Annotated in this window: 54 protein-coding genes, 1 tRNA gene and 1 pseudogene (1 of these 56 cut by a window edge); 27 read left to right on the top strand and 29 right to left on the bottom strand. The window is 65.3% G+C overall.

What is annotated here, in order from left to right; translation table 11 throughout:
- The 5 genes from AC6LJ2_RS04960 to trmB form a co-directional block, all read right to left on the bottom strand.
- Window positions 1–2281: the start of an autotransporter domain-containing protein gene (locus AC6LJ2_RS04960; protein ID WP_498150927.1), read on the bottom strand. 3119 nt of this gene lie to the left of the window's left edge; the window shows 2281 of its 5400 coding nt (coding positions 1–2281); it begins with the start codon at window positions 2279–2281; the stop codon falls past the left edge of the window.
- A 166-nt stretch (window positions 2282–2447) separates the two neighbouring features.
- A complete protein-coding gene (locus AC6LJ2_RS04955; protein WP_498150926.1) occupies window positions 2448–3545 on the bottom strand; it encodes a helix-turn-helix domain-containing protein in 1098 nt (365 codons plus the stop codon).
- 29 nt (window positions 3546–3574) lie between these two features.
- On the bottom strand, window positions 3575–3775 hold the full coding sequence (gene thiS, locus AC6LJ2_RS04950) for a sulfur carrier protein ThiS (RefSeq protein ID WP_175191777.1): 201 nt from the start codon (window positions 3773–3775) through the stop codon (window positions 3575–3577).
- Window positions 3776–3785: 10 nt separating this feature from the next.
- Window positions 3786–4727 (bottom strand): prolyl aminopeptidase, encoded by a 942-nt coding sequence (pip, locus tag AC6LJ2_RS04945; RefSeq protein WP_498150925.1) that lies wholly within the window; start codon window positions 4725–4727, stop codon window positions 3786–3788.
- The gene (trmB, locus tag AC6LJ2_RS04940; RefSeq protein WP_498150962.1) at window positions 4727–5497 is read right to left on the bottom strand and encodes a tRNA (guanosine(46)-N7)-methyltransferase TrmB; all 771 of its coding nucleotides are present in this window, start codon (window positions 5495–5497) and stop codon (window positions 4727–4729) included. The genes pip and trmB overlap by 1 nt, the downstream gene beginning before the upstream one ends.
- Before the next feature lie 201 nt (window positions 5498–5698).
- Between trmB and AC6LJ2_RS04935 the strand changes: the two genes are divergently transcribed.
- From AC6LJ2_RS04935 to AC6LJ2_RS04915, 5 genes are all read left to right on the top strand, one after another.
- Window positions 5699–6595 (top strand): LysR family transcriptional regulator, encoded by an 897-nt coding sequence (locus tag AC6LJ2_RS04935; RefSeq protein WP_025138160.1) that lies wholly within the window; start codon window positions 5699–5701, stop codon window positions 6593–6595.
- A gap of 132 nt (window positions 6596–6727) precedes the next feature.
- Window positions 6728–7921 carry a CaiB/BaiF CoA transferase family protein gene (locus AC6LJ2_RS04930; RefSeq protein WP_498150924.1) on the top strand — a complete coding sequence of 398 codons (1194 nt, stop codon included), beginning with the start codon at window positions 6728–6730 and terminating at the stop codon, window positions 7919–7921.
- Window positions 7918–8865, top strand: coding sequence for a hydroxymethylglutaryl-CoA lyase (locus AC6LJ2_RS04925; RefSeq protein ID WP_498150923.1), 948 nt, complete (start codon window positions 7918–7920; stop codon window positions 8863–8865). The genes AC6LJ2_RS04930 and AC6LJ2_RS04925 overlap by 4 nt, the downstream gene beginning before the upstream one ends.
- 112 nt (window positions 8866–8977) lie before the next feature.
- Window positions 8978–9964, top strand: coding sequence for a Bug family tripartite tricarboxylate transporter substrate binding protein (locus AC6LJ2_RS04920; RefSeq protein WP_498150922.1), 987 nt, complete (start codon window positions 8978–8980; stop codon window positions 9962–9964).
- 125 nt (window positions 9965–10089) lie between these two features.
- A tRNA-Gly gene (locus AC6LJ2_RS04915) sits at window positions 10090–10163 on the top strand.
- Window positions 10164–10435: 272 nt separating this feature from the next.
- On the opposite strand, the gene AC6LJ2_RS04910 is transcribed toward AC6LJ2_RS04915, so the two are convergent.
- Complete coding sequence (locus tag AC6LJ2_RS04910; RefSeq protein WP_263909371.1) at window positions 10436–10903, bottom strand: hypothetical protein; 468 nt, start codon at window positions 10901–10903, stop codon at window positions 10436–10438.
- A 270-nt stretch (window positions 10904–11173) separates the two neighbouring features.
- Between AC6LJ2_RS04910 and AC6LJ2_RS04905 the strand changes: the two genes are divergently transcribed.
- From AC6LJ2_RS04905 to AC6LJ2_RS04885, 5 genes are all read left to right on the top strand, one after another.
- On the top strand, window positions 11174–11602 hold the full coding sequence (locus AC6LJ2_RS04905; RefSeq protein ID WP_498150921.1) for a hypothetical protein: 429 nt from the start codon (window positions 11174–11176) through the stop codon (window positions 11600–11602).
- A gap of 147 nt (window positions 11603–11749) precedes the next feature.
- Window positions 11750–12013 (top strand): Imm58 family immunity protein, encoded by a 264-nt coding sequence (locus AC6LJ2_RS04900; RefSeq protein ID WP_263909375.1) that lies wholly within the window; start codon window positions 11750–11752, stop codon window positions 12011–12013.
- A 700-nt stretch (window positions 12014–12713) separates the two neighbouring features.
- On the top strand, window positions 12714–12944 hold the full coding sequence (locus AC6LJ2_RS04895) for a hypothetical protein (protein ID WP_263909379.1): 231 nt from the start codon (window positions 12714–12716) through the stop codon (window positions 12942–12944).
- Window positions 12945–13090: 146 nt separating this feature from the next.
- On the top strand, window positions 13091–13537 hold the full coding sequence (locus AC6LJ2_RS04890; RefSeq protein ID WP_498150920.1) for a hypothetical protein: 447 nt from the start codon (window positions 13091–13093) through the stop codon (window positions 13535–13537).
- A 168-nt stretch (window positions 13538–13705) separates the two neighbouring features.
- Window positions 13706–14590 carry an OB-fold protein gene (locus AC6LJ2_RS04885; RefSeq protein ID WP_498150919.1) on the top strand — a complete coding sequence of 295 codons (885 nt, stop codon included), beginning with the start codon at window positions 13706–13708 and terminating at the stop codon, window positions 14588–14590.
- Window positions 14591–14898: 308 nt separating this feature from the next.
- Here the strand turns inward: AC6LJ2_RS04885 and AC6LJ2_RS04880 are convergent, their stop codons facing one another.
- Window positions 14899–16248 carry a type II toxin-antitoxin system HipA family toxin gene (locus AC6LJ2_RS04880; RefSeq protein WP_498150918.1) on the bottom strand — a complete coding sequence of 450 codons (1350 nt, stop codon included), beginning with the start codon at window positions 16246–16248 and terminating at the stop codon, window positions 14899–14901.
- A complete protein-coding gene (locus tag AC6LJ2_RS04875; RefSeq protein WP_498150917.1) occupies window positions 16245–16508 on the bottom strand; it encodes a helix-turn-helix domain-containing protein in 264 nt (87 codons plus the stop codon). The genes AC6LJ2_RS04880 and AC6LJ2_RS04875 overlap by 4 nt, the downstream gene beginning before the upstream one ends.
- Before the next feature lie 418 nt (window positions 16509–16926).
- On the opposite strand from AC6LJ2_RS04875, the gene AC6LJ2_RS04870 reads away from it, so the two are divergent.
- The 5 genes from AC6LJ2_RS04870 to AC6LJ2_RS04850 all read left to right on the top strand — a co-directional run bounded on the left by AC6LJ2_RS04870 (window position 16927) and on the right by AC6LJ2_RS04850 (window position 21205).
- On the top strand, window positions 16927–17982 hold the full coding sequence (locus AC6LJ2_RS04870) for a DUF72 domain-containing protein (protein ID WP_498150916.1): 1056 nt from the start codon (window positions 16927–16929) through the stop codon (window positions 17980–17982).
- A gap of 79 nt (window positions 17983–18061) precedes the next feature.
- Window positions 18062–19120 carry an RNA methyltransferase gene (locus AC6LJ2_RS04865; RefSeq protein ID WP_498150915.1) on the top strand — a complete coding sequence of 353 codons (1059 nt, stop codon included), beginning with the start codon at window positions 18062–18064 and terminating at the stop codon, window positions 19118–19120.
- A 369-nt stretch (window positions 19121–19489) separates the two neighbouring features.
- Window positions 19490–19888, top strand: a complete 399-nt coding sequence (locus AC6LJ2_RS04860; protein WP_498150914.1) for a hypothetical protein — start codon at window positions 19490–19492, stop codon at window positions 19886–19888.
- A gap of 290 nt (window positions 19889–20178) precedes the next feature.
- A complete protein-coding gene (locus AC6LJ2_RS04855) occupies window positions 20179–20859 on the top strand; it encodes an RraA family protein (protein ID WP_498150913.1) in 681 nt (226 codons plus the stop codon).
- Window positions 20860–20932: 73 nt separating this feature from the next.
- On the top strand, window positions 20933–21205 hold the full coding sequence (locus AC6LJ2_RS04850) for a hypothetical protein (RefSeq protein ID WP_498150964.1): 273 nt from the start codon (window positions 20933–20935) through the stop codon (window positions 21203–21205).
- A gap of 118 nt (window positions 21206–21323) precedes the next feature.
- On the opposite strand, the pseudogene AC6LJ2_RS04845 reads toward AC6LJ2_RS04850, so the two are convergent.
- The 3 genes and pseudogenes from AC6LJ2_RS04845 to AC6LJ2_RS04835 form a co-directional block, all read right to left on the bottom strand.
- Window positions 21324–21569 (bottom strand): annotated as a pseudogene (locus tag AC6LJ2_RS04845) (type II toxin-antitoxin system HipA family toxin); the annotation flags it as partial.
- Window positions 21569–21895, bottom strand: coding sequence for a helix-turn-helix transcriptional regulator (locus AC6LJ2_RS04840; RefSeq protein ID WP_263909404.1), 327 nt, complete (start codon window positions 21893–21895; stop codon window positions 21569–21571). The gene AC6LJ2_RS04840 and the pseudogene AC6LJ2_RS04845, both read right to left, overlap by 1 nt.
- A gap of 197 nt (window positions 21896–22092) precedes the next feature.
- The gene (locus AC6LJ2_RS04835) at window positions 22093–22869 is read right to left on the bottom strand and encodes a Crp/Fnr family transcriptional regulator (protein ID WP_498150912.1); all 777 of its coding nucleotides are present in this window, start codon (window positions 22867–22869) and stop codon (window positions 22093–22095) included.
- A gap of 216 nt (window positions 22870–23085) precedes the next feature.
- Here AC6LJ2_RS04835 and AC6LJ2_RS04830 point away from each other — a divergent pair, with 216 nt between their 5' ends.
- The 4 genes from AC6LJ2_RS04830 to AC6LJ2_RS04815 all read left to right on the top strand — a co-directional run bounded on the left by AC6LJ2_RS04830 (window position 23086) and on the right by AC6LJ2_RS04815 (window position 27834).
- Window positions 23086–24309 carry an ABC transporter substrate-binding protein gene (locus AC6LJ2_RS04830; protein ID WP_445657590.1) on the top strand — a complete coding sequence of 408 codons (1224 nt, stop codon included), beginning with the start codon at window positions 23086–23088 and terminating at the stop codon, window positions 24307–24309.
- 36 nt (window positions 24310–24345) lie between these two features.
- Entirely contained in the window at window positions 24346–25260 is a 915-nt protein-coding gene (locus tag AC6LJ2_RS04825) for a beta-keto acid cleavage family enzyme (RefSeq protein ID WP_498150911.1), read from the top strand.
- A 76-nt stretch (window positions 25261–25336) separates the two neighbouring features.
- Window positions 25337–26113: an SDR family oxidoreductase gene (locus AC6LJ2_RS04820; protein WP_498150910.1), complete on the top strand. Its 777-nt coding sequence runs from the start codon at window positions 25337–25339 to the stop codon at window positions 26111–26113.
- A 170-nt stretch (window positions 26114–26283) separates the two neighbouring features.
- A complete protein-coding gene (locus tag AC6LJ2_RS04815; protein WP_445657587.1) occupies window positions 26284–27834 on the top strand; it encodes a Fic family protein in 1551 nt (516 codons plus the stop codon).
- Here the strand turns inward: AC6LJ2_RS04815 and AC6LJ2_RS04810 are convergent.
- From AC6LJ2_RS04810 to AC6LJ2_RS04790, 5 genes are all read right to left on the bottom strand, one after another.
- Window positions 27801–28847: a fumarylacetoacetate hydrolase family protein gene (locus tag AC6LJ2_RS04810; RefSeq protein ID WP_498150909.1), complete on the bottom strand. Its 1047-nt coding sequence runs from the start codon at window positions 28845–28847 to the stop codon at window positions 27801–27803. The two genes, AC6LJ2_RS04815 and AC6LJ2_RS04810, sit on opposite strands and share 34 nt — an antisense overlap.
- Window positions 28844–29383 carry a VOC family protein gene (locus tag AC6LJ2_RS04805; RefSeq protein ID WP_263909416.1) on the bottom strand — a complete coding sequence of 180 codons (540 nt, stop codon included), beginning with the start codon at window positions 29381–29383 and terminating at the stop codon, window positions 28844–28846. Before AC6LJ2_RS04805 ends, AC6LJ2_RS04810 begins: the two co-directional genes overlap by 4 nt.
- Before the next feature lie 8 nt (window positions 29384–29391).
- Window positions 29392–30375 carry a Bug family tripartite tricarboxylate transporter substrate binding protein gene (locus AC6LJ2_RS04800; protein WP_498150908.1) on the bottom strand — a complete coding sequence of 328 codons (984 nt, stop codon included), beginning with the start codon at window positions 30373–30375 and terminating at the stop codon, window positions 29392–29394.
- A 100-nt stretch (window positions 30376–30475) separates the two neighbouring features.
- Entirely contained in the window at window positions 30476–30679 is a 204-nt protein-coding gene (locus tag AC6LJ2_RS04795) for a hypothetical protein (RefSeq protein ID WP_263909420.1), read from the bottom strand.
- Window positions 30676–32382: an FAD-dependent monooxygenase gene (locus AC6LJ2_RS04790; RefSeq protein WP_498150907.1), complete on the bottom strand. Its 1707-nt coding sequence runs from the start codon at window positions 32380–32382 to the stop codon at window positions 30676–30678. The genes AC6LJ2_RS04795 and AC6LJ2_RS04790 overlap by 4 nt, the downstream gene beginning before the upstream one ends.
- A gap of 95 nt (window positions 32383–32477) precedes the next feature.
- On the opposite strand from AC6LJ2_RS04790, the gene AC6LJ2_RS04785 reads away from it, so the two are divergent.
- Window positions 32478–33305: a LuxR C-terminal-related transcriptional regulator gene (locus AC6LJ2_RS04785; RefSeq protein WP_498150906.1), complete on the top strand. Its 828-nt coding sequence runs from the start codon at window positions 32478–32480 to the stop codon at window positions 33303–33305.
- 105 nt (window positions 33306–33410) lie between these two features.
- Here the strand turns inward: AC6LJ2_RS04785 and AC6LJ2_RS04780 are convergent, their stop codons facing one another.
- The 5 genes from AC6LJ2_RS04780 to AC6LJ2_RS04760 all read right to left on the bottom strand — a co-directional run bounded on the left by AC6LJ2_RS04780 (window position 33411) and on the right by AC6LJ2_RS04760 (window position 38837).
- Window positions 33411–34769: an MFS transporter gene (locus tag AC6LJ2_RS04780; protein ID WP_263909426.1), complete on the bottom strand. Its 1359-nt coding sequence runs from the start codon at window positions 34767–34769 to the stop codon at window positions 33411–33413.
- A 62-nt stretch (window positions 34770–34831) separates the two neighbouring features.
- Window positions 34832–35854 (bottom strand): fumarylacetoacetate hydrolase family protein, encoded by a 1023-nt coding sequence (locus AC6LJ2_RS04775; RefSeq protein WP_498150905.1) that lies wholly within the window; start codon window positions 35852–35854, stop codon window positions 34832–34834.
- A gap of 23 nt (window positions 35855–35877) precedes the next feature.
- Window positions 35878–36837, bottom strand: a complete 960-nt coding sequence (locus AC6LJ2_RS04770; protein ID WP_498150904.1) for an MBL fold metallo-hydrolase — start codon at window positions 36835–36837, stop codon at window positions 35878–35880.
- A 109-nt stretch (window positions 36838–36946) separates the two neighbouring features.
- Complete coding sequence (locus AC6LJ2_RS04765) at window positions 36947–37153, bottom strand: DUF2783 domain-containing protein (protein WP_263909432.1); 207 nt, start codon at window positions 37151–37153, stop codon at window positions 36947–36949.
- On the bottom strand, window positions 37128–38837 hold the full coding sequence (locus tag AC6LJ2_RS04760; protein ID WP_498150903.1) for an FAD-dependent monooxygenase: 1710 nt from the start codon (window positions 38835–38837) through the stop codon (window positions 37128–37130). The genes AC6LJ2_RS04765 and AC6LJ2_RS04760 overlap by 26 nt, the downstream gene beginning before the upstream one ends.
- 146 nt (window positions 38838–38983) lie before the next feature.
- On the opposite strand from AC6LJ2_RS04760, the gene AC6LJ2_RS04755 reads away from it, so the two are divergent.
- Window positions 38984–39778 carry a helix-turn-helix transcriptional regulator gene (locus AC6LJ2_RS04755; protein ID WP_445657580.1) on the top strand — a complete coding sequence of 265 codons (795 nt, stop codon included), beginning with the start codon at window positions 38984–38986 and terminating at the stop codon, window positions 39776–39778.
- 47 nt (window positions 39779–39825) lie between these two features.
- Here the strand turns inward: AC6LJ2_RS04755 and AC6LJ2_RS04750 are convergent, their stop codons facing one another.
- On the bottom strand, window positions 39826–40368 hold the full coding sequence (locus AC6LJ2_RS04750; protein WP_498150902.1) for an SMI1/KNR4 family protein: 543 nt from the start codon (window positions 40366–40368) through the stop codon (window positions 39826–39828).
- Between the two features lie 194 nt (window positions 40369–40562).
- Here AC6LJ2_RS04750 and AC6LJ2_RS04745 point away from each other — a divergent pair, with 194 nt between their 5' ends.
- Window positions 40563–41876: an ATP-binding protein gene (locus AC6LJ2_RS04745; protein ID WP_263909440.1), complete on the top strand. Its 1314-nt coding sequence runs from the start codon at window positions 40563–40565 to the stop codon at window positions 41874–41876.
- Window positions 41877–41960: 84 nt separating this feature from the next.
- Window positions 41961–43511 carry an argininosuccinate lyase gene (locus AC6LJ2_RS04740; RefSeq protein ID WP_498150901.1) on the top strand — a complete coding sequence of 517 codons (1551 nt, stop codon included), beginning with the start codon at window positions 41961–41963 and terminating at the stop codon, window positions 43509–43511.
- A 140-nt stretch (window positions 43512–43651) separates the two neighbouring features.
- Here AC6LJ2_RS04740 and prpF read toward each other — a convergent pair whose 3' ends face one another.
- From prpF to AC6LJ2_RS04725, 3 genes are all read right to left on the bottom strand, one after another.
- Window positions 43652–44836: a 2-methylaconitate cis-trans isomerase PrpF gene (gene prpF, locus AC6LJ2_RS04735; protein WP_498150900.1), complete on the bottom strand. Its 1185-nt coding sequence runs from the start codon at window positions 44834–44836 to the stop codon at window positions 43652–43654.
- A gap of 71 nt (window positions 44837–44907) precedes the next feature.
- Window positions 44908–47523 (bottom strand): Fe/S-dependent 2-methylisocitrate dehydratase AcnD, encoded by a 2616-nt coding sequence (gene acnD, locus AC6LJ2_RS04730; protein ID WP_445657576.1) that lies wholly within the window; start codon window positions 47521–47523, stop codon window positions 44908–44910.
- The gene (locus tag AC6LJ2_RS04725; protein WP_263909448.1) at window positions 47520–48230 is read right to left on the bottom strand and encodes a GntR family transcriptional regulator; all 711 of its coding nucleotides are present in this window, start codon (window positions 48228–48230) and stop codon (window positions 47520–47522) included. The genes acnD and AC6LJ2_RS04725 overlap by 4 nt, the downstream gene beginning before the upstream one ends.
- A 218-nt stretch (window positions 48231–48448) precedes the next feature.
- Between AC6LJ2_RS04725 and ykgO the strand changes: the two genes are divergently transcribed.
- Genes ykgO through AC6LJ2_RS04710 form a run of 3 tightly spaced genes read left to right on the top strand, consistent with a single transcriptional unit; the run spans window position 48449 to window position 51341 of the window.
- Window positions 48449–48589, top strand: a complete 141-nt coding sequence (gene ykgO / locus AC6LJ2_RS04720; protein WP_025138121.1) for a type B 50S ribosomal protein L36 — start codon at window positions 48449–48451, stop codon at window positions 48587–48589.
- Window positions 48590–48610: 21 nt separating this feature from the next.
- Window positions 48611–49720: an NAD(P)/FAD-dependent oxidoreductase gene (locus AC6LJ2_RS04715; RefSeq protein ID WP_498150899.1), complete on the top strand. Its 1110-nt coding sequence runs from the start codon at window positions 48611–48613 to the stop codon at window positions 49718–49720.
- The gene (locus tag AC6LJ2_RS04710) at window positions 49701–51341 is read left to right on the top strand and encodes a nucleoside recognition domain-containing protein (protein ID WP_498150898.1); all 1641 of its coding nucleotides are present in this window, start codon (window positions 49701–49703) and stop codon (window positions 51339–51341) included. Before AC6LJ2_RS04715 ends, AC6LJ2_RS04710 begins: the two co-directional genes overlap by 20 nt.
- A 64-nt stretch (window positions 51342–51405) precedes the next feature.
- On the opposite strand, the gene AC6LJ2_RS04705 is transcribed toward AC6LJ2_RS04710, so the two are convergent.
- The 3 genes from AC6LJ2_RS04705 to AC6LJ2_RS04695 form a co-directional block, all read right to left on the bottom strand.
- Window positions 51406–51573, bottom strand: coding sequence for a hypothetical protein (locus AC6LJ2_RS04705; RefSeq protein WP_263909454.1), 168 nt, complete (start codon window positions 51571–51573; stop codon window positions 51406–51408).
- 68 nt (window positions 51574–51641) lie between these two features.
- Complete coding sequence (locus tag AC6LJ2_RS04700) at window positions 51642–52709, bottom strand: alginate lyase family protein (RefSeq protein ID WP_498150897.1); 1068 nt, start codon at window positions 52707–52709, stop codon at window positions 51642–51644.
- 114 nt (window positions 52710–52823) lie between these two features.
- Window positions 52824–53660 (bottom strand): alpha/beta hydrolase, encoded by an 837-nt coding sequence (locus AC6LJ2_RS04695; protein ID WP_498150896.1) that lies wholly within the window; start codon window positions 53658–53660, stop codon window positions 52824–52826.
- A gap of 112 nt (window positions 53661–53772) precedes the next feature.
- Here AC6LJ2_RS04695 and AC6LJ2_RS04690 point away from each other — a divergent pair, with 112 nt between their 5' ends.
- Window positions 53773–54249: a hypothetical protein gene (locus AC6LJ2_RS04690; protein WP_498150895.1), complete on the top strand. Its 477-nt coding sequence runs from the start codon at window positions 53773–53775 to the stop codon at window positions 54247–54249.
- On the opposite strand, the gene AC6LJ2_RS04685 is transcribed toward AC6LJ2_RS04690, so the two are convergent.
- Window positions 54210–54586: M20/M25/M40 family metallo-hydrolase (locus tag AC6LJ2_RS04685; protein WP_498150894.1), on the bottom strand; the 377-nt coding region annotated here is incomplete at its 5' end. The two genes, AC6LJ2_RS04690 and AC6LJ2_RS04685, sit on opposite strands and share 40 nt — an antisense overlap.

The following is a 54586-nucleotide window of genomic DNA, read 5'->3' as shown; positions in this document are numbered from 1 at the left end:
CGCCGCTTGCCACTTTCAGTGCGCTGTGCGACCCGAACGCATCCTCGGATCCCGCGGCCAGCACACCGCTCAGGACGGTCGTCGCACCGGTATAGGTGTTCTTGCCCGCCAGCGTCAGCGTGCCGGCGCCGGTCTTGGTCAACGCCCCGCCGGTCCTGCCGCTGTCGCCTTTGTCGGCAATGATGCCCGTGACCACAGACGACGTGTCATTGCCGCCCACCGTCAGCTCGTTGCCGCCGAGGTAGAACTTCCCGTCGCCGGCGATGCTTCCGGCCGACAGCTTTCCAGTCCCGTCCGGGCCGGCGCTGTAGCCGAAGTCGACGACGCCGCTGGCGCCATTGATGAAGGCCGCGTTGCCGCCGTTGGCGTTGCCGTAGAAGACCACGCGGGAGTCGTTGTAGAGCGTGGCATTGCCGGCCGAGCTATGGGTAATGAACTGCAGATGGCCTTTGTTGTGGAGGGTTGCCTGGCCCGCCGAGCTGCTCTCATAGAAGCCCATCAGATTGCCGTTGACGATCTGCGCGTTGCCCGGGTTGGCGGTGCCATAGAAGTAGGCCGAGCCCACACCATCGGCGACGGCGATGTTGCCGAGATTGCTGCTGTCGACGTTGACGATCTCCAGTCGGGCGCGGGTATGAATCGGGCCCGCCATGGAGGCGGCCACGTCCGTTGTGCCCAGCACCAGCGTGCCGGCGGAAATCGTCGTATCACCGGTATGACCGCCGCTTCCCGTTACCGTCCAGATGCTGGTGCCCGATTTGTCGAAACGATCAAAGCCACGGTAGGCCTGGCTTGGACCCATCTGCGACAGGTCGAAGGTGCCATTGAGCGAGCCTCCCAGCGCCAACGTGTTGTTGGCGCCGCCGCTGGCCACCTGCACCCCTCCCAGCAAGGTAGACCCCTGCCACAGTTCCAGCCGGTTGTTGCTGCCGGAAAGCACGATGGCGCGGGCGCGGGTCAACCCGTCGCCCTTCAAGCCGCCCGCGATCGTGCCTGCGTTGACGATCGAGGTATTGCCGGACGCGGCGCCGTAGACTCCCACGCCGCCATCGCCATGCGTACCCTGGCCGAGAATCGGCGTGCCGCCGGCCCCCGCCTGGATCGTGCCGGCATTGAACAGGCTTGCTGGCTGGCCACTGTTGAACAGGATTCCCGCGCCGCCGGTACCCGCCACGCCGCTGGCAGGGGCGCCGTAGAGCATGCTGCCGTACCCGCCCGTAATCGTGGCGCCCGCCAGGTTCTGGATCGAGCCGCCCCAGGCTTGCACGCCCGCCCCGCCAGTCCTGCCTTGGCCGATGGTCATGCCACTCGTGCCGCCGGTGATCGTGGCGCGATTGACGATCGTTCCCTGGTTGCTGAGAACGCCCGCGCCCGCCGCACCGGCAGACGTGTACCCGCCACCGCCGTCGCCGCCGCGGATGCTGCCGTCGTCCACGAGCAGCGTGCCGCCGGCGTACAGAAACACGCCTGCACCGCCATCACCGCCGCCGCCGCTCAAGCTGGGGTTCCGGCCGCCATTGCCACCGATGACGGCACTGCCGCCATTGATCGTCACGCGGCCCCCCTGGGTCAGCACCAGTGCCGCGCCGCCGCCACCGCCGGCGCCATAGAATGTGAGGTCGCCAGGGCCGCCGTTGCCGCCGTTGCCTCCCCTGACCCGGCGGCCGAGTGTGGACAAGTCCACGTCGGCACGGGTCAGGACCAATCCGCCTCCCCCGCCGCCACCGCCCGGGGCCAGCATGGCACCACCGCCGTTGCTGCCGGGGGTTCCGATCTGGTCCACCGCCAGGCCGCCGGTGTCCATGTCGCTGACACTGCCCGTGCCGCCGCCGCCACCGATGCCGGAAGCATCTCCGGCCCCCCCGGCGGCGCCGCCTCCCCCGCCCGCCAGGCCTGCGCCGCCGAGGCCTCCCGTCACACCCGCGCCATTGCCCGCGTTGAGCGCGGCGTCGGGGGTTTGCGCCGCATCGCCGCCTTTCCCGGCGAATCCGCCTCCTCCACCGCCACCGGCAATGCCGCCCAGGCCGCTGATGCTGCCGCCGGCACCGGCGCCATGGCCGCCGCCATGGGTGATCTGCTGTGCTTGCGCGCCTGGCAGTCCCCCCCAGCAGACGGCGGCCATGAGGGCCAACAGAGACAGCGGTCGCGGGCCGCCCGCGCGCACGCCGGGGTGGGGGGCGGCTGCAGGGCGGGTGGAGGGGGCGCCGGGCGGGTCGGTTGCCAAGGCTGTCGTCCAGGCGGACGCAGCGTCTTTCCAGGAGGCGCGATAGGGCAGGGGCATTCGGATGTCCGCAAACTGAAAACGGACAATGTTCCGAGATTCGTCTTGCTTTTACTGCACGCACCGTCCCCGAAAACCATACCTTGCGTCCCAAGCGGCAGGCCAGATGTCCCATGGGGCGGCCGCGGGCCCGATGGGGCTGGCAGTCCGATGAGCTTGGGGGCGGCTAGCGTGAGGCGACAGTGGGCGCGCGCTGGATGCCCGCCAGCCAGCTCTGGATCAGCGCGGCATCGGTGGGCGGCGGGTGGGTGGCGGATGCGTCGTGCCTGGCTTGACGGGCGTTGGCGCGAACTTCGCGGGGGCTCGCCCCGAATCGAAGCCGGAAGGCGCGGCTGAATGCGCTTTCGCTGGAGAATCCATAGCGGTAGGCGAGTTCGGCGATGCCGATGCGCTGCCCTGTCGCCAGCAGCAATTCGTCAAAGCACTTGTCCAGCCGGCGTCCCTGGACGTAGGCGGAGACACCGCCGTCTTCCAGGAACAGGCGGTACAGGCCCGATCGCGAGATGCCCATTTCTGCCGCGATTCGCTCCGGCGACAGTTGATCCGAATCGAGGTGGCGTTCAATGTGGCGGCGGATCAATCGATGCATGCCGTCGCGTACCGCCTGGCGCGCTTCGCCATGGTCGTCGCGCAGCTTCGACAGGCTGCCGCCCAACAGGACCAACGCGGCATTGACGGACGCCGCCATTTCTGCGCGAGTCAGCAGCGGCGCGCTTTGCATCAGCTGCGACAGGTGCGACGCCAACAAATGCGTCGCGCCCTGGCTGCGGTCCAGCGTCGCGCCGTGCAGGCCATGGCTACGCAGCGCAGTCGGCAGGCGGTCGCGCGGGATAGTCAGGGTGATGGTGGAAAACGTCGTGGTGCGGCTGTCCATCGTCTGCCCCAGGTCAAGCAGGCCGATCGAGCCCGTCTCTGCATGGACCTGCCGTTTTCCGTAATCGCCCCGGGTTCCCCCCGCCACGAACAGCTGGACCAGCAAGTGATCGACGTGGCTGCGCCGAACATCCAGCGGGGTGCGCCGATGGCGCATGGTGGCCGAGCAGGTGCTGTGGCTGATCAGGCTGTCGCCCAGGTGCGTGCCGCTCATCTCGCCGCGGAAGTCCCGTGGATCGGATTCGATCTGCAGGTCGACGTAGGGGCGCACCAGCGTGCGCCAGATATCCGCCGCATCCGGCATGAGGCGGCTGTCGAATTGCGCGCGGAACTGTGGGGGCGCGTCGGCCTGGCCCTGGGAGGGCTGGCGGGACGAAGGGCTGCGGCTCACGATGCGGGAGGACGCGGGGCGCGGCGCGTTCAGCCCCCGCCCACCGCCACCACGATCTCGATCTGGTCGCCGTCGGCCAGCGCGGTCTGGCCGTGCTGGCTCTTGGGGACGATCTCGCCGTTGCGTTCCACCGCCACGCGCTTGCCGGCGTAGCCCAGGGTTTCGAGCAGTTCGTTCACCGTGGTGTCCAGCGGGAACTCGCGGGCGTCGCCGTTCAGGGTGATGTGCATGCGGGTCTCCTTAGCGTTTTGCGTAGGCGTCGGTGGTCGCGATCAAGCGCGCCAGCGTGCCGGGTTCGTCAAAGGCATGGCCCGCGTCGGGCACGATGTGGAAGTCGGCTTGCGGCCACGCGCGGTGCAGGTCCCAGGCGGTGCGCATGGGCGTGCAGGTGTCGTAGCGGCCCTGCACGATGGTGCCGGGAATGCCGTGCAGCTTGTGCGCATCGCGGATCAGCTGGCCTTCTTCCATGAAGCCGGCGTTGACGAAATAGTGGTTCTCGATGCGGGCGAAGGCCAGGGCGGCGCGGTCGGCGGCGTGGCTTTGCTGGTGCCGCGGGCTGGGCAGCAGCGTGATGGTGCTGTCTTCCCACTTGCTCCAGGCCTTGGCCGCGCGCAACTGCTCGGCGGAGTCCGAACCCGTCAGGCGCTTGTGATACGCCGCGACCAGGTCGCCGCGCTCGGCTTCGGGGATGGGCGCCAGGTACTCTTCCCAGCGGTCGGGAAACAGCCACGACGCGCCTTCCTGGTAGAACCAGTCGATCTCGGCGCGGCGCAACGCGAAAATGCCGCGCAGCACCAGTTCACTGACATGGTCCGGATGCGTCTCGGCATACGCCAGCGACAGGGTCGAGCCCCACGATCCGCCGAACACCAGCCACTTGTCGGCGCCCATCACTTCGGCGCGCAGGCGTTCGATATCGGCGACCAGGTGCCAGGTGGTGTTGTTGTCCAGGCTGGCGTGCGGGGTCGACCGGCCGCAACCGCGCTGATCGAACAGCAGCACGTTGTAGCGCTGCGGGTCGAACAGCTGGCGATGCACCGGCGAGCAGCCGCTGCCCGGGCCGCCATGCAGGAACACCGCCGGCTTGCCCTGCGGATTGCCGCAGAGTTCCCAATAGACCTGGTGGCCGTCGCCGGTATCCAGGAAGCCGTGGCGGTAGGGTTCAATCGACGGATAGAGCATCAGGCGACTCGCTTGAAGATCAGGTCCCAGACGCCGTGGCCCAGGCGCAGGCCGCGTGTCTCGAATTTGGTCAGGGGGCGGTAGTCCGGGCGCGGCGCGTAGCCGTCCGCGGTGTTTTGCAGCAGGGGCTCGTTGCCCAGCACGTCCAGCATCTGCACCGCGTATTCTTCCCAGTCGGTGGCGCAATGGATGTAGCCGCCGGGGGCGATGCGGCTGGCCAGCAGCGCGATGAACGGCGGCTGCACCAGGCGGCGCTTGTGGTGGCGCTTCTTGGGCCAGGGGTCGGGGAAATAGATGTGCACGCCGGCCAGGGAATCGGGCGCAATCATGTCGCGCACGACCTCGACGGCATCGTGCTGGATGATGCGCAGGTTCGGGATGCTGGAGTCTTCGATGCGGCGCAGCAGCGAGCCCACACCGGCATTGAACACTTCCACGCCCAGGAAATTGTCGCCAGGGCGGGCCAGCGCGATCTTCTCGGTGGTCTCGCCCATGCCAAAGCCGATTTCCAGCACCGTCGGCGCCGCGCGGCCAAAGGCGGCGGCGGGGTCCAGGCGGCGCGGCGCGTACGGAATGGACCATTGGCCCATCAAGCGCTCCAGCGCGGCCAGCTGGCCCTGGGTGATGTGGCCGCGGCGGTGCACGAAGCTGCGGATGTGGGTGGCGCCGGGGCTGTTCGGCGCGTGCGGCGTGCTGGCCAGCGCGGCCTGCGTTTCCGGGGAAATGGGCGCGGCGGCGGCGTCGCCGGCGGGTGTTGCGGGGGTGTTCACAGGCGTGGTCGCGGAGTTGTTCGCGGGGGTGTCCGCGGGCTTGTTCGTAGTCATGGGGCGAATTGTAGTGGCAGCCCAGGCCGGCCGTCCCTGCCAGGGGGGATTAAAATAGGGACATATTTGTCGCGGATCGCCCCGGCGATGAGGCTATAGTTCCCTGCCTGGCTTTCTACAGGGCGGATGCCGCCCCGCTTGCTTCCCATGAATGTTGCCCGCTTCGACCTCGTCACGCTTTCCTTGTTTGTGTCCGTGGCACGCCAGGGCAGCATTTCGGCCGGGGCGCGCCAATCGCATCTTGCCGTGGGCGCGGCCAGCAAGCGGATTTCCGACCTGGAGGCCGCGCTGGGCACCGCGCTGCTGTACCGCAACGCCGCCGGGGTGGAACTGACCGACGCCGGCCAGGCCTGCCTGGTCCATGCGCTGCGCGTGCTGCAGGAAGTGGAACAGATGGCCGGCGCGCTGTCCGACTTTGCCCAGGGCGTGCGCGGCCAGGTGCGCATCGCCGCCAATACCTCGTCACTGACGCAATTCCTGCCCGAAGACCTTGCCGCCTTCATGGACGGCCATCCGGCCGTGCGCATCGACCTGGAAGAGCAGAACAGCAGCGACATCGTTACTGCCGTGCTGGAAAACCGCGCCGATATCGGCGTGTTCGCCGATCGCACTCCGGCCGACGGCCTGGCCACCTTTCCCTATCGCCTGGATGAACTGGTGCTGATCGTGCCGCAGCGTCACCCGCTGGCCGGTGAACCCCAGGTAGCCTTTGCCGACACGCTGGCCTACGACTATGTCGGCCTGCCGCCCGCCACGTCCCTGGCCACGCGCCTGGCCGACGAAAGCGGGCGCCTGGGCCGGGCGATCCGCCTGCGCATCCAGGTGCGCAGCTTCGATGCCATCTGCCGCATGGTGTCGGCCACCCGCGGCGTGGGCATCCTGCCGCGCATCGCCGCCGAGCCGCATGCGCGCTCGATGCCGATCAAGCTGATTCCCCTGACCGACGAGTGGGCGCGCCGCTGGCTGCTGCTGGGCGTGCGCGATGCCGACACGCTGACCGTGGCGGCCCGCCTGCTGCTGGCGCATCTGCGCAGCGACAGCTGATTCCTGCGGTTGCGGGTTTGCCCGGGGTTTCTCGTTCCGGGAATGCCCCTTTCCCCGATTGTCCATTCCGCCCGGCGCCGCTTTGCGCGCACACTGCCGTCCATTGATATCGAGTGTCGCCAGGGAGGCGAAATGGCAGGGCAGATTCTTGCCGGCATCCGCGTGCTGGAGCTGGGCCAACTGATAGCAGGGCCGTTCGCCGCCAAGACGCTGGCGGACTTTGGCGCGCAGGTCATCAAGATCGAGCCGCCGGGGCAGGGCGACCCGCTGCGCAAATGGCGTTTGCTGCATGAAGGCACGTCCGTATGGTGGGAAGCGCAGTCTCGCAACAAGCAGTCGGTCTGCGTGGACCTGCGCCAGCAAGAAGGCCAGGACATCGTGCGCTTGCTGGCCCGGCAGGCCGACGTGCTGATCGAGAACTTCCGCCCCGGCACCCTGGAAAAATGGGGCTTGTCGTGGGAAGCCCTGCATGAATTGAACCCCCGCCTGATCATGCTGCGCATCTCGGGCTACGGCCAGACCGGCCCCAAGGCGCGCGAACCCGGCTTTGCCGCCATCGGCGAAGCCATGGCCGGCCTGCGCTACCTGAACGGCGAACCCGGCCGCGCCCCGGTGCGCGCCGGCCTGTCGCTGGGCGACACCATCGCCGGCCTGCACGGCGCGTTGGGCGTGATGCTGGCGCTGTACCAGCGCGATGCGCGCGGCGGCGTGGGGCAGGTGATCGACGCCGCCCTGTACGAAAGCCTGTTCAACCTCAGCGAAAGCCTGTTGCCGGAATACTCCGTGTTCGGCGCCGTGCGCGAACCTGCCGGGGCCGCGCTGCCCGGCATCGCGCCGTCCAACGCCTATCCCTGCTCAGATGGCTATGTGCTCATCGCCGGCAATGGCGACGCCATCTACACCCGCCTGATGGCCCGCATCGGCCGCAACGACCTGGGCCAGGACCCGGACCTGGCGCACAACGACGGCCGCGCCCGGCGCGTCGCCGAGATCGACGCGGCCATCGGTGCCTGGACGCACACCCGCCACATCGACGACGTGCTGGCAGCCATGCGCGAAGCCGACGTGCCTGCCGGCCGCATCTATTCCGTGGCCGACATCGCTGCCGATCCACACTACCGTGCCCGCAACGCCATCACCACCGTCGAATCCGCGGCCGGCGTCGCCGTGGAAATGCCGGCCGTCTTTCCCTGCCTGTCGTCCCATCCCGGCGCGGTGCGCGAGCGCGCGCCCACCCTGGGCGAACACACCGACACCGTGCTGGCGCAGGCGGGCCTGACGGATGCACAACGCGCCGCGCTGCGCGCCAAGGGAGTCATCGCATGAACGCCGGCCCCGCCAAGATAGCAATCAACGAAGTCGGCCCCCGCGACGGCCTGCAGATCGAAAAAGCCCTGGTCGCCACCGACGACAAGGTCGCCCTGGTCGACGCCCTGTCCGACTGTGGTTTCGCACGCATCGAAGTCACCAGCTTCACCTCGCCCAAGGCCATTCCCGCCCTGGCCGACGCCGCCGACGTCATGCGCCGCATCCGCCGCCAGCCCGGCGTGATCTACACCGCGCTGGTGCCCAACATCCGCGGGCTGGAACGCGCGCTGGAAGCCGGCACTGACGAGATGAACCTCGTCATGTCGTGCAGCGAAACCCACAACCGCGCCAACCTGCGCATGACGCGCGACCAGTCCTATGCCGAACTGTCACAGGTGCTGGTCGCGGCGGCGCAGACCGGCACACCGTGCAACGTATCCTTGTCCACCGCCTTCGGCTGTCCGTTCGACGGCGACGTTGCGGCCGATCAGGTGCTGGACCTGGCCGCGCGCCTGGTGGATGCGGGCGCCGCCGGCATCACGCTGTGCGACACCACCGGCATGGCCTTTCCGACGCAAGTGGCCGCGCTGTGCGAACAGGCATCCGCGCGCCTGCCCGGCGTAGCGCTGACCGTGCACCTGCACAACACGCGCGGCATGGCCTTGGCCAACGCCATGGCCGCCTGGCAAACCGGCATCACCCGTTTCGATGCGGCGGCCGGCGGCCTGGGCGGATGCCCCTACGCGCCGGGCGCCAGCGGCAACGTCAACACCGAAGAACTGGTGCACATGTTCGCCTGCATGGGCGTGGACACCGGCGTATCGCTGGAACCCCTGATGGCCATCGTGCGCGGCTTGCCTGCCCTGGTGCAGCGGGACCTGTCCAACGCCTTGCTGCAAGCCGGGCCGCGCCTGGCGACGCATGCGGCGCCCGCGTGGCTGGCTGAACGATTTCCCCAGTAATGCGGCAGCAGTCCCGCGGCCGCGCCATAGCGGGCCGCGCTTGTCGCAGCTCAGTACCGCAGTCAGATCCATCCGTTTTGACCACACTATAAAAACCCAAGGAGACACACCCATGGCATTGCCCAGCCTGCCCCCCATCCTGCGCGTCGGCGTCGCCGCCGCCCTGACATTCGCCGCCGGCGCCGCCAGCGCGCAAGCTGACTTTCCCAACCGCCCCGTCACGCTGATCGTGTCCGCCGCGCCCGGCGGCACCACCGACATCGCCGCCCGCCTGATCGCCCAGCCCCTGGGCGTGGCACTGGGCCAGAGCGTCGTCGTCGAGAACAAGCCCGGCGCCTCGGGCGGCATCGCCGCGCAGGCCGTGGCCCGCGCCAAGGCCGACGGCTACACGCTGCTGCTGCAATATTCGGGCTTCCAGGTCATCACGCCCCACGTCACGCCCGCCTCGGGCTGGGACCCCATCAAGGACTTCGCGCCCGTCGCCAACGTGCTGTCGGCGCCGCAAGTCGTGGTGGTCCGCCCGGACCTGCCGATCAAATCGCTCAAGGACCTGGTGGCCTACGCCAAGGCCAACCCGGGCAAGCTCAACTACGCCTCGTCCGGCAATGGCTCGCTGCAACAGGTGGCCACCGAACTGCTGAACCAGATGGCCGGCACCCAGATCACCCACATTCCCTACAAGGGCACCGGCCCCGCGCTCAACGACCTCCTGGGCGGCGCTGTCGACATGACCATCACCACGCCGCCGCCGCTGCTGGGCCAGATCGCCGCCGGCAAGCTGCGCGCACTGGCCGTCACCGGCAACACCCGCCTGCCGTCCCTGCCCGACGTCCCCACCGCCGCCGAAGCCGGCTTTCCCGACCTGATCGTGTCGTCGTGGTTCGCCATGTACGCGCCCAAGGACACGCCCGCGCCCGTCGTCGACAAGATCGCCGGTGAAATCCAGAAGATCATGAAGACCGACGCCTTCCGCCAGAAAGCCGCCGAGCAGGGCGCCGAGGCCATCTTCATGGGGCCGAAAGAACTGGGCGCCTATACGCAGTCGGAACTGGACCGCTGGGGCAAGGTCGTCAAGGCGGCCAACATCACGGCCAACTAGGATCACGGCCAGCTAAGCCCCGATCGCTGAGAAACCGGGGGGCGGCAAGCCGCCTCCCGGCGCAGAAAAACCCGCGCTATAATTCGCGCCTCTGTCCGGGTTTGAGTCCCGGGCACGACACCCGAGCGGGTGTAGTTCAATGGTAGAACGGCAGCTTCCCAAGCTTCATACGAGGGTTCGATTCCCTTCACCCGCTCCAACTTTCCCTTCATTGCTCAAGCAGCAGTTCGTGCGCTGAGCGATGCATTCGCCAGATTTTCCTGGCAAATCCCCTGAAGACTTTTGCCGATCGGCGTGCTGCTGCGCGTTGGGTTCTGTGCTGCGTGCTCGTTTTCAGAATCTTCCAATTCCTGCTTGGTGGGGCGGCTTCTAGCATGGCGGGTTGAGCGTTGAACGACAGCTACTGAAAACGCAATTTGGTTCGTTGTTACGCCCTCTGACTCAACAGATAGAGCCTGATGACTGAGTAAGTCAGGATTTGAATTTATTCTTCACGCAAAACGTCGAAAAATTCTCCGCGTAAATCCAATCGACATCATGCAAAACGGAAACCGATATTTCCAACATATCTGCCGCCAGATACTCGGGGTAATTGCTGTATTCCAACATGCCTTTTTCGGTGGTCAATCCGGTTGTTAGTAATTTAATGACTTTCCGAAAGGTGGCTGAGGCATCGTCACTCAATTTCAAAAGAGCGACTTTTTCTTTAACCAGGTCTGATGTAGGCAAAACTCCCTTGGCGTTAAGCTTCAATATGTTGAGCTTTTCTTCAAAAAACGCGCAGTCATTCTTACCAGCATACATTCTGAAGCCATCCATCGACGGCAAGGTCTCAAGATATTCGACGTACATCATCAATGCGTCTCGAAATTCAATTGCTTCGAGATCTATAAGGATGCCGATTTTTTCAATTATCTGTTTGATGGTCGGTTGGATCATTTAATTGGCTCCTTGTGCTGTTTTGAAAACGTAGTCTGGTTCGCTATTTTTTTCAATGGTAGAACGGCAGCTTCCCAAGCTTCATACGAGGGTTCGATTCCCTTCACCCGCTCCAACTTTCCCTTCATTGCCCAGGCAGCAGTTCTTGCGCTGAGCTATGGGTTCGCCAGTTTTCCTGGCAAATCCCCCTGAAGACTTTTGCCGATCGGCGTGCTGCTGCGCGTTGGGTTCTGTGCTGTGTGCTCGTTTTCAGAATCTTCCAATTCCTGCTTGGCTGAACGCCTCCTAGCATGGCGGGTTGACTTTAGAAAACGTCAGCTGAATCGCGAAAACGTAGTCTGGTTCGTTATTAGTCGTTATTACTTCATTGCAGAGGGAGATGTTGTGAGAGGAGAGAATAAAAAAATTATGCTCTCTGGGGAGGAAGCGATATTTATTCTCTGCGAGCTTGAATACGTCTTAATTTCCCTGAGAAATATCGGTAGGAGTTATCATCAAGGCTCCAGTGGGGGCGGTACTGATGCTGACTATTGCAAGGAAACGACTAGATTCATTGATGAAAAAAAGGTTGTGCATAGATTGGGAAAAATAAGAAAGGTCCTCTCTGGAAAGTTTGATAATTCCCTCGGTGACGACGATATGGATGATCTTGAAAGAGCGATAGAAAATATAGCGGTTTGGGAAAAACCGGGGGACTAGGGAAAATATAAAAATGTTGAGATCGTTTGCAAAAAAAAGCGAGTCAGGCTATGTGTTTCAATCCAAAATCAGCCAGGCTAATTTGGCCTATACACGTATCGGTCGATACAAGTAAATTCGTATGGGTATGGAAGGAATGAGGGTTTTTTGACTTCCATTGTTTTGATTTTTGCTTTTGCGTCCTTGCTATTTTCATATCTATGGATTGATAGGTCGCTAAGTCTGGGATGTGCGAAGCAAAGCATATCTCCGTGCAATGCCGCCTTGCAAAGCTTGGAACGTCTTCTGAGTGCATCTTGGCGCGGCATGCCTAAGCAAAGTCTGCTTGAAATGCTTCACGAACAAGTGGTGGCTGCCCCCGATGCTTTGAATTACGTGAAGGATGATGGTGACGTGATTTCATTGAAATAACGAACCGAAATAACGAACCAGACTACGTTTTCGAAAATTAATCTCTTGCGGGGATCAATCATTCCTCCATCAATACCAATAATACAGGAGGATGCAAGTTCTCTTTCATCGGTTTTTACAAAGACAGCGAATATATATGGAAATAGACATGAAACGGATCGAGATTGATTGTAATTTCAACTACTTGGGGCCGGGATATCCGGCTCTAAGTGAGAGAGAGGTTGAATCTCTTAATTTGCACGAAAATGACAGCGTTACTGTTTATCAGGATGGGGGCGAGTGGAGCGGGATTTTGTGCTTTGATGATAGTCTCCCCTTCCAGTATCAGTGGTATGTGAAAATATAAGCGAATGGAAATAACGAGTCAGACTCTGAGGTTTCCCCACGAATCCTCGGAAGAATTCTTTATTTATCAGCAAACTACGGTGAAAGTGGCAGTTTCGAGCGGCGCAAACGGCGGAAGCCCCCATAGCCTAGTGCTCCTCGGGTCTCATCAGCGCGCTTCAGGGAATCAAGTGTCGCTGTGCTTTGCTCCCTTGGGAAACGCTTGCCTGAAGGCTCGGCTGTAAGTCCTTGATTTGGCTTGTGCCTTCGAGGAAATTCGTGGGGAAACCTCAGAGTCAGACTACGTTTTCCCGGATACCTGCTCGGGTGCGGGCTGTGAAAAGGTAGTTGGCTCGCGATTGCGCCAAGTATCGATATGAACAAGAAAACTGCATCGGAATTGATAGCGGCTATTGAACAGATGAATGCCGCATTGGGAGTGATGGCAGCAACCGTCGAATCAATCCAAGATATGGATGAAAGAAGAGAGTTCCGCAAGCATGTGGCAGAACTTATGGGCTACGTTTACGCGGGCTTGATGGTTCCAGTGCTACGTCAATACTCTGAGCTTGATCCTGACTCAAATCCGGGGCCCGCCACGGCCTGACCCTGTCCGAGATTTCGGTATTGCTCTGCTGACGATATGCGATCGAGTGCACTGGGGCGCATATCCGCCCCGTCAAGACCAAGAATGTATGCGTTGTGAGAGAAGAAATTTCATGCACTGGATGAAGCCGTGCGACGAGGAAAAGTATGACATTTGCGCCCCGCTTGGAGATCTGCCTGGGCAATCGACAAAATCTTTGCATGTCCACGGTTAAAAATCAGAATGCCGAGCCTCGCCTGCTTGTTTATATACCGTTAGACGAGCTAAAAGCGCTTGGCTCAGAGGATGCCGCCCACCGAATAGGTGGAAACATCCTGAATGTCTTGGCGCTTTGGCACAAGCAGGCGTTTGAAGATTGGCAGAAGCTGGCAGTTCGAAATTCGGAGGTGGTTGTTCGTGGCGAATCCCACGACAGCGATGATGAGTATTGCTCTGCATTAAGGTTGATTGGTCAGGCTCTATCGGCGAAAACAGCGGTGCATAACTCATCCATCGAGTATTTCTTAAGGCAGGCGGCAAAAGATAATGAGGATGTGCGAAAGTATTTGGAAGATGTCTGGCCGTTGCTGCGAGATCGATTGGGGGCGCAATAAATTCCGTTGGGTAGGATTCGAGGGCGCAGTGTGATTCTTTATTTACGCTGTCCGGCCACAAAATGATTATCGTAACGGTGCGATTTAGAACGACGGTAGAAGGAGGGCGGCATCAGCCGATCTACCCACGCGACCTTTCCTGCACTGACTTTGGCTTGTCTGCCGAACATGTATGCTGCGGACGAGAACATCCGCCTGTTAGCGATCAGGCACGGCAAGTCAATCGATCAGGGTGAAGTAATGCTCGACCTCCATTCCTCGTTTCCATCAACCAAAGCGAAGCTTCGAGTCACATTCTGCGTGACGCTGGTCATGGCACTTGCTCCGGCGCTTGGCGCTGCCAAAGGGTATGTTCCCAGTGACGTTGAAACCGCTCTTCTAACGCTTGTCCGACAGGACGATGTGCGGACGTTCGGCGAGGGGCAACAGAGCTTTGCTGCCCAGGCTCTCAACATCGACGTTGCGACGGCGTCTGAAATTGCTCACGTCTATAAGAGTGGAAATGACGCCAAAGCAAATCTACGGTTTCTCAACAGGCGAGTGCTTGTGTCGGGCACCATTGATGCGGTGCAGTCCGACAGCCCTGGTCGCACAGCGCTTGTCTATGCCGACACCGGAATGACTCAAGTGCGCGCAATGACGCACGATGAACAGCCATCGCGTACGAGTGCGCGGCAGGTGGGGAGCAAGGTCGCGTTGGTCTGCACGGGGGCAGGCGGAACCTCACGTGCAGTCACATTTGACGATTGCGAGAATGCGGACAGCTTTGCCCGGCGTGAATGGGGGCGCCTGAATGCCTGGTTTGTCGATTTCTATCAGGGCAGGTACGTGCCGAACATCATGGTGGTGACGATGGCCATCAATATTGCAGCACGGGCCAGCAGGATGCCTGCAGACCACCATTGCGGCGTAAGTGCTGAAAAGTGTCGTGAGGCTGCGATGGCGATCGGTTCTCTGACCGACGATGATGGTCTTTTCAGGGACACCGTCAAGCGATTCGAGGCACAAGGGCTGGATTTAAGCTTGTTTGCGCCCGTGCAATCGAAGCCCTAGCCAGTCGCAGGAAATAACCGAAATAGGAAATAACGAACCAGACCACGTTTTCTCATTGCTTAGGCCACAGTCCCTGCACTGAGCGACGCGATCGCCAGTTTTCTTGGCAAATCTCCTGAAGACCTGTGCCGATCGGCGTGCCGCTGCGCGTCGGGTTCGGTCCTGCGTGCTCGTTTTCAGAGTCGTCTAGTTCCTGCCTGACCGGGGCACTCCTGGCATGGTCGGTTGGCTCATGACTAATGACCAGTCCATGCCGGTCTTCCCGCAGGTTCGCGAGGCAGCTTCAAGAGTCTGTGAATGAGAAGTGACTACCGCTTGCCGCGCCTGGGGACCAACAGCTCCGATTGCCCGATCTTCGTGCGCGTCGACTCTGGCGGCTGAGGATCGGAAAACCCGGCCGCGGCGATAGCCGCATCCAGCGCTCGGAATTGCACCGCCGACTTGGGACTGCGTAGCGAGGCCATGCCCTCGTTCCAGGCATGTACCATCTGCTTGGCTACGTCACGCCAGCGTGGTTCATTCTTCGCCGCTTCGATTACTTCCTGGCCCACGGCTACCGCCGATTCACATAGACGTTCGATCATTTCCGCGTATTGCCGTGGCGGAATACCTAGCCGCGCGTTGAAGAACCGCTCCAGCGTCTTGCCGATTGCCCAGGTTTGGCGCCCGTCGATGGACAAGCTCGGCGGATTGCTGGCATAGCGCGGATAGGCCTGCGTTGTCACAATGTCGTAGGCTGGCGTGTAGGCCACGTCGGCCAGCGAGTTGTAGTAGAGCGCGATGTTCTTGGCGTGGCAGTCAGCGTTTCGTACCACATAGTTGGTGAGCAGCAGCCAGCCCAGCCGCGTCAGTTGTTCTCGTACCTGTGCGGCAGGTAGGTAGACCCGTGTGGCGTTCAGCACCTTTTCCGTGGTGGTCGCGTACTTCTCGTGGGGCGGCAAACCAAGCAGGCTGCACGCATCTTCGAGGCCATGCGTCGGGATGCCATGCGCATCGACATCGAAGCGTTCAACCACCAGCACGCGGCCATCATCGGACATTTGCGCCTGGACGACCGGCACCACGTTCAACCGTGCCAGCACGCGCAGGCTGTAGAACTCGTTGAAACCCAGGTAAGGCGTGCTGTCGTCCGAACCCTTGATGATGTGGCGGTGGGTGCGCAGAGTGGGTTTGCCCAAGGGGCCAGCCGCATCGGAAGACGTGGCCTCCGGTGCCAGGAACTTGGGCACCATGCCGGAAACGGCGGCGCGCGCGTAACGGCGAACCAGCGAGGAGAACTGTTCGACGCTGTTGTCCGCTTTCAGCAGGCCTTCGATCTGCAATGGCGCCAGATCGGCACCCGGCTTGCCACCTTCGGGCGTGACGGTGACGCGCCCAATGCCCATGCCGCCGACGACAGCGAGCAAGGACAGGTCTGTGCCGTCGAGCAGCGGCCCAAACTCTTCGCGGATGATGCCCAGCAAATAGCCTTCAGGAAGGTTCTGGCGGAAGAAGGGATGTAGATCGCGCGGCCAGCGCCAAGGCTCCTCGCGTACTGGCATGGTCAGGCTAATGAAGTCGGCCGGGCTGCTGCCTGGTAGGTATTTCAGGACGTATTCGTCCCGTTCCCGGTAGAGCTGTGCTCTCGTTTTCCCACTAACCTGGACGTCGAGTTTCATGGCGTGTCACCTCGACGCTGTTCGGCCAGAATGTCTTCGACCGTACGGACATGACCCTGCTTCACCGGCTTGAGGTCATAGCCGGCTGCTTCGAGCAGCCGCACCAAGATCGACACACTCATGTCGCCCTTGGCCAGGGTTTCCATGCGTGCCACCGTCGTGCGCGATACCCCCGCCCGCTGGGCCAGTTCTTCCTGGCTCAGGCCGGCTTGGCGCCGTGCCTTCTTCAGCATGTCGGCCACGTCAGAGAGGGTTGTCATCGTGTCCCTTGGGCATCAAAAATGGGCTAATAAAGTTAAATTGTAGCCCAGGAGATACTTTAATCAACCCCTTTTCTGCAGGCTTTTCAAGGAGGCGGGTTCCTGCTCGCGCCGCTCAACCTTGGCGCGCCGGTTGGCGAGCAAGGCCGCCATCACGTCATCAAATTTCTTGTCATGTCTCTTTTTAATCAATTGGTTGAGTGGATTTTTCGATTCCCTTCACCGGCTCCCGCTTTGCCCTCATCGCTTACTTCGCAGTTCTTGTACTGAGCTGTGCGATCGCCTGATTTTCTTGGCAAATCTCCTGATGGCCTTTTCCGATCGGCGTGCCGCGGCGCGTCCGTAGCTGTACCGCGTGTTCGCCAGGTTGTCCGATTGAAAACGCAGTCTGGTTCGTTATTTCTTTAGAATGCCAAGCATGCAAGACGATCTATTCGCAGATGCGCTACCCGTGCCGCCGGCCAACGCCTCGGAGCATGTCGCGTCTCCTGCCAATTCCGACCTTTCCGCCCTCCGGAGCATGGCCAGAGTGCTTCCCGCCCCTGCGGCGCAGGAATGGCGCGCGCTCGCGCGGCAGTTGCCGGCGCAGTTGCGCTTTGGCGTTTCCACCTGGTCATACCCCGGCTGGGAAGGGCTGGTCTGGGACGGCGAATACGATTCAAGCACGCTGTCCAGGCACGGCCTTGGCGCCTACCATCGGCATCCGCTTTTGCGCACGGTTTGCGTGGACCGCACTTTCTGGCAGCCGTTGACGGCGACCCAGTATGCCGGTTACGCGGGGCAGGTCGATGATGATTTCCGCTTCGTCGTCAAATGCCCCGCCAGCATTACTGACGCCCAGGTGCGTGGCGAAGAAGGCAGGACGCGCGAGGCCAACCCGGTTTTCCTCGATCCGTCGCTGGCTGTCCAGGACTTCGTGCGGCCGGCGCTCGAAGGCCTGGGGGCCAAGCTCGGCGTCCTGGTGTTCCAGCTGAGTCCGCTGCCTCTGGGCTGGCTGAGTCGCCAGACATCGCTGTTCGAGAAACTGGGGCGCATGCTGGCGGCCGTCCGGGAGGCATTGTCCACGCATGATGCCGTGATCGTCGCGGTGGAAGTACGAGACCCGGAACTACTGGGCCAGGCGCTGGTCGACACGCTCAAGGCGCATGGGGCCACTTTCTGCCTGGGGCTGCATGGCAAGATGCCCCCGATCGAAGCGCAACTGCCGATGCTGCGCGCGCTATGGCCGGGGCCGCTGGTCTGCCGCTGGAACCTGAATCGCGTTTTTGGCCCATATGGGTATGCCGCCGCGCAGAAGAAGCATGATCCGTTCAATGCCATTCTCAGCGAAGACATCCCCACTCGCACGGTGTTGGCGCGCACGGTCCGCGGCATTACGGGCGCGGGCCAGCCGGCCTACGTGACGATCAGCAACGACGCCGAGGGTTGCGCGCCGCTGTCCATCCAGCAACTGGCCCAGGCCATTGCGGGATAGGTGGGGCTTCGCCCGGGTCGCCATGCTGGGCACCGAGCCTGCCGAGCACACGTGCCGGGCGCGGTAAAATCCGCTCCCCATGCGCTTCTCCGACTTCCACCCCCGTCTCGCCGCCCTCGGCGCCCAGCCGGCTCATCGCGGCCGGGTCATGCGCGCCTGGCTGAGCGGACAGGCCTTCGACACCGACACCTGGCGCCGGCGTTTCGACAACTACTTGCCGCTGGCGCTGCGTGACGCGTTACCTGCCTTGGCGGCGGACCTGGACGGCCTTGCTCGTGTCCACGCCGAACATGCCGGTAACGACGGCTCGCGCCTGCTGCTCGCGCTGGCAGACGGCCAGATGGTGGAAAGCGTGCTGCTGCCGCGCGATGGGCTCTGTGTTTCCACGCAGGTCGGCTGTGCGGTGGGCTGTCGGTTCTGCATGACGGGCAAGAGCGGCCTGATCCGCCAGGTGACCAGCATGGAAATCCTGGCCCAGGTCGTGCTGGCGCGACGTCTGCGTGCGGTGAAGAAAGTCGTCTTCATGGGCATGGGCGAGCCGGCGCACAACCTGGACAACGTGCTCGAAGCCATCGACTTGCTCGGCACGGATGGCAACATCGGCCACAAGAACCTGGTGTTCTCCACCGTCGGAGACCGGCGGGTGTTCGATGCCTTGCCGCAACAACGCGTCAAGCCCGCACTGGCGCTGTCACTGCACACGACCAAAGCCGACCTGCGCCGGCACCTCCTGCCACGCGCGCCGCAGATTACGCCGGACGAACTGGTCGAGCTGGGTGAAGCCTATGCCCGCGATACCGGCTACCCGGTGCAGTACCAGTGGACGCTGCTCAAGGGCGTCAATGACGGCGACGACGAACTCGACGCCATTCCCCGCCTGCTCAAGGGCAAGTTGGGCGTGCTCAACGTCATTCCCTTCAACAGCCTGGAAGGGGACGACTACCAGCGTCCTGATACCGAACGCATCCGCGAGATTGTTCGTACCCTGCACCGCTGCGGTGTGCTGACCAAGGTGAGGAACAGCGCCGGGCAGGACGTGGAGGCCGGTTGTGGCCAGCTGCGTGCCCGGGCCGTGGGGGCGCAGCAAGTGGTCGAACTGCGCCGCCGGCCGCGTGGCGCCGGGGCGGAAGCCGCCTAGCGCCTTTCTGGTCCGAGCAATAGCTCGCTTCACGTAGGGGTCGGATTGCGTTGATCCGCTCCCACTTTGCCCTTCATCTTCTTCATGGTCCTTGTGCAGGACCACGATCGCTAGATCGTCTTGGCAATCTCCTGATGACGTTCCCTGTGCGCTGCGCTGCCTGCGCGCCGCTCGTTTCTGCCTCATCGGTCCGTTTTCAGAATCTTCCAATTCCCCCTGGGGAGGGTGAGGCCTAGCATGGCCGGTTGAGCCGTGGACGACGGGCGGGTCGCCTGTTGGTTGCTGGTGTAGCGCCTGCGACCGCATGGGTCGGCCCGTCATTTCTCATGCCCCCGCAACTTCACGCCGGGCAACTTTGGAGCAAGATGGATGCGCAATGTCTGGATGATCGGGTCGAACCTTGCGATCGTTGTCGCAATTTGCGCGCTGGTGTACTACGGGTTCCCGGAGCGCCCGGCCACGCCGGCGGTTGCCGCGTCTGGCCTGCCGCAACGGCAAGTGGCCGATGGGCATGGGCTGGTGGCGCTGGCCGACAGTCCTTTGCTGACCGCTGACAAGGGCCAACTTGACCGATGGGTGCCGTCCTATCCGATTCGATGTGGCGAAATACTCTTCGAGAAGTCAGATTCCAAGGCACGGCATTTCAAGTTTTGTGCTGATGAAATCAGACGGCGAGTATCGCGGGCCACTGAGCACAAACTGGGCCGAGAAGAGGTGCTTGACCCGCGGGTCAGAGCGCACTGGCGCGAAGTGATGGGAGGCCAGTAGCTGGTCCATCTGTCCGCAGTCCAGCCACCGCACCAGTCGTTCGCGGGGCTGTCCGGACATTCCCTCCATGACGCTTTCTGATCGGCGCGGATCGTCCAAGGCTTTCCCGCCAACTCGTTTTAGAAATCATCCAATTTCTGCCTGGCCGCGCGCCGCTTGGCGCGGGAAGTCCAGCCGATGCCGGCTTCGGGGTTATCACGCAGGGTGATCCCGCGTCGGCATGCGAGGCGGAAGACTCCCTGCGCAACGACGTACGGCCGTGCATGCCATAGCCACCCAAGGAGACAATGATGAGCAAGCCGGACAGAGACACCGAACAGCAACAAGCCGCCTACCTGGACCGCCTGGACAAATGCTATTCAGGCATTCTTCACGATGTGATGCGGGCGGAAGGGCTGCGCAATTTCACGCTGCCTTCGACACTGCGTCCGTTGATCCCTGGTCAAAAGCTGGCTGGCCCGGCCTTTACCGTTGCGGGGCGTGTCGATCGCACAGCCGATGGGCATGACACCTTGCTGGGCTGGACGGGCCTGCTGTCCAAGGCGAGGCCGGGACACGTGGTGGTGATACAGCCCAATGATTCGACGGTTGCGCACATGGGCGAACTGTCTGCCGAAACGCTCAAGTACAAGGGTGTGCGTGGCGTGATCGCTGATGGCGGCGTGCGTGATTCCCAATCCATCCTGGATATTGGTTTTCAGGTATGGCACCGCTATTACACGCCCCGCGACGTCGTGGGCTATTGGCTGCCCTATGCCTTCGACGTGCCGGTCACCATCGGCGAGGTCAAGATTCTTCCGGGTGATTACCTGTTTGGCGACCGTGACGGCGTGGTGCGCATTCCGCGAGTACATCTTGATCGGGTACTGCTGCTGGCGGAAGAGGCGATGGGCAAGGAGAACCTGGTTCGCAAGGCGATCCTTGGCGGGATGGATCCGCAGGAAGCGTATTTGATGCACCGGAAATTTTGACAGCGGGCGCTATTGCTTGCATGTCCTATCGCGACCTGCTTGGCTACGTGGTCGAGTTCGGGGGGGCGATGTCTTGGACGCGCTATCGCTGGCCATTCCTATTTTTTCGTTTGTTGCCATGACGGCCATGCTGCATGCCTGCTGGCATTCGCCGTTTGGGTTCGCAATGGGCACTAGTCGGATGGAGGAATCAATGGGTGGCGTAGTCCTGCATTTGGTCGGAATAGTGATTGGGGCAGTCGTGTTCGTCGCGGGCATCTACGTCTATTTGATTCCGCAAGTCTTTCCAGCCACATCTCTGTTCCTGACTGTCGGCGTCTGTGCCGCCGCAATCCTTGGCGGCTGAAGTCATCGACGGCAAGCAGATAGTCCAACTCGGTGAGAGCCGGTAGCTTCGGATCCGCTCGGCGGCGTTTGGCATGATCGCGCGCGATAACGCGGCGACCCCAGGCGTCGGGGACGGTATCCGCTAGCGCACCATGAAAGACGGAGTCATGAGGCGAGGCCGCCTTATGGGGTTGGTGGTCATGCACTAACTGCAGGTCCGCTGATACGTTGAACCGTGCAGGGCTGGCCAGCCAGGTTTCGTCGTAGGCAAAGGCACAATTCTCACGCCGGCCTTGCTGGACGTATACGAGCGAGCCTAGCGGCAGGCCAGCTGTGCCGATACAGAGTTGGACGTGTCGACGGATCGGTGCAATGGTCGCCATCACAATGCTCCCGACGAGCCGCCGGACTTGCTACGCACGCGCTTGGGCAGGTGCTCGTCCATCAGTGTGAGTCCAATCTCGTCGTTCGGTGTGTCCAGCAGGTGCTCAAGCGCGTGGATTTCGCCGAAGACATGTAGGGCGCGGGCGTAGAAGTGGATAGGTACGCGGGCGTCACCCTTCTCCATGCGGCGCACCGTTGATAGGGATGCGCCCATGCGTTCGGCTAGCGAAGCCTGGGATATGTGGCGCCGCCTGCGGGCCAGCGAAATGTCGTTGCCGAGTTTCTGGATGGCGCGTTCGACCGGCAATGGGAGGGGGGATTCCATTTAAAAGCTCCATAGGGGCGTTTAACGGCATTTAAAGGTTCCCTGGAGAGTGATTATATGGGTGGGCGGTTGCTAATGTGAAATATTTTTACCGCCCTATGCCGCCGGAGATTCGACCTAACGGCGTTAGTCCGGTCGACAAGGCCCTAGGCGACAGAGGCACGCAAGCCCTGAAGCGAGTCCTAGTTCGAAGCGCCTCAACCCGCAGCGGGCTTTCGACTGATTTTCGCTACGCGATATAGCGCGTCGGTATCCAGCACCGTCAACCCGCCATAGTGGGTCCGCAGCACCCCCTCGCGTGCCAGCATAGTCAACGTGGCGTTGCAGCGTTGCCGTGACACTCCGCACAAGGCCGCGATCTCTTCCTGCGATATCTTCAATCGCCCATCGAACCCCGAATGCTGTTCCGCATCGCATTGCGCAGCCACCGCGCGGGCCACCGTCGTATCCACGTCCAGCAGCACGTTGCCCGTATAGCAGGCCATCAGCCAATTCACGCGCTGCGCCAGGTGCATCATCAGCACCTTGGTGAATTCGATGTTGTTGTTCCACAGGCGTTCGCAGGTGTCGCGCGGCAGGATGACGATCTGGCTGGGGCGCAGGGCGACGACTTCGTATTCGAATTGCTCGCGGCGGATCATGGTGGCTTCACCGAACCAGCTGCCTGTGCTGAAGCCGGCCAGCGACAGGGACCGGCCGTCGGGGCCGCGGGACGACCACTTCACCAGGCCGGCCACCACGCCATACCAGCCGGGCGAGCGCGAACCCGAGCGGAACAGGTATTCGCCGGCGGCCAGCGACACGGTGCGCAGTTCGGACCGGACCACGCTGCGTTCCAGCGCGGGCAGGCTCTTGTACCAGGGCACCACGTCCAGCATGCGATCGACGGGGCAGGTCGCGGGGCGGCGCCTGGCGGCGGGCGACTCGTTGGCATTGGCATGCGCGTTGGCGCTGCCGGCGGGCGATCCACGCATATCCATTCCTTTTTGCAGTGCGATATCGCTCAGGTAAACCCTAGGGCGCTCTGTCACCGTGATGACTGTTCGCATCCCGGGCGGGACGCAGAATAGGCCAGGGCCTGTCAACACGCAAAGTCGCCTGCGCACGCAATGAACGCGTATCAACGCGCGAGGCGCAGTCGTGACAGGCTCTTGGCCCCAAGAGCCCAAAAACCATAAGAGGAGATAACGATGTTGTCAATGCAACAGGCGGTCTGCCGTGCTGCCGTCGCCTGCGGGGCCGTGGTCTCGCTGCTGAATGCCCCGGTCGCGCAGGCCCAGTATTCCGACGATGTGATCCGGATCGGCTTCATTACGGACCTGTCGGGCGTGTATTCCGGGCCGGACGGTCCGGGCGGGGTGGAAGCCATCAAGATGGCCATCCAGGAGATGGGCGGCGAGATCCACGGCAAGAAGATCGAGCTGCTGGTGGCAGACCACCAGAACAAGGCGGACGTGGCGTCGGCCAAGGCGCGCGAGTGGTTTGACCAGAAGGGCCTGGACATGCTGATCGGCGGCACCAATTCCAGTACGGCCCTGGCGATGTCGAAGGTGGCGGCCGACAAGAAGAAGCCGATCATCGTGGTGGGGGCAGGCGCCCCGGCGCTGACGAACGAACAATGCACGCCCTATACGCTGAACTACGCCTACGACACGGTTGCGCTGGCGCGCGGCACGGGGGCGGCGGTGGTGAAGGCGGGCGGCAAGAAGTGGTATTTCCTGACGGCCGACTACGCCTTTGGGCATGCGCTGCAGGCGGATACGACGAAAGTGGTGGAAGCGGGCGGCGGCACGGTGGTGGGGTCGGTGAAGCACCCGCTGTCGTCGGCGGATTTCTCGTCGTTCCTGTTGCAGGCGCAAAGCAGCAAGGCCGAGATCCTGGCGCTGGCGAACGCCGGGGCCGACGCCACCAACGCGATCAAGGCGGCGAATGAGTTCGGCCTCACCAAGACGATGCGCCTGGCCGGGCTGATCATGTTCATCAACGACATTCATGCGATGGGCCTGCAGGCCACGCAGGGCATGTACCTGACCGACAGCTGGTACTGGAACGCGTCGGAAGAGACTCGCGCGTGGAGCCAGAAGTTCTTCCAGGCCCGCAAGGCGATGCCGTCGTCGTTGCAGGCGGCCGATTACTCGGCGGCGCTGCAATACCTGCGTGCGGTCAAGGCCACGGGCACGGATGACGCGGACCGCGTGCTGGCCTATCTGCGTGAGACCAAGCTGAACGACCTGTACATCAAGGACGGCGTGGTGCGCCCCGACGGCCGGGTGGTGCACGACATGTACCTGCTGCAAGTGAAGACGCCGGAGCAGTCCAAGGAACCGTGGGACTACTTCGACGTGGTGCAGACCATCGACGGCAACGAGGCCTTTACCAAGAAGGCCGAGACGCGCTGCGCACTGTGGAAGTGAGCGGCGCCGGCCAATCCAGCTTGAAAGAGAAACTTCATGGCGAAACGCAAAGTGATCGTGACCATTGCCCCGACGGGGGGCATGGCCTTCAAGACCCAGAATCCACATCTGCCGACCCAGCCGGCCGAGATTGCCGATGACGTCTACCGTTGCTACAACGCGGGCGCGAGCGTGGTGGCGCTGCATGCGCGCCGCCCGGACGACCAGGCGACGTGCGACGCGGGCATCTACCTGGACATGAACCAGCGCATTCGCGACCGCTGCGATATCGTGCTGAACAATTCGACGGGCGGCGGCGTGCATGGGGACATGGTGCGGGAAAGCTATCCGGGCATGTGGGAAATCGTGTGGGAAGAGCGGCTCAAGGGCATGGATGCCGGCGCCGAGATGTGCACGCTGGATGCGACGACGCTGAATCTGGCGTTCGGCGACCACGAATACCTGATGAACACGCCGCTGACCAAGGCCCGCGAGCTGGCGGCGGGCATGAAGGCGCGTGGCATCAAGCCCGAATGGGAGGTCTTCAGCCCGACGCACATCCTGCAGGACACGACCACGCTGATCAACGAAGGGCTGGACGACGGGCCGCCCTTCGTGAACCTGGTGATGAACGTGCACCGCAATTTCCAGAACGCGATGCCGTTCTCGCCACGCTATTTGCAGATGATGGTCGACATGCTGCCCAAGGACAGTGTGTTCTGCGTGAGCGGCATCGGGCCGTCGCAGCTGGAAGCCAATATCAGTGCGTTGCTGCTGGGCGGGCATGCGCGCGTGGGGCTGGAAGACAATCTGTATTACCGCCATGGCGAGCTGGCCACCAATGTGCAGCTGGTGGAACGCATCGTGCGCATCATTCGCGAGATGGACATGGAACCGGCTACGCCGGCCGAAGCGCGCGAGATCATGGGCTTGCCGCGCCGCGGTGGCGTGCGGCCCCGGTTCGCCTGCTGACGCAGCGGGCGTTATTGAAGGCAGGCGGCGCGATCGATGATCGCGCCGGTTTTTATTCTTTTACCGGCAGAACAACATGAGTGAATCCTTGAAGGGCAAGCGGGTCCTGGTGACGGCGGGGGCGCAGGGCATCGGCCTGGCGATCGCGAAGAAATTCCTGGCGGCGGGCGCAGACGTGCATATCTGCGACGTGGACGAGGCGGCCGTGAAGACGGCGGCCGCGCTGTCGCCGAGCCTGAGCGCCGGCGTGACGGACGTGTCGCGCGAAGCCGAGGTGCTGGCCATGTTCGCGGACCTGGCCCGGCGCTGGGGCCGGCTGGATGCGCTGGTGAACAACGCGGGCGTGGCTGGCCCGACCTGCCGCCTGGAAGAGATTGGGCTGGATGCCTGGCAGAAGACGCTGGATGTGAACCTGACCGGCACGTTCCTGTGCGCCCGCAGCGCGGTGCCGTTGCTGCGGGAAGCGGGCGGCGGCGCCATCGTCAATATCTCGTCGGTGGCGGGGCGACTGGGATTCTCGCTGCGCACGCCCTACAGCGCCACCAAGTTCGGCCTGGCGGGGCTGACGCAGACCTGGGCCATGGAACTGGGGCCAGACAATATCCGCGTCAATTCCGTGCTGCCGGGCGTGGTGGCGGGCGAGCGGGTCGAACGCATCATCGCCGCCCGCGCCGAGGCGGGCGGCGTCAGCCATGAAGAAATGCGCATGCGGCTGGTGGACAAGGTGTCCCTGCGCCGCATGACGCAGCCCGAGGACGTGGCCAATCAAGTGGCGTTTCTGTGCTCGGACGAGGGGGCGATGGTCAGCGGGCAGAGCATTTCGGTGTGCGGGAACGTGGAGTATCTGGGGTGACCTGACGACCGAAATAGATCAGCGTATTAGCGTTTTCGTCTAAAAATATGATTTTGGTATCAAAAAAATGTTACCAATAATGTTATTGGCGAAGCTGCTGCGGGGTAAAGTTTTCGGTTAGGATTGGCGAATCATTAGCATTTTCGCGTGCTAAGTAGAGGATTTTTGCCATGCTGGTCGGATTCAAGGCTCTCGCTGAACGCTATGGCATTACGCCGGTGCAACCGCTACGTATCGAATCCGTGATCGGTACCGTACGGGCAAGCTTGCAGGCCGAAGGTTTGCTGGAAAACAAATACCCGCCCAGCTACCTGCCCAATGATGACTTCGCTGGCCATTTTGAATTTGGACTGAAGTACGAAGAGATTCATCTTGAGTTCTTTGCTCGCTTGTTTGCAGCCGTGGGCCCAGAGCCGGTCGAAGCTTGGTGCAGAAATGCACCCTTCGGTCAGTACGCGCGTCGAGCGGGCTTCCTGTTTGAGTGGCTTACTGGGCAGCGTCTTGATGTTCCTGACGTAGCCAATGGGGCGTACGTCAATGCGATTTCACCAACGGCATATCTCGCTCGCACAACACCGCTTCGTTCCCGACGGTGGCGCGTCAACGACAATCTTCCCGGCACCACGGCGTTTTGCCCTTTGGTTCGACGCACGGAAGCTATCCAACAGGCACTACGGTTTGATTTGAAGGCGGCGTTACGCGAATTGGACCGAGTTTTTGGTCCCGACATCCTGATGCGAACGGCCACTTGGTTGACGTTGAAGGAGTCGCGTGCAAGCTTCTTGATTGAAAAAGAAGCCGATCAAGCTGATCGCATTCAGCGTTTTGCGCACGTGATCGAACAGTATTGCGGTCATATCGACGATGCCTTGGCCGTCCAAAGCCTGCAGACCCTGCAAGCCGGGATTCTGGGAAAGGATGCTCCTGGGTTGGGCGTCAGGCGTTCTCCTGTCTTCGTAGGCCAGGCGACATTGCGTGAAGATATCGTGCACTACATCGCGCCACCTTTCGAGGATTTGGCCTTGATGCTGGCCGGTCTTAAGGTGTTTGAAGTTGCTACGCGAGGAGCCGAATCGCTGGCACGCGCGGCAGCGCTGGCGTTCGGATTCGTCTACATCCATCCCATGCGTGATGGTAACGGGCGGATTCATCGCTTCTTGATCAATGACACGCTCGCGCGAGATCAGGCGATTCCCGACGGCGTGATACTTCCAATTTCAGCGACCATAACGGGCTCGCTGGCTTTCCGTACGGGCTACGAAAAAGCCCTTGAGGCGTTTTCGCGTCCGTTCATGCGGCATTACGCGGCCGCCTATCGATTTGGCAAGTTCATCACTTACGAGGACGGCACGCGTAGCAATTTTGTGTTCGATGAGTACGCCGACGCGCGCTACGCCTGGCGGTTTCCAGACCTGACTGAGCAGGTGTTGTACACCGCAGGCGTTGTCGCCAGGACGATTCGGGTCGACATGGCTGACGAGGCCAGAATCTTGGTGGAATTTCAGCTTGCCCAAGCGCGCTTGAAGGAGGTCGTGGAAATGGCCGACCTAGACGCAAGTCGCATTATCCGATCCATTAAAGAGAATGGCTGGATCGTCTCGGGCAAGCTCAAACAACAGTATCCCCAACTGGCTTCGGCGCGTGTAGCGGCGAGCGTTGTGCAGGCGGTGCGATCGGCATTTGATGATCAAGAGGATGTGTCTACGGGGAAGTCGGCCTGACACTGCGCCGTCACTTCCACTGCCTGATCGATCGCCCCGAACGGCATGGCGCCATCCGGCCCGCGCGCAAAGATCCGCACCCGGTCGCCGTGGCGCAGGTAGGGCGGCAGCTGGTCTTCGCGGGCGCCATCGAGCTGCGCGCGCACCCGGGCCTCGGTAATGCAGGCGCTGCCCGAGGCCGGGTCGGCGTTGCTGATGGTGCCGGCGCCGACGATGCTGCCTGCGACCAGGCCGCGCGTGCGGGCCAGGTGCGCAATGATCTGGGCGAAGTTGAAGACGACTTCGCTGCTGGCGTTGGGTTCGCCGAAGCGGGCGCCGTTGACCTCGATGCGCACGGGCAGGTCCAGCATATTGTCGTGCCAGGCACTGCCCAATGCGGCGGGCGTGACGGCAATGGGAGCGAAGCTGGTAGCGGGCTTGCTTTGGTAGAAGCCAAAGCCCTTGGCCAGTTCGGACGGGATCAGCCCGCGCAGCGAAACGTCGTTCAGCAACACCACCAGCGCGATCAGGTCGGCCGCCTGCGCGGCGGTCGTGCCCAGGGGGACGTCACGGGTGATGACGGCGATTTCGGCTTCCAGGTCGATCAGGTGGCTTTCGTCGGTGGCGATGATGGGGTCTTGCGGGCCCAGCAGGATGTCGGACCCGCCCTGGTAGACCAGGGGTTCGTCTTCGTAGCGGGGGGGAATGGGTTCCTGGCGCCATTGGTAGATCAGGCGCGCATGGTTGCGGTAGACGGATGCGTCGGCCCATTGGTAGGCACGGGGCAGGGGCGCCATGCATTGGGCCGGGTCGAAGGCGCTGGCGGCGGCCCAGGCGCTGGCGTCCAGCCCGGCGCGGCGGTGGTCGAGTTCGGGCGCCAGCGTGCTCCAGCCGTCCAGCAAGGCTTGCAGCGTCGGGGCGTTGGGGCCTGCGGCCATCCAGCGGTCGCCTGCCGGGCTGACGAGTATCAGTTCGCCGTCACGCGTGCCGGTCTTGCGAGTGGCCAGGCGCAGTTGCAGGGCGGGGTGGGTCATGGGCGGTCCTGTTGGGCGGGGGCGGGCTGTTGTCGGGTGGTCCAGCGGTCGAGCAGGCTGTGTGCGTCGCGGGCGAACCCGTCGACGACGGACGGGGCGGCGACTTCGACGGTGAGTTCCAGCCGCAAGCCGTTGGGATCGAAGAAGTAGATCGATTCGATGAAGCCGTCGTGGTCGGTGACGCCGACCACGTCGACGCCGTGGGCCTGCAGCCGAGCCTTCATGGCGTGCAGGTCGTCGCGGCTGGCCAGGGCGAGGGCGATGTGGTTGACCCAGGCGGGGGTGTTGGCGGACGGCAGGGCCGCGGTGTCGTCGCCCAGGTCGAAGAAGGCGATGCAGCCGCCGTTGCGCATGCGAAAGAAGATATGCACGTAGGGGCAGTATTCGCCGGTGCTGGGTACGTGGTCGTTCTTGATGACGTGCACCAGCGGCAGGCCCAGCAGGTCTTCGTAGAAGCGGCGGGTTTCTTCGGCGTTGCGGCAACGCCAGGCAAAATGGTGCAGGCCCTGGACGGGGCGGGCGGTGGGTGTGTTCATGGCGGTCCTCAATCGAGTGAGATGTTGTTGGCGCGGATGACCTGGCCCCAGCGGGCGGACTCCGACCGGGCCAGCCGCTTGAAGGCGTCGGGCGTGCCGGGCAGCGGTTCAAAGCCGAACTCGGTGAAGCGGTTCAGCACGGCGGGGTCGGCCAGGGCCTGGTTCAGCGCCTGGTTCAGCGTGGCGACGATGGGGGCGGGCAGGCCCGCCGGTCCCAGCAAGCCCTGGAAGGCAAAGACCTCGACGTCGGCCACGCCCACTTCGGCCAGGGTGGGCACGTCGGGCAGCAGCGGTGAACGCGCGGCCGAGCCGATGGCCAGCGGGCGCACTTTGCCGGATTTGATGATCTGCAGCCCGGACGCCAGGTCCAGGAACATGACGGGCACCTGGCCGCCCATGACGTCCTGCATGGCGGGGGCGGCGCCGCGGTAGGGGACGTGGGTCAGGGTGGTGCCGGTCTTGCTCTGGAACAGGGCCATGGCCAGGTGATGCGGCGAGCCGTTGCCGACCGAGGCGTAGTCGACCTGGCCGGGCCGGGCGCGCACGTAGGCCAGGAACTGGGCGAAGTCGGTCACGGGAAAGGCGGGGCTGGCGACCAGCACCAGGGGGAATTTGCCGATGGCGCCGATATAGGTGAAATCGTCCGCCGGGCGATAGGGCAGCTTCTTGAAGAGGTGTTCGTTGAAGGCCAGCACGCCGTTGTCGGCCGACATCAGGGTGTAGCCATCGGGCTTGGCGTGGGCGACCTGCTCGGCGCCGATGTTGGTGGCGGCGCCCGGCCGGTTGTCGATGATGATGCGTTGGCCCAGGCCGGGGCGGATGCTCTCGGCCAAGGTGCGGGCCAGGGTGTCGGTGCCGCCGCCGGCGGGATAGGGCACGACCCATTTGATGAGCTGGTCGGGGTACGCAGGCTGCGCCTGCACGGGCGTGGCAGTGGCCCATTGTGCGGCGGCGAGCGCCAAGGCCGCGGCCATGAATGTTCTTCGGTTCAAGGTTGTCTCCGTTGGGGGGCGGGGCAGGCTTGGTGGCCTGTCTTGGGGGTCGGGGCTGAAAACGCCGACAAGCGTGCCGGTCGGGTAGGCGCAGGCGGCGTCAGCCTGCCGACAGTGACGGCAACGGCAGGTCTTGCAGCGCCTGCTCGATGGCGTGCAGGCAGCGCTGTTCGTCCTGCACCTGCTCGAACAGCAGCAGTGCCAGGCGGGCCAGGAACAGGGATTCGCGTTCGCGCCCGGCGCTGGCGATGGCGTGGCTGCAGCGGGCGTAGAGGCGGTCTTGGACGGCGGCGTCGTAGGTCATTGCGGGGCTCCTTGGGCGCCGCAGGCGCGAGCCAGGGCGGTCAGTACGTCAGGCAGGTCGGGGGATGGCCAATGGGCGCCGTGATGGCCATCGGGGCGTATCAGGAAGGCCATGTGGGCCAAGGTCTGTTCCGGCAAGCCAAAGCACCGCGCCAGGTTGGCATCCGGCGCCAGTGTCACCACGCGGCAGGGCAGCCAGGGCCAGTCGGGTGCATGCGTCTGCGCTTCAAGGGCGTCGGCCTGCGGCCAGGGGCCGAATGCGAAAAGGGTGAAGCCGCCAGCCGCCAGCCGTTCGGTCAGGTAGCGCCCGTCTGGCAGGCGGCCGTCGAGCAAAGGCGCGCCAGGGGCCGCGTTCGCTGCCGTGGCGGGCGGCGGGGGATCCGTGCGTTGCGACGCATCGGCCGTCGCACCCGACTCGAGCGTTACGGCATACGTGATGGCATGCGTCTGGCGCGGATTGATCAGCCGCGCGATGCCGGGGTGGCGCGCGGCCAGCGACAGGCAGGCCTCGCGCATCAGGTCAAAGCCCCGGTTGGGCGGCGACATGAATTCGGTGCTGCGCATGGCGTTTTCGGCGTTGACGTGAAAGGCGTGCAGGCGTTCGGCGCTGTAGCGGTCCAGCAGGGTGTCGCTGCCCTTGCCGTGCAGCACCGCGGCCAGCTTCCACACCAGGTTGTCGGCGTCGTCGAACCCGGAATTCAGCCCGCGCACGCCGAAGATGGGCATGGCGTGGGCAGCGTTGCCGGCAAACAGGATGCGGCCATGGCGGTAACGGTCCAGGGTCATGGCGCCCGCGCGGTAGAGGGACGACCAGACCGGCGTCCAGGGCAGGTGGCCTTCGCCGATGGCGTCCAGGTGCGTCTGCACGAAGCGTTGAATCTGCTCGGGCTGCATGGCCTGGGCGGCGTCCACGCTGCCCGCCAGCTGGAAGTCGATGCGCCAGATGTCATCGGGCTGGCGGTGCATGAGGATGGTGGTGCCGCGGGCCCAGGGCGGATCGAACCAGGCGCGGCGCTCGGTAGGGTGGCGGCTGGCCAGTTCGATGTCGACGATGGCGTAGCGGCCCTGATAAGCGGTGCCCGCCAGTTCCAGCCCCAGGCTGGACCGGATGAAGCTCTGCCCGCCGTCGCATGCCACCAGCCAGTCGGCCTGTGCCGCGTAGCGACCCAGCGCGTTGTCGATATGCATGGTGACGCCGTCGGCGGCGGGGGCGCAGGCGGTGATCTTGCTGGCCCAGCGGATGTCGACGCGGCCCGGATGCTGTCGGTTGACGGCATCGATGGCGTCCAGCAGGAACTGTTCGATGTAGTACTGCTGCAGGTTGATCATGGGCGGATAGCGATCGTCCGCGCGGGTGGGCATCTCAAATACCAGGACCTCGTCGGTGCCGTAGTAGCTGCGGCCACGTGTCCAGGGCAGCCCCTTGCCGAGGAAAGCGGAGGCCACGCCCAGCCGGTCCATGATCTCCAGGCTGCGGCGCGAGATGCAGGCGGCGCGGCTGCCTTCGCAGACCGAGTCGTCGGCCTCGATGACCACGCAGTCGATGCCTTGCCGGGCCAGGCCCAGCGCGACGGCCAGGCCGACGGGGCCGCCGCCGGCAATCATGACGCGATGACGGCGGGCGTCGGTGCCGTTTGCATCCCGCGGCGGCAGCGATGGCGCAAAGCGTGAATAGCGGAAGGGGCCGATTCGTTCGAGCGGCATGCGGATGTCCTGTTCTTATGGCGTTGTCTCTGGGTATATTCTGGCGACTTGGAATCCATAATTTGTCCTGATTAATTAGGACAGGAATACCCGTCATGAAATTGCTGCACGTGGTGCAGGACACGCCCGCTCCCGCGTTTGCGGTGGCGGCCGCCCTGATGGACGCGATTGGCGCCGACGATTTCGCCGCCCGGGTGCTGGGCGCGCTGGGCGGCATGTTTCCGGCCAGCCACTGCACGGTGTTCGCGCTGCGCAGCAGCGGGCGCGTGCAGGCCGTGTCCAGCGCCAGCGCGATTGGCGAGGTGGCCACCTTGACCGCCGTGCAATACATGCGGCTGGGGTTCGATCGCAAGGACTCCAATATGCTGTGGCTGTCGCGGCGCAAGCCGGGCAAGGCGACACAGCTGTGGATCGGGCTGCAGCAGGCCGAGGACGTGGCGGATGAACACTACCGCCGCGTCTGCTATGGCGATCCGGGCATCCGCGAGCGGCTGTCGTTGCTGGCGGTGTTCGCCGACGGCTATCGGGTGTCGGTCAGCCTGTACCGCAATCTGGCGTATCCGGAATTCCTGCCGCAAGACATCGAACGCCTGGCGTTGCACGCGCCGCTGATCGCCACCGCGGTCATGCGGCACGTGCTGGTCACTCGGCGCTCGCCGGCGGATCATGCCCCGCAGGCGCGCCTCATGGCGCAGTTGTCGGGCCGCGAGCGGCAGATCGTCACGCACGTGCTGGAAGGCCTGACGACCAAGGAAGCGGCGCGCGAGATGGGGGTGTCGGACACGACCGCGTTGACGTACCGCTACCGGGCCTTCCAGCACCTGGGCGTGCGCAACCATCGGGAACTGATGGCGCTGGTGGGGGCGGGCGTGCCCAGGCGGACGTCGGCGCGCGCTGACGCCCTCAAGCCCCGCAAAGCCTGATCTCGCGGTCTTCCGTGCACAGGGGCTGCCCGGGCGCGGCGCACGGGGGGGCGATCGCTTCACGTGGGGCGGCGCCTTCGCGTCGCGGTGCGGCGGCATGGGGCGTCAGTCGGCGTGCAGCGTCGTGCCGGGCCTGTCCTTGACCAGCGTCACGGCGATGAACGAGATGACGGCCATCGCGACGACGTACAGCCCCACCCGCCACGATTGCCCGGTGGCAGAGATGATCGCCTGCGCAATCATTGCGGCAAAGGCGCCGCCCAGGATGGACCCCAGCGCATAGCCGGCCGACACGCCGGAATAGCGCACGTCGGCGGGGAACATCTCGGCATACAGGGCGGCCTGCGGTCCGTAGGTCAGCCCCAGCGGCACCGCCAGCACCGCCAGCGCCAGCGTGAACAGCGCCGGGTTGCCCGATTCGATCAGCCACCACATCGGAATGGCCCACAGGGCCAGCAGCACATAGCCCACCTGGAACGTGCGGACGCGGCCGATGCGGTCGCCCAGCCACCCGCCCAGAAGGGTGGTGCCCAGCCAGCAGGCGGCGGCCAGCGTGCAGATCATCAGCACCTGCTGCGCCGGCATGTGCAGCGCGCGGCTGCCGTAGCTGATGAAGAACCCCACCAGCAGGTAGCCGGCCGTGCTGTTGCCCACGAAGATCAGGGTCGTCAGCGCGATCTGGCGCGGATGCCGGCGCAGCAGCGTGCCCAGCGGCGCCGACGAGTGGCTGCGCCGGGACCGCATCTTCAGGAACACGGGGGATTCCTCGACGGCGCGGCGGATGAACACGCCCACGATGATCAGCGCAATGGACAGCAGGAACGAGATGCGCCAGCCCCAGGCCATGAAGTTATCGGGTCCGACCAGCGCCGTGATGCACCACAGCGCGCCCGTGGCGACGATCATGCCCAGCGGTACGCCGATCTGCGGGAAGGCACCGAACAAAGACCGTCGGTCGACCGGAGCATGTTCCACGGCCATCAGCGCCGCGCCGCCCCATTCGCCGCCGGCCGAGAAGCCCTGCAGCACGCGCAGCCCGACCAGGATGACCGGCGCCCACAGTCCGATCTGGGCGTAGGTCGGCAACACGCCGATCAGCGCGGTGGAAACGCCCATGAGGATGAGCGTCGCGGCCAGCACGCGTTTGCGGCCATAGCGGTCGCCCAGGTGGCCACAGACAATGGCGCCCAGCGGCCGGAACAGAAAGGCCACGCCGACGGTCGCAAACGACAGGATCAGCGACAGCTCGGGATTCTCGCGGGCAAAGGGAGCGAAGAACAGGCTGCCCAGCACCAGGCCCGCGGCCTGGACGTAGATGAAGTAGTCGTACCACTCGATGGCCGAGCCGACCAGCGTGGCCGCCAGTACCTTGCGGTCTTCGAGGCTGACCCGGGGGACGGCCGCCCGGCGGTCGGCGAGGGACGCGGGCGCAACGGCGCCCTGTCCAGAAAGATCTGTCTGCATGCATGTCTCCTTGGGGGCGCGGTCTGGGCCGCTTGCTTTTGGGGGGCTGCCAGGGCGCGGGCTCAGGCGGTGACCGCTTGGTGCGCCGGGGCCTTGGGCAGCGGGCGGGTGCCGGGAATGCGGACCTGCTGGTCGATGTCGCCAAACAGGCTGTGGCCGGCGTCGTCCTGCATGGCGATGCGCACCTGGTCGCCGTGCTTGAGGAAGGGCGTGCGCATCTGGCCTTCGCGCAGTTGCTCGCGCACCCGCGCTTCGACCAGGCAGCACACGCCGACGGCATCGCTGGCGTTCGAGATGGTGCCGCTGCCCACGAGGGTGCCGGCGCCCAGGCGGCGGGTGCGTGCCGCATGTGCGATCAGCTCGCCGAAATGAAACTGCATTTCCTCGCCGGCCTGGGGCTGGCCGAGCAGCCGGCCGTTCAACCACACCTGCATCGGCCGATGCAGCTTGCCACCCCGCCAATGGGGGGCGAGTTCGTCGGGGGTGACCAGCACGGGCGACAGTGCCGACGCCGGCTTGCCTTGCAGAAAGCCAAAGCCCTTGCTCAATTCCGGCAGCACCACGTTGCGCAGCGTGACGTCGTTGACCAGGCCCAGCAGCACCACATGATTCAGCGCCGTGTCGGCGTCCACGCCCAGCGGCACGTCGTCGGTGACCACTACGATCTCGGCTTCAAGGTCGACCCCCAGGTCTTCGCTGGCGGCGGTGATCGGGTCGCAGGGGCCCATGAAGTCGTCAGAGGCGCCCTGGTACATCAGCGGGTCGGTGCGAAACGACGGCGGCATTTCGCCGCCGCGCGCGCGCCGCGTCAGGTCGACGTGGTTGAGGTAGGCGGATGCGTCCAGCCACTGGTAGGCGCGCGGCAGCGGCGCGGCGCATTGGGCGGCATCGAACGGCTGGCCGGCGCCGCCGGCTTGCAGGTCGTCGTATTCCGCTTGCAGGAGCGGCGCGCAGCGGGCCCAGTCGTCCAGGGCTTGCTGCAAGGTGGCGGCGATGTGGGGCACGGGGCGCTGGCGGGCGAGTGCGCGGTCGACGACGACCAGCTGGCCGTCGCGGGTGCTGTGGTTCAGGGTGGCAAGTTTCATGTTGGGGTTCCGTGGTGATGGCGTCAGGCGGTGAGCTCGGCCCACATTTCGCGGTCGCGCTGCGCCGTCCAGACGCGTGGCTCGGCGATGCCGCTGGCTTCGTCGAAGGCGCGCGAGATGTCAAAGGGAATGGCGTGTTCGTAGATGACGACGTGGCCGAATTCGGGGTCCATCACGCGGCGGGTGTCTTCGTAGACTTGCTTCAAGCCCTTGCCTTCGCTGACGCCCTGGCGGGCGCAGCCGTACAGCGTCTCTACCCAGCGCTTCGTGTAGCCGATGGCCTCGCGGCAGGCGCCGGGTTGCGTGAGCGCGGGGCCGCGCCCCGGCACCAGCTGGCGCGGCTGCAAGGCTTGCAGCGCATCCAGCGTGGCGGGCCAGTCGGCCAGGTAGGCGTCGCCGGTGTAGACGCCGGCATTGAATTCGACCAGGTCGCCGGAAAAACAGATGCCCTGCGACGGAATCCACACGATCGAATCGCCGCGGGTGTGGCCGGCGCCCAGATGCATCATGCGCACTTCCAGGTTGCCCAGGTTCACGGTCAGTTCACGCTCGAACACCACCGTGGGCCAGGTCAGCCCGGGGATGCCTTCGGCGGATTGGAACAACCGGGGAAAGCGGCCGATCTCGGAGTCCATGTCGGCCTGGCCGCGTTCGGCGATCAGTTCGTAGGTGCCGCGGCTGGCGAAGGTGTTGACGGCGCCTTCGGCGGCAAAGGCGGACGCGCCCAGCACGCGCACGGCGTGGTAGTGGGTCAGGGCGACGTGGCGGATGGGCTTGTCGGTGACGCCGCGAATCGCGCGGATCAGGGGTTGGGCCATGACCGGCGTGGCGGTCGCATCGACCACCATCACGCAGTCGTCGCCGATGATGACGCCGGAGTTGGGGTCGCCGTCGGCGAGGTAGGCGTAGGCGTTGTCGGAAAGGCGGACGAAAGACGTTTTCTTTTCGGCTACGTCGGCCTGGGAGGCAAAGGGCTTGGTCATCGTGTTCCTGTATCGGGTGGGAATGCGGGTTTCAGTGGGCCTGGCGAGCAGGTCGTCGTGGGCCGAGGGATCGGGGCGGGATGCGGCGTCTTGACGCCGTTTCCGTGGGTCAGGGGATGTGCAGGGGGGGCGGTTCGGCGCGCGCCGCCAGCACTTCATCGACGGCCGACTGCACCCGGGCGGCGTCGTCCACCGCTTCGATGAGCAGCAGCGACAGCCGCGCCAGGCTGTCGCGTTGATCCACGGGGTCGGGCTGGTCGGTCAACGCGATCAGGCGTTCGAGCAGGTCATCAAGCTGTTGCTGTGAGGGCGGCATGAAGGGAGTCTCCGGGAGAATGCCGCAGGCCGTGGGCCGGGGCAGTGGGGAACGTCGGGCCGTCGGCGCGGCCCAGCGCGGCATCGATCCAGGTCGTGATCTGCGCGGGGGGAAACGCCTGCGCGTCGCCTGCCGCCATGAGGTGCTGATCGGGTCGCACCAGCCAGGTCGCGCCGTCCAGGGCCAGGCCAAGCTGATGCGCCAGGGCGGCGCGGCCCCGCGCATCGCACAGCGGCCCGACCGCGACCCAGTGCACCCGCGCATCGGCGTGCGTGGCCACGGCAGCCTCGGGCGGCAGGGCCTCGCCGAATACCAGCACCGTGAACCAGGGGCCCAACAGCGCATGCAGGGACAGGCCGTCGGCCTGCCGCAGCACGATGTTGGGCAGCGCGCGGCCGGCGTGGGCATGGGTGCCATGCACCAGCGGCGAAGGGGGATAGACCGCGGGCATGCACAGGCGGCCGGTATTGATCAGGCGGGCGGTGGCCTCGTGTTGCGGTGCGAGCGCGATGATGGCGTCGCGCCACAGCGCGGCCGACCGGGCCGTGCCGGGATAGACAAAGCGCGACGAGCGCCGCGCCTGGCGGATGTTCTCCATGGCTGCGTGCTTGCGCTCGTGGCTGTAGCTGTCCAGCAGCGACGCATCCGCCTGCCCTTGCAGCAGCAGCGCCAGCTTCCAGCCCAGGTTGTCCGCATCCTGGATGCCGCCGTTGCCGCCGCGTGCGCCAAAGGGCGCGACCAGATGGGCCGAGTCGCCCGCGAACAGCACGCGGCCGTGGCGCAGGCTGTCCAGGCATTCGTGGCGGTAGGCCCAGACGCCATGCCAGGCGATATCGAAGTCGACCGATTCGCCCACCAGGTCGCGCACGCGTTGGCGCATGCCGGCCTCTGTTGCCGCGGCCTCGGCGTCCTCGTCGGGCCGCAGCTGGAAATCCAGCCGCCAGGTGTCGTCGGCCATCTTGTGGCGCCAGACCGCGCGGCCGTGGTTGCTGCCGGCGTCCAGCCAGGTCCAGCGCTCTTCGGGCCAGGTGGTGCCGCGCAGGACGATGTCGATGATGATCCAGCGGTCTTCGGTGCGGTCGTAGACGCGCGGTTGCAGGCCCAGCAGGCCGCGCACCGCGCTGTGTGCGCCGTCGCAGGCCACCACCCACTGGGCGCGGGTGGCATAGGCGCCGTCGGGCGTCTGTACCCGCAGCGTGACGGGGCCGTCGGCGCAGGGGGCGATGCCGACGACGGCGTTCAACCAGCGCAGGTCGGCCAGCGGTTCACGCTGCAAGGCGTCGACCAGGAAGGCTTCCAGATAGTATTGCTGCAGGTTCACGAAGCCGTTGTGGCGCATGTCCGGCTGGTCCTGTAGCGTGAACGATGCCACCGCCTTGTCGCGGCACAGCACGCGGCCGATGTTCCAGCGCACGCCCTTGTCGACCACCGCGCCGGCCATGCCCAGCCGGTCGAAGATATCCAGCGTGCGCTGTGCCCAGACCATGCCGCGCGAGGCCAGGCCGCGCACGCCGACGGTGTTGTCGTCGTCCAGCACCACCACGGCAATGCCGCGGCGCACCAGGTCCAGCGCCAGCGTCAGGCCGGAAAGCCCGGCGCCGACGATGGCGACGGCATGCGGCTCGGCGCGCGGGCCGTCCATCTCGGCGGGCCGGATATAGGGGTAGAGGGGAAGCTCTGTCATCGTTTTCCCTAGCGTCTTGTGTTTTGTCTCTTGCCCCACTCTAGGAGCGCGACGCGGGCCCGTCATGTCCTCACGGAAGAGGACACACGGAAGGCGGGGGTTGACCTTAGAATCGGGAAAACACGTCCGTACGAGGACCCAGAACCATGGAAGAGACAAGCACGCCGCTGGCGGCGGCCGGGGGGACGGACCAATGGGCGGCATCCGCCGTGATGGACCTGGGCGGGCCGATGTTCCATGCCGCGCTGCTGCTGGCCCTGCGCGAAACGGTGGCGGCCGATCACGTGGCCCACGTGTTCTACGGGCACGACGGCTCGGTGCAGTATTCGTCGGCCGCCAGCCTCTTGAACCAGTCCCTGATCGAATGGACCACCAACGTCTACGTCGACGATGAGTTCTATCGCCGCGATCCCAACTACGCGCTGCTGCGCGACCTGGCCTGTCACCCCGAGGGACAGCCGGACCTGATCATCCAGACGCCCACGCCGGGACACATCCTGGATGCCGAATACCGCCGCCTGCTGTTCGAGCGGCCGGGCTTTGCCAGCAAGATTTCACTGATCGGGGCGCGCAGCGAAGGCATCAGCTACCTGAACCTGTATTTTTCGCGCACGCATTCGGCGGACGTGACCGACCTGATGCGCGGCCGCGCGCCGCTCTTGATCGCGCTGGCGCGGCGCCATCAACAGCTATGTCGGCGCGAGGCCGCGCCGGCACCCGTGGCGGCCTGGCCGGCCGACCTGTCGTTTCGTGAGATCCAGGTGGCGAACCTGCTGCGCCAGGGCCACACGGCCAAGGAAGTGGGCCGCGCGCTGGGCCTGTCGCCCACCACGGTGGTGACCTACAAGAACCGCATCTTCAAGAAGAGCAAGGTCGCCAGCCTGAAGGAATTCCTGATCAAGGCGCCGGTGGCACGCGAGGCCTCGCATGGCCCCTCGTAGCGGCTGACAGGGTCTGGGCACGCCGGCTGTCGAGTGCCTCCCGGCCGTCACGCCATCTTCGCGTACAGCCGGATCAGATCATCGAACGACGCAGCGACGGGCATGAACCAGCCGTCGTCAATGAAGCCGTCGACCAGGGCGTCGACATCCTGGCCCCGGATGTCCAGGTCTTCGTAGACCGAGGCCATCTCGCCATCGGTGTACATGATGCGGCCCTGGTGCGTGCCCTGGCTGATTTCCACGTAGGTACAGAAGTCGCCGCCCAAACCCAGCACGGGGGCGAAGGGCAGGAAGGCGGGGTTGTGAAAGCCCATTTTCGGGGTCAGCAGCGCCAGGTCCAGGTGGGGGGTGCCATTGCCGATGCCGAAAAAGGTATTCATGTCGGCCAGCGCGGGCGAGACGCCGGCCCGGTGGGCCTGGTCGAAATCGAAGCCGAAGCGCAGGCCGTTGCTGCGCGCCAGGAACGCCTTGTAGCCATCGGAAAAGCGCGTTTGCCAGGCGTGCTCGTAGGCCTGGATGGCGGCGCGGTCGGCGCCGGGGAACGATTGCAGGATCTTGCCCGAACGCAGGAGTTTCTCTAGCGGGTCCATGGGGTGGAAGTCCTTTCGAGGTTGGCGCAGCGAATCCGCCAGGCAGCGGACGGGAAGGCAACGCCAGGATAACGCGCCTTCCACGTCACCGGTGTTTCACGATTTTTCACAAATCCCCCACAAATGGCGGCGGATCGGAGCCGGCTTTTGTCCCTATGATCCCGAGCCGCCGGCTGTCGGCGCCTGGGCCTGCAATGTTCAAATTCTTCGTTCGATTCTTCATCGTGGTCGTGATCAGCCTGTGCCTGGCCTACCAGCTGGTGGACAAGGGCCTGGGCAAGCTGTTCAAGCCGACGGTGGACGAGATTGCCTACCAGTCGCTGCGAGGCCAGGTCTACGAACTGCACCAGCGGCTGGATGGCGTGCCGCCGGCCGAGCGCGAAGCCGCGTTGCGTGAACAGGTGGTGCCGCACTACGGTCTGGCGTTGCGCCTGCTGCCGCCGGACCAGGTGCGGTTGACGCAGGGCGAACGCGAGCAGCTCGAGAGCCGGGGCTTCGTGATGCGCGACGAATACAACACGCACCTGGTGCCGTTGCCGGGCGAGCCGGCGCAATGGCTGGAATTGCGCCTGCCAGGCGAGGGCGTGGTCGATACCTTGCTGACCTGGAGTCTATGGACCTTCCTGACGGTGATGGTGGGCTTGGGGCTGCTGGCTTTGTGGGCGCTGCCGATGTGGCGCGACATGGACCGGCTGCGCAACGCGGCGGTGCGCATGGGGCAGGGCGAGCTGGGCATGCGGGTGCAGTTGTCGCGGATGACGGGCATTCGCCACGTGGGCGAAAGCTTCAACTACATGGCGGGCCGCATCGCTACGTTGATCGAGAACCAGCGCAGCCTGACCAATGCCGTGTCACATGAATTGCGCACGCCGCTGGCGCGGCTGTCGTTCGAGGTGGACGTGCTGGACCGCAGCGGCCTGCCGCCGGCACACGGCCGGGTGCTGCGCGACATGCGGGCGGATATTTCCGAACTGGAAAGCATGGTGGCCGAGCTGCTGGTGTATGCGCGGCTGGAGCGGCCCGCCGACGACGCCGTGAAGCAGGAAACGGTGGATACGCGTGATTGGCTGGGCGAGGCGCTGGCCCAGGTGGCGCACCAGGCCGATGCACGCAATGTACGCTGTGTGGTGGTGGAGGGGCATCCGCCGCACGTCAGCCTGAACCCGCGCTACATGAGCCGGGCGCTCTTGAACCTGGTGCAGAACGCGGTGCGCTACGCGCGCGGCCGCATCGAGATCGCGCTGGCGCGCTGTCCGCATGGCGGCTTCGAGCTGATTGTGGATGATGACGGGCCGGGCATCCCCGCCGAGGATCGCGCCCGGGTCTTCGAACCCTTCACCCGCCTGGATGAAAGCCGCGACCGCGGCACGGGCGGCGCGGGCTTGGGCCTGGCGATCGTGCAGCGCGTGGCGGCCAGCCACCGCGGCACCATTCAGGTGTTCGACAGCCCGCTGGGCGGCGCGCGTTTCGTGTTGCGGTGGGCGGTGCCCGCGGGGCAGCCGGGATAATTGCATTTTGATGGCGGTCCGCGCAAAAATGGCGCTTGGCATCGGGGGCTTCCCCTGCCGACTCTTCCCCATAACGAGAACGCCATGAGACATTTTCTGCCCGCCCTGGGCGCAGCCCTTGTATTTTCCCTAGGCAGCCAAGCGGCCCTGGCGCAACAGGCGCCTGCGGCATCCGCCGCTGCCAAGCCGCCCGCGCGCGACCCGTTCTTTTGGCTGGGCGAGATCAACAAGGCCACGGCCGTGATCAACACCGACGAAGGGCTGCTGGACAAGTCCATGGCGCCGCGCCTGGCGGCCGGCGTGGCCAAGGTGATCAACGATGGCAACCAGCCCGGCGCCAAGCGGCCAGCCAGCGTCATCACGTTCGAACCGCTGCTGATCAAGGCGGCCGGCGAAGACGTGACGCTGCTGCACGCGGGCCGTTCCAGCCAGGACATGCACGCCACCTACCGCAGCGCGATCCTGCGCGACAAGCTGCTGGAACTGGCGGACCAGCTGAACGCCACGTCGACCACGCTGGTGGAACTGGCGGCCAAGCACGCCGGCACCATCGTGCCGAACTACACCAACGGCGTGGCGGCGCAGCCGAACAGCTATGGCCACTATCTGCTGGGCCAGGCGGCGGGGCTGGCGCGCGATGCGCAACGCATCCGCGAGGCTTATGTGCGCATCGACCGTTCGCCCATGGGTACCACGGTGCTGAACGGCACCAGCTGGCCGCTGGACAGAAAGCGCATGGCGCAATACCTGGGTTTCACGGCGCTGGTGGACAACGCTTATGACGCCTCGCAGATCTCGTCGATGGACCAGCCGGTGGAAGTGGCGTCCATCGTGACCAGCATCGCATTGCGCACGGGCAATTTCGTGGAAGACGTGATGACGCAGTACGCGCAATCGCGTCCGTGGATTCTGCTGGAAGAGGGCGGCGGCAATACCTATGTGTCCAGCGCCATGCCGCAAAAGCGCAATCCGGGCTTGCTCAACGATACGCGCAGCGATGCGTCGACGGCGGTGACGCTGGCGATGGGGCCGGTGATCCAGACGCACAACATCACCCCGGGCATGAGCGACCCCAAGGACGTGAAGCAGAATTCGGCGATGGTCGACAGCGGCATCTTGGCGCTCAAGCGCTGGGACCGGGTCCTGAAGGCCATGGTCATCAGTCCGGACCGTGCGCTGGAAGAACTGAACAGCGACTGGACGGCGTCGCAGGAACTGGCCGACGTGCTGATGCGCAAGTACAAGCTGCCGTTCCGCGATGGGCATCATTTCGCGTCGGAAGTCGTGACCTACGCCAAGACCAACAACATCAAGCCGCTGGACTTCCCGTATGACCAGGCGCGCCGCATCTATGCCGAGGCGATGAAGGGATCGAAGTACCCGAACGAACTGCCGATGAGCGAAGCCGAGTTCCGCGCGACGCTGGACCCGGTGGCCATCGTGAAGAACCGCGCCACCATCGGCGGGCCGCAGCCGGCCGAGATGGATCGCATGATCAAGGAAGCGCGCGAGCAGTTGGCGTCGCAGGATAAGTGGATCAAGGAACGCCGCGGTCACATCGCGGATTCGCTGGCCAGCCTGGACAAGGCGTTTGACGCGCTGGTGGCCAGCGCGCCTAAAGAGCAGGGCAAGTAAGGCCCGGGCCGTGATGCAGGGCAGCGGCTGGAGCGAATGCCTTGCGGGTCGGGCGGCGCGCCAGGTGGGCGCCGGGGCATGCCCGGAACGGTTCCATCGATGGAGGGCCTGCGGCAGCGCATGCCGCAGGCCCTTCCGATTCAGAACCCCGTGCGCGGCACGTGTACGCGGCCTTCCATCAGCACGCGTGCGCTGCGGCTCATGATGGCCTTGGTGACGGTCCATTCGCCGTCGACCAATTGGGCCTCGGCGCCCACGCGCAGCGTGCCCGACGGGTGGCCGAAGCAGACCTGGTCGCGCCGGCCGCCGCCGGCCGCCAGGTTGACCAGCGTGCCGGGCACGGCGGCGGCGGTGGCGATGGCGACCGACGCGGTGCCCATCATGGCGTGGTGCAGCTTGCCCATGGACAGGGCGCGCACCAGCACGTCGATGTCATTCGCGCCGATCTGCTTGCCGCTGGACGCGGTGTAGGCCTTGGGGCCGGCCACGAAGGCGACCTTGGGGGTGTGCTGGCGGGCGGCGGCTTCTTCCAGGGATTTGATCAGGCCCATGCGCAGCGCGCCGTGGGCGCGGATGGTTTCGAAGCGGGCCAGCGCGGCGGCGTCGCCGTTGATGTCGTCCTGCAGTTCGGCGCCGCTGTAGCCCAGCGCGTCGGCGTTCAGGAAGATGGTGGGAATGCCGGAGTTGATCATGGTGGCCTTGAAGGTGCCCACGCCGGGCACTTCCAGGTCGTCCACCAGGTTGCCGGTGGGGAACATCGAGCCGCCGTCGCCTTCTTCGGCCGGGTTCATGAATTCCAGCTGCAGCTCGGCGGCGGGGAAGGTCACGCCGTCCAGTTCGAAGTCGCCGGTTTCCTGCACGGCGCCGTCGGTGATGGGCACGTGGGCGATGATGGTCTTCTGGATGTTGGCCTGCCAGATGCGCACCACGGCGATGCCGTTTTGCGGCACGCGGGCCGGATCGATCAGGCCGTTGGTGATGGCGAAGGGGCCGACCGCGGCGGACAGGTTGCCGCAGTTGCCGCTCCAGTCGACAAAGGCCTGGTCGATCGAGACCTGGCCGAACAGGTAGTCCACGTCATGGTCGGGGCGGGTGCTCTTGCCGACGATGACGGTCTTGCTGGTGCTGGAGGTGGCCGCGCCCATGCCGTCGATCTGCTTGCCGTAGGGGTCCGGGCTGCCGATGACGCGCATCAGCAGTGCGTCGCGGGCCGGGCCCGGCACGCGGGCGGATTCGGGCAGGTCGTCCAGCTTGAAGAACACGCCTTTGCTGGTGCCGCCGCGCATGTAGGTGGCGGCAATCTTGATCTGGGGTGCGTGGGCCATGGGGCAGTCCTGATGTCTTGAATGTGGGCGGCGGGCGCGCGGGGCGCCCGCCTTGATGAGGGTTGCGGGGATCAGCCGGCCTGCTTGGCCGAGCCGGCCGATTCGGCCTCCAGGAAGTCTTGCGCGAAGCGCTGCAGCACGCCGCCGGCTTCGTAGATGGAGACTTCCTCGGCTGTGTCCAGGCGGCAGGTCATGGGCACTTGCAGCGTTTCGCCATTGCGCCGGTGCACCACCAGCGTCAGGTCGGCGCGCGGCTTGCGTTCGCCGACCACGTCGTAGCTTTCGGTGCCGTCCAGGCCCAGCGTCTTGCGGTTCACGCCCGGCTTGAATTCCAGCGGCAGCACGCCCATGCCGATGAGGTTGGTGCGGTGGATGCGTTCGAAGCCTTCGGCGGCGATGGCTTCGACGCCGGCCAGGCGCACGCCCTTGGCGGCCCAGTCGCGCGACGAACCCTGGCCGTAGTCGGCGCCGGCCACGATGATGAGCGGCTGCTTGCGGTCCATGTAGGTTTCGATGGCTTCCCACATGCGCATCTCTTTGCCTTCGGGTTCCACGCGCGCCAGCGAGCCCTGTTTGATCGTGCCGTCGGCGTTCTTCACCATTTCGTTGAAGAGCTTGGGGTTGGCGAAGGTGGCGCGCTGCGCGGTGAGGTGGTCGCCGCGGTGGGTGGCGTACGAGTTGAAGTCTTCTTCGGGCAGGCCCATCTTGTGCAGGTATTCGCCCGCGGCGCTGTCCATCAGGATGGCGTTGGACGGCGACAGGTGGTCGGTGGTGATGTTGTCGCCCAGCACGGCCAGCGGCAGCATGCCGCGCAGCGTGCGCGCGCCGGCCAACGCGCCTTCCCAGTATGGCGGCCGGCGGATGTAGGTGCTTTGCGGGCGCCAGGCGTACAGCGGGCTGACGCCGGCCTGGCGTTCGTTCTGGATGCCGAACATGGGCGCGTAGACCTTGCGGAACTGCTCGGGCTTGACGGCGGCCTTGACCGTGGCGTCGATCTCGGCATCGGTGGGCCAGATGTCCTTCAGGCGAATCTCGCGGCCATCGGCGGTGGTGCCCAGCACGTCGCGTTCGATGTCGAAGCGGATGGTGCCGGCGATGGCATAGGCCACCACCAGCGGCGGCGAGGCCAGGAAGGCCTGCTTGGCGTAGGGGTGGATGCGGCCGTCGAAGTTGCGGTTGCCGGACAGCACGGCGGTGGCGTACAGGTCGCGGTCGATGATTTCCTGCTGGATCACGGGGTCCAGCGCGCCCGACATGCCGTTGCACGTGGTACAGGCAAACGCCACGACGCCGAAGCCGAGCTTTTCCAGGTCTTCGGTCAGGCCGGCTTCGTCCAGGTACAGGGCCACGGCCTTGGAACCGGGGGCCAGCGAGCTCTTGACCCAGGGCTTGCGGGTCAGGCCGGCGCGGTTGGCGTTGCGCGCCAGGAGGCCCGCGGCGATGACGTTGCGCGGGTTGCTGGTGTTGGTGCAGCTGGTGATGGCGGCGATGATGACGGCGCCGTCGGGCATCAGGCCCGGCTGGTTCTCGACCACGCCGGAAATGCCGCGTTCGGCCAGGTCGGCCACGGGCAGGCGGCGGTGCGGGTTGGACGGACCGGCCAGGGTGCGCACCACGGTCGACAGGTCAAAGCGCAGCACGCGTTCGTATTCGGCGGTCTTCAGGCTGTCGGACCACAGCCCGGCGGTCTTGGCGTAGGTTTCCACCAGCGCGATCTGCTCGTCTTCGCGGCCGGTCAGGCGCAGGTAGTCGATGGTCTGCTGGTCGATCGAGAACATCGCGGCCGTGGCGCCGTATTCGGGCGCCATGTTCGAGATGGTGGCGCGGTCGCCCAGCGTCAGGCTGGCGGCGCCTTCGCCGTAGAACTCCAGGTAGGCGCCCACGACCTTTTCCTTGCGCAGGAATTCGGTCAGCGTCAGCACCACGTCGGTGGCGGTGATGCCGGGTTGGGCGCGGCCCGACAGTTCGACGCCGATGATGTCGGGCAGGCGCATCCACGAGGCGCGGCCCAGCATGACGTTTTCGGCTTCCAGGCCACCCACGCCGATGGCGATGACGCCCAGCGCGTCCACGTGCGGGGTGTGGCTGTCGGTGCCGACCAGCGTGTCGGGGAAGGCCACGCCGTCTTGCGTGTAGATCACCGGCGACATCCGCTCCAGGTTGATCTGGTGCATGATGCCGTTGCCCGGGGGCACGACTTCGATGTTGCGAAAGGCCTGTTTGGTCCAGTCGATGAAGTGGAAGCGGTCTTCGTTGCGGCGGTCTTCGACGGCGCGGTTCTTTTCGAACGCGTCGGGGTCGTTGCCGCCGTATTCCACGGCCAGCGAGTGGTCGACGATCAACTGCACCGGCACCACCGGGTTGACCTTGGCGGGGTCGCCGCCCTTGTCGGCGATGGCGTCGCGCAGGCCGGCCAGGTCGACCAGCGCGGTCTGGCCCAGGATGTCATGACAGACAACGCGGGCCGGATACCACGGAAAGTCCAGGTCGCGGCGGCGTTCGATCAGCTGCTTGAGCGCATCGGTCAGCATCGCGGGGTCGCAGCGGCGCACCAGGTTCTCGGCGTGCACGCGCGAGGTATAGGGCAGGCGGTCGTACGCGCCGGGCGAAATGGCGTCCACGGCGGCGCGGGTGTCGAAGTAGTCCAGGCGGGTGCCGGGCAGGGGCTTGCGATAGGATTTGTTCATGCCTCGGTGCGCTTCAGGTTGCCCTGAGCGATCTGATTTTCGATGTTGAGACGGGATGCGCGGATGTGGCGGCGCATCAGGAGTTCAGCCAGCTCGCCATCGCGGTCGGCGATGGCGTCAAGAATGCGGTGGTGCTCGGCATACGACTGCCGGGGGCGATTCGGGGTGGTCGAATACTGGATGCGGTACATGCGCGCCAGTTGGTAGAGCTCGTCGCAGAGCATGCGAAACAGCATGTCGTTGCCGCTGCCTTTGACGATGCGGTAGTGGAAGTCGTAGTCGCCCTCCTGCTGGTAGTAGCCGATGCCTGCCTGGAAGGCTGCGTCTTTTTCGTGGGCTTGCAGCACCTGGCGCAGCTCTTCGATTTCCGCGGGCGGCATGCGGTCGGCAGCCAGGCGGCAGGCCATGCCTTCCAGGGATTCGCGGATTTCATACAGCTCGGCCAGCTCTTTGGGGCTGAGCGACACGACGCGGGCGCCGGCGTGCGGCACGCGCACCAGCAGCTTCTGGCCTTCCAGCCGGTGCAGGGCCTCGCGCAGCGGACCCCGGCTGACGCCATGGATGCGCGCCAGTTCCGGTTCTGAGATCTTGCTGCCGGGGGCGATTTCGCCTTTGACGATGGCGGACTGGATCTTGCGGAAGATGTGTTCCGCCAGGGTCTCGTTATCGCCAGGCTCGGCGCTGGGTAGCGTCAGCACTTTGCTCATTGTGTCAACAATCTGGTCTTTATCTGGGTGAAAACCCGGTTTAAGTCGCCTTCGGGCGATGGATTGTCAACAATTTACCTGCGAGGCGCCATGGCTGCAAGCCCTGGTTTTGAATGCGGCGTGACAAATAGAATGTTATTACATATCATTATTGTCTGGCCCTTGATCCCGCTGGCGCGAGATCGGGGCCTGCATTCTCATTCCTTCCGGAGCCCCGCATGAAAGTCCTTTCCTCTCTCAAAGACGCCAAGACCCGCCACCGGGACTGCCAGGTCGTCAAACGCCGCGGGCGCATCTACGTGATCTGCAAGTCCAACCCGCGCTTCAAGGCGCGCCAGGGCGGCGCGAAAAACAAGTAACGGCGCATCGTGCAATCGAACGTGCTTGACGTTGCCGTGGTGGGCGCCGGCCCCGCCGGGATCGGCATGGCTGTCGCATTGGCGCGGCACGGGGTGCGGCGGCTCGTGGTGATCGACCGGCACCAGGTGGGCGCCTCGTTCCTGGCATGGCCGCAGGAAACGCGCTTCATCACGCCGTCGTTCTACAGCAATCCGTTTGGCCTGGCGGACCTGAACGCCGTGACCGAGACCAGTTCGCCCGCGTTGTCGGCGGGCATGGAGCACCTGGACGGGTCACGCTATGCGCAGTACCTCGAACGGGTGGCGCAGGCCCACGAGGTGCCGCTGGCGCTGGGGTGCGACGTGACGGGGCTGGCGCGCGGGCCGCGCGGCGAATTTCGGCTGGATACGTCCAAGGGGACGGCGCTGGCGCGGTCGGTGGTGTGGGCCACGGGTGAATACCAGTATCCGGACCTGCGGCCCTTTGCGGGGGCGCAGGCTTGCGTGCATTACGCCGAGGTGGACAGTTGGTCTGCCTTCGACGGCGATGACTACCTGGTGATCGGCGGCTACGAAAGCGGCGTGGATGCGGCCGTGAACCTGGTGGCCGGCGGCGCCCGCGTGCAGTTGCTGGCGCGCAAGTCGACCTGGGACCCGGCCAGCCCGCACGACCCCAGCCTGTCGCTGTCGCCGTACAGCCGTCAGCGGCTGTACCAGGCATTGGACAGCGGTCGGTTGCAGATCGCGTTCGGGGTCAACGTGCTGGAGGTGCGGCGCGAGGCCGCGGGCTTCGTGGCGCTGGCCGAGGACGGCCGCGTGTTTGCCAGCGTGCACGAGCCGATCCTGGGCACCGGCTTTCTGCGGGGCGGCGGCGCGCAGTTGATCCGCGAATGCTTCGACTGGACGGCCGATGGCCGGCCGGTCCTGAGCGCGCATGACGAATCCACGCTGACGCCCGGCCTGTTCCTGGCGGGGCCGCAGGTGCGGCAGGACCGCCGCATCTATTGCTTCATCTATAAGTTCCGCCAGCGCTTTGAAGGCGTGGCGCGGAGGGTGGCACAGCACTTGGGCCTGCCGCCGCAAGAAGAGGCGCCGGGTGCCTGGGGCCCGTTCGGCAATGCGGATTGCTGCGATGACGCCTGCGAATGCTGACACGGTGGTATTGGCCGGGCTGGAGAATGCGGGCAAATCGGCGCTGTTTCGCAGCCTGACGGGCCAGGCGGTCGGCGACGAGAACAACGTGCCGGGGTCCACCGTGGCCTGCCGCGAGGCCTGGCTGCGCGATACCGGCACCCGGCTGGTGGATACGCCGGGCGTGCGGCTGCGCGAAGACAGCGCCGCCACCCGACTGGCCCTGGCGCGGCTGACGCCCGCCGCCGTGGTGGCGGTGGTGATGCGCGTGACCGATGCGCCGGCGCGCATGCGCGAACTGCTGGCCATGCTGGCGGGGGCGCGGCGTGTGTGCGTGGTGCTGACCTTCGCGGACAAGTGCGACGACGGACCGGCGCTGGCTGCGCGTTGCGGCGCCGCGTTGGGCGTGCCGGTGGCGGCCATCAACGCGCGCACGCCTGCGACGCAGGAACTGGTGGCGGTGCGTGCGGCGTTGGCGGGCGCGGCCTTGCTGCCCGCCGCGCCTGCACCGTTGATCGCCTGGCACGCGGCCGGCCTGCGCCGGCCGCAGCGCACGCCGTTCGACCACGCCCGGCTGGGGGCGTGGTGGGCATTGTTGGCGTTGGTATCGATGTTTGCGTTGCCGGTGGTGCTGGCCTACCTGCTGTCCGGCTGGCTGCAACCCTGGGCCGATGCCGCGCTGGTGCAGCCGCTGACCGAGGCGTTGGCACTCGCGCCGGCCGCGTTGCAGACGGTGCTGGTCGGCAGCTATGGCCTGGTCAGCCTGGGGCTGTATTCCTTCATCTGGGCGTTTCCGGTGGTGGCGCTGATCGGCGTGTCGATGGCGCTGTCCGAAGAAAGCGGGCTGAAGGACCGCATGACCGCGGCGCTGGACCCGGCGCTGCGGCACATCGGCCTGAGCGGACGCGACCTGATCCCGGTGCTGTCGGGCTTTGGCTGCAATGTGGTGGCCACGTTCCAGAGCCGGGGCTGCTCGGCCTGCACGCGGCGCGCCTGCGTCAGTCTGATCGCGTTCGGTTCGGCGTGCAGTTACCAGATCGGCGCGACGCTGTCGGTGTTCGGCGCGGCCGGGCGGCTGTGGCTGTTTGCGCCGTACCTGTTCCTGCTGTTCGTCGTCGGTGCGGTGCACACGCGGCTGTGGCACGGGGCGTTGCGGGCCGATGCCGCCGCGTCGCTGTCCGGCCAGGCGTATCTGCAATGGCCGTCCTGGCGCGGGGTGGCCTGGCGTCTGCGCGCCGTGTTGGCGCAATTCCTGAAGCAGGCGATGCCGGTGTTTCTGCTGATCTGCCTGTTCGCATCCCTGCTGGAAGGCATGGGCGCCATCCAGGCGCTGTCGTCGTGGCTGGCCGCGCCCATGGCGGCGCTGGGCTTGCCGGCGCAGGCGGCGGGCGGCGTGGTGTTTTCGCTGTTGCGCAAGGATGGCCTGCTGGCGCTGAACCAGGGGCAGGGCGCGCTGCTGGCGCAACTGACGGTGGCGCAGACCTTCGTGCTGGTGTGGCTGGCGTCCACCGCTTCTGCTTGCCTGGTGACGCTATGGACCGTGGGGCGCGAACTGGGGGCTCGTCAGGCGTGGGGCCTGGCGGCGCGTCAGGCGGCGACGTCGCTGGTGTCGGCGTGGTTGCTGGCGCTGGTGTTGATCTGATGCGGCCAAGCCGGCGGCCGGCTGACGCCAGAGAAGGCGGGCCGGCACAGGCAAGGGCGTGTGATTACGGACCGGTATCCGGATAATTCGGGCCGGCGTCGCGGAAGCCGCCGCTGCTGTAGGGATTGGCGGCGCCAGGATGTGGCGGGCCGCCAGGGCCCAGGGACGAACAGCCGCCCAGAATAAGCAGGGCGGCCAGCAAAGCCAGCGCGCGTGTCGGGATGGGTTTCATGGTGATCTCCGGCGGCTGCCCCTCGGCGGCCGCGTACAGCCTGTTTGTCGTTCCAGTTTACGCCTGTGTCAGGGTTTGGGCACGACGCCGTGGCGGGCCATCAGGGTCAGGTTGCCGCCCAGGCGGGGGTCCTTGAACGGCCCTTCGGCGTGCATGGCATCGAAGTCGTGCGGATCGGTGGCATGCTGGCGGTAGAACTCGACCCAGCCGCTGCTGCCGTGTGGCCGTTCGGCCTCTTGCGGCGCACCGGCGCGCTGGGTGAACCAGGCGCTGTCGCGATAGCCATCTGCCACACGGTGCGCCAGCCGGCCCAGCGCGCCCTCGCGGTAGGCGTACCAGTCGTGGCCGGTTTCGTAGGCCAGTTCGGCCATCATGACCAGCGGGGCGGCGGCGTAGTCGTGATAGTGCAGGGCGCGGCGGGCGCGCGCCATTTCCATGGGCAGGCTGCCGTCTGGCTGGATGTCTTCCACGCCTTTGCGGTAAATGGCCTGCGCGGTGCGCAGCAGGTCGGCATCGTGGGTTGCCACTGCCGTGGCCATGATGCCGACGCCGGTCCAGTAATAGTGGTTGTTGCGCTTGTGCCGGGTATCGTCCCAGTAGGCCAGGTTGGCGCGGGACAGTTGCCTGAGCCAGGGTTCGATGACGCCGCGCTGCGCCGGCGTGGCCAGCGGCAGGGTCTTCAGGTAGGCCAGGGCAGCGGCGCCGTGGGTCCATTGACGCAGGTAGTCGGGCTGGTCGTTGTTGCTGCGGATCATGCGGCCCAGCATCGCGCCGTCCTGCGCCCACGCGGCCAGCCAGGCCTGGGCGCAGCGGCCTGCGGCGGCGTCGTTGTCGGCCAGGTAGGCGTCGGACATCGTGGCGATGCGCTGCGCGTAGTCGTCCAGGGGGCGCGTCTGGGCGCGGTTGCGGGTCTGCAACTGCGGATCGATCTTTGAGTGGGCGGCGTCGGTGTAATAGCCCGTGCCTTGCAGGTCGGGCGGCCCGGGAGGCGGTGTCGGGCACTGCGGCGCGGCCGCCAGCGCCTGCGCGCCGGCCAGGGTCAGCAGCAGACCCGTTGCGTATCGCCAGCGGGGCGGCAGGCGGCGCGCAGGGGCCGGAGGGATGCCTGCAATGGGGCGGTGCAAGGGCGAAGTCATCATGCAAACCTGTATTGAAGCGTCGCGACGCGTTCCGAATAGACCTTCCTTCGCGATTTAAGTTGCGTGGCGGCGCGCAGCGCGTCGGCCGCCGATGCCGGGGTTCGTCGCGGTCTAGCGCGCCAGATGGGCGTCGATATAGCGCGAGATGGCGCGGGTTTCGTCGTTGTCTGCACCCACGTCCGCATTGATCTGGGCGTGATTGCGCGCGATACCCAGGATTTCCGCCTGGTTGCCATGCGCGGCGAGCTGGTCGGCGTAGCTGCGCGACCGGCGGCACGGATCCGGCCGCAGGGTCGAGCACACCAGCAGGGTTGGCGATAGCGGGCCGCGCAGTTGGGCGGCGGGCGAGGCCTGGGCCCACTGGGCCGGGTCGGCGCCGAAGGCGTCGTCGTAGAAGGGGGCGTGGGGCCGGGGCATGACGTCCAGCAGGTCGAAGCCGGCGCCGTCCAGGATCACGCTGGCGCGCCAGGGCCGTGCGCCGGTGCGTTGGCGCATGGCGGCGTCGGCGGCCAGCAACGCCAGCAGGTGGCCGCCGGACGAGTGGCCCATGACGATGATGCGGTCCGGATCGGCCCCCCAGCCGGGCGCTTCGCGCTGGACCCAGGCCAGCGCCAGGCCCAGGTCCTGTGCCTGGGTTTCTGGACGCGCGGCTGGCAGTACCCGGGTATTGACCGAGACGATCGCAAAGCCCTTGGGCAGCCAGTAGTCCAGTTTGTTGTCGACGACATCCGAGGCGGCCTTGTCGCCGCCTTTCCAGGCGCCGCCGTGCACCATGACGAGGACGGGGGCGGCCGGTCCGGATGAACGACCGGGCAGATAGACGTCCGCCCGTTGCGCCGCGTCCGGGCCGTAGGGCTGATCGATCAGCGGCGCGGCGGGGGCGGCGGGGGCCGGGCTTGCCCCGGCGCAGGCCAGGGCGAGGGCGATCAACAGGTGGGGCAGGCGCATGGCGGCGGGCGGGATCCAGGGTGCCGGTTACTGTAGCGCGGGTGGGCTGCCGTGGCGACCCGGCGCCGGTTTGTGGCATGCTGCGCCGCTCTTGTCCTTTTTCCTTGCTGCCATGCCTATCAGACTCTTGTCGCGGCTTTGCGATTTTCTGCTGCTGTTTGCCGCCGCGGCGCTGTTCGGCGCCTGCCTGACGGCCAAGTTGCAGACCGGGTCGTACGGACTGGCGATGCCCGATGCGCCTTATCTGTACGAGCGGTCGGACTTCTTTCTGGATGCGTCATTCGCCGGCCTGGTGGCCTGGCTGGCGCTGGCCGTGGCCGAACGGTTTACGCCGTTGGGCCGATCGGCCATCGGCCGCGCCGTGGCCGGCATGGGGGCGGCGCTGCTGGCCATTTATCTGGGGCCGCCGGCCCCGATCGTGTTCGGCAACACCTGGGCGCGCTGGGAACCGACCTTTGAATTGTTCCTGGCCCAGTGGGACATCGCGTTGCCGCTGGCCGTGGCGGTCGTGGCGGCGCGCCAGGGCATTCGCAAGCTGGCGTCCGTGATTTACCCGCGCAGCACCCGATCCAATTCAAGCACCGTCTGATACAGCACGCGCGTGCCGTCCAGCAGTTGCGCCGGTTCGATCCATTCTTCGGGGCAGTGGCTGCGGCCGTTCAGGCAGGGGATGAAGATCATGCCGATGGGGCCGGTGGGCGCCATGTAGACCGCGTCGTGGCCGGCGCCGCTGGGCAGGCGCATGCTGGCGTAGCCCAGCTGGTCGGCGGCAGCCTTGACGGCATCCATCACCAGCGGCGCGCAGTCGGTGGGCTGGGCGCGGCTGAGCTGGGTGAAGCCGGCGGTCAGGCGCAGCGCCTTCAGGTCGTCGGCCACCGAGGCCATCAGCGTTTCGGGAAACGCGTCCAGCACCGCATTGCTGTCGC

It is taken from the genome of Achromobacter sp. 1014246743, assembly GCF_059760725.1.
This window is presented reverse-complemented; position numbering and strand designations above follow the sequence as displayed.

Excerpts from the sequence above, each read along its gene's own strand:
- thiS (WP_175191777.1), bottom strand. The coding sequence starts at position 3,775 with ATGCACATCACCCTGAACGGCGACGCCCGCGAGTTCCCGCTGGACACC.
- pip (WP_498150925.1), bottom strand. The coding sequence starts at position 4,727 with ATGCTCTATCCGTCGATTGAACCCTACCGCCACGGCTTCCTGGATACC.
- AC6LJ2_RS04935 (WP_025138160.1), top strand. The coding sequence starts at position 5,699 with ATGAATGTTGCCCGCTTCGACCTCGTCACGCTTTCCTTGTTTGTGTCC.
- AC6LJ2_RS04930 (WP_498150924.1), top strand. The coding sequence starts at position 6,728 with ATGGCAGGGCAGATTCTTGCCGGCATCCGCGTGCTGGAGCTGGGCCAA.
- AC6LJ2_RS04925 (WP_498150923.1), top strand. The coding sequence starts at position 7,918 with ATGAACGCCGGCCCCGCCAAGATAGCAATCAACGAAGTCGGCCCCCGC.
- AC6LJ2_RS04920 (WP_498150922.1), top strand. The coding sequence starts at position 8,978 with ATGGCATTGCCCAGCCTGCCCCCCATCCTGCGCGTCGGCGTCGCCGCC.
- AC6LJ2_RS04910 (WP_263909371.1), bottom strand. The coding sequence starts at position 10,903 with ATGATCCAACCGACCATCAAACAGATAATTGAAAAAATCGGCATCCTT.
- AC6LJ2_RS04895 (WP_263909379.1), top strand. The coding sequence starts at position 12,714 with ATGAACAAGAAAACTGCATCGGAATTGATAGCGGCTATTGAACAGATG.
- AC6LJ2_RS04890 (WP_498150920.1), top strand. The coding sequence starts at position 13,091 with ATGACATTTGCGCCCCGCTTGGAGATCTGCCTGGGCAATCGACAAAAT.
- AC6LJ2_RS04885 (WP_498150919.1), top strand. The coding sequence starts at position 13,706 with ATGTATGCTGCGGACGAGAACATCCGCCTGTTAGCGATCAGGCACGGC.
- AC6LJ2_RS04880 (WP_498150918.1), bottom strand. The coding sequence starts at position 16,248 with ATGAAACTCGACGTCCAGGTTAGTGGGAAAACGAGAGCACAGCTCTAC.
- AC6LJ2_RS04875 (WP_498150917.1), bottom strand. The coding sequence starts at position 16,508 with ATGACAACCCTCTCTGACGTGGCCGACATGCTGAAGAAGGCACGGCGC.
- AC6LJ2_RS04870 (WP_498150916.1), top strand. The coding sequence starts at position 16,927 with ATGCAAGACGATCTATTCGCAGATGCGCTACCCGTGCCGCCGGCCAAC.
- AC6LJ2_RS04865 (WP_498150915.1), top strand. The coding sequence starts at position 18,062 with ATGCGCTTCTCCGACTTCCACCCCCGTCTCGCCGCCCTCGGCGCCCAG.
- AC6LJ2_RS04860 (WP_498150914.1), top strand. The coding sequence starts at position 19,490 with ATGCGCAATGTCTGGATGATCGGGTCGAACCTTGCGATCGTTGTCGCA.
- AC6LJ2_RS04855 (WP_498150913.1), top strand. The coding sequence starts at position 20,179 with ATGAGCAAGCCGGACAGAGACACCGAACAGCAACAAGCCGCCTACCTG.
- AC6LJ2_RS04840 (WP_263909404.1), bottom strand. The coding sequence starts at position 21,895 with ATGGAATCCCCCCTCCCATTGCCGGTCGAACGCGCCATCCAGAAACTC.
- AC6LJ2_RS04835 (WP_498150912.1), bottom strand. The coding sequence starts at position 22,869 with ATGCGTGGATCGCCCGCCGGCAGCGCCAACGCGCATGCCAATGCCAAC.
- AC6LJ2_RS04830 (WP_445657590.1), top strand. The coding sequence starts at position 23,086 with ATGTTGTCAATGCAACAGGCGGTCTGCCGTGCTGCCGTCGCCTGCGGG.
- AC6LJ2_RS04825 (WP_498150911.1), top strand. The coding sequence starts at position 24,346 with ATGGCGAAACGCAAAGTGATCGTGACCATTGCCCCGACGGGGGGCATG.
- AC6LJ2_RS04820 (WP_498150910.1), top strand. The coding sequence starts at position 25,337 with ATGAGTGAATCCTTGAAGGGCAAGCGGGTCCTGGTGACGGCGGGGGCG.
- AC6LJ2_RS04815 (WP_445657587.1), top strand. The coding sequence starts at position 26,284 with ATGCTGGTCGGATTCAAGGCTCTCGCTGAACGCTATGGCATTACGCCG.
- AC6LJ2_RS04810 (WP_498150909.1), bottom strand. The coding sequence starts at position 28,847 with ATGACCCACCCCGCCCTGCAACTGCGCCTGGCCACTCGCAAGACCGGC.
- AC6LJ2_RS04805 (WP_263909416.1), bottom strand. The coding sequence starts at position 29,383 with ATGAACACACCCACCGCCCGCCCCGTCCAGGGCCTGCACCATTTTGCC.
- AC6LJ2_RS04795 (WP_263909420.1), bottom strand. The coding sequence starts at position 30,679 with ATGACCTACGACGCCGCCGTCCAAGACCGCCTCTACGCCCGCTGCAGC.
- AC6LJ2_RS04790 (WP_498150907.1), bottom strand. The coding sequence starts at position 32,382 with ATGCCGCTCGAACGAATCGGCCCCTTCCGCTATTCACGCTTTGCGCCA.
- AC6LJ2_RS04785 (WP_498150906.1), top strand. The coding sequence starts at position 32,478 with ATGAAATTGCTGCACGTGGTGCAGGACACGCCCGCTCCCGCGTTTGCG.
- AC6LJ2_RS04780 (WP_263909426.1), bottom strand. The coding sequence starts at position 34,769 with ATGCAGACAGATCTTTCTGGACAGGGCGCCGTTGCGCCCGCGTCCCTC.
- AC6LJ2_RS04775 (WP_498150905.1), bottom strand. The coding sequence starts at position 35,854 with ATGAAACTTGCCACCCTGAACCACAGCACCCGCGACGGCCAGCTGGTC.
- AC6LJ2_RS04770 (WP_498150904.1), bottom strand. The coding sequence starts at position 36,837 with ATGACCAAGCCCTTTGCCTCCCAGGCCGACGTAGCCGAAAAGAAAACG.
- AC6LJ2_RS04765 (WP_263909432.1), bottom strand. The coding sequence starts at position 37,153 with ATGCCGCCCTCACAGCAACAGCTTGATGACCTGCTCGAACGCCTGATC.
- AC6LJ2_RS04760 (WP_498150903.1), bottom strand. The coding sequence starts at position 38,837 with ATGACAGAGCTTCCCCTCTACCCCTATATCCGGCCCGCCGAGATGGAC.
- AC6LJ2_RS04755 (WP_445657580.1), top strand. The coding sequence starts at position 38,984 with ATGGAAGAGACAAGCACGCCGCTGGCGGCGGCCGGGGGGACGGACCAA.
- AC6LJ2_RS04750 (WP_498150902.1), bottom strand. The coding sequence starts at position 40,368 with ATGGACCCGCTAGAGAAACTCCTGCGTTCGGGCAAGATCCTGCAATCG.
- AC6LJ2_RS04745 (WP_263909440.1), top strand. The coding sequence starts at position 40,563 with ATGTTCAAATTCTTCGTTCGATTCTTCATCGTGGTCGTGATCAGCCTG.
- AC6LJ2_RS04740 (WP_498150901.1), top strand. The coding sequence starts at position 41,961 with ATGAGACATTTTCTGCCCGCCCTGGGCGCAGCCCTTGTATTTTCCCTA.
- prpF (WP_498150900.1), bottom strand. The coding sequence starts at position 44,836 with ATGGCCCACGCACCCCAGATCAAGATTGCCGCCACCTACATGCGCGGC.
- acnD (WP_445657576.1), bottom strand. The coding sequence starts at position 47,523 with ATGAACAAATCCTATCGCAAGCCCCTGCCCGGCACCCGCCTGGACTAC.
- AC6LJ2_RS04725 (WP_263909448.1), bottom strand. The coding sequence starts at position 48,230 with ATGAGCAAAGTGCTGACGCTACCCAGCGCCGAGCCTGGCGATAACGAG.
- ykgO (WP_025138121.1), top strand. The coding sequence starts at position 48,449 with ATGAAAGTCCTTTCCTCTCTCAAAGACGCCAAGACCCGCCACCGGGAC.
- AC6LJ2_RS04710 (WP_498150898.1), top strand. The coding sequence starts at position 49,701 with ATGACGCCTGCGAATGCTGACACGGTGGTATTGGCCGGGCTGGAGAAT.
- AC6LJ2_RS04705 (WP_263909454.1), bottom strand. The coding sequence starts at position 51,573 with ATGAAACCCATCCCGACACGCGCGCTGGCTTTGCTGGCCGCCCTGCTT.
- AC6LJ2_RS04700 (WP_498150897.1), bottom strand. The coding sequence starts at position 52,709 with ATGACTTCGCCCTTGCACCGCCCCATTGCAGGCATCCCTCCGGCCCCT.
- AC6LJ2_RS04695 (WP_498150896.1), bottom strand. The coding sequence starts at position 53,660 with ATGCGCCTGCCCCACCTGTTGATCGCCCTCGCCCTGGCCTGCGCCGGG.
- AC6LJ2_RS04690 (WP_498150895.1), top strand. The coding sequence starts at position 53,773 with ATGCCTATCAGACTCTTGTCGCGGCTTTGCGATTTTCTGCTGCTGTTT.